The following is a 54,208-nucleotide window of genomic DNA, read 5'->3' as shown; positions in this document are numbered from 1 at the left end:
GTTCCTGATCGGCGGCGCCACCTCGCTGTGGTCCGAGTCCCAGCCCAACCCGACCCTGAACCACCCGGCCGTCGAGCAGACCGCACCGCTGGAAGGCAAGGAAACGCGCTTCGGCACCACCGGCACCGTGCTTTGGTCGGTGACTACCACCGCGGCGTCCAACGGCTCGGTCAACGGCATGCAAGACAGCCTCAGCCCGCTGAGCGGCATGGTCGCGCTGGTCAACATGATGGTCGGTGAAGTGATCTTCGGCGGCGTCGGTGCCGGCATGTACGGCATGCTGCTCAACGTGTTGATCGCGGTGTTCCTCGCCGGTTTGATGATCGGCCGCACGCCGGAATACCTCGGCAAGAAACTCCAGGCCAAGGAAGTGCAATTGCTCGTCGTCACCTTGCTGGTGATGCCGGTAGGCGTGCTCGTCCTCAGTGCGATCGCCGCCAGCCTGCCCGGCCCGGCGAGTGCCATCAGCAACCCTGGCCCTCACGGGTTCAGCCAATTGCTCTACGCCTACACCTCCGCCAGTGCCAACAACGGCTCGGCGTTCGCCGGCCTCAGCGCCAACACCGCGTTCCACAACCTGATGCTCGGCCTTGGCATGTTGATCGGCCGCTTCGGCTACATCCTCCCGGTCCTGGCCCTGGCCGGCAGCCTGGCGATGAAGAAGGCCGCACCAATTGGCCAGAACAGCTTCCCGACCCATGGCCCGCTGTTCGTGACCCTGTTGACCGTGACCATCTTGCTGGTGGGCGGCCTGACCTTCCTGCCGACGCTTGCTCTAGGCCCCATCGCTGAACACCTGAGCATGGGCTTCTAAGGGGATATGAACATGAATATGCCTGCAAAAAACGCCGCTCCCGTGCAAACCCAGGAGCCCGCCAAAACCGCCATCTCCGCCCTGTGGCGCCCGGCGCTGGTCCAGGCGTTCGTCAAGCTCGACCCGCGCCAATTGCAACGCTCGCCGGTGATGCTGGTGGTCGAGCTGACCGCCATCCTCACCACCGTGCTGTGCTTCGTGCCCGACACCAGCGTGCCGACGTTCGTCGCCGTGCAAATCGCCGTGTGGCTGTGGTTCACCGTGTTGTTCGCCAACTTCGCCGAAGCCTTGGCCGAAGGGCGTGGCAAGGCCCGTGCCGACAGCCTCAAGGCCGGCAGCGAAGGCCTCAGCGCACGCCGCAAGGAAGCCGACGGCAGCTTCAAGGTCGTGCCGGCCACCAGCCTGCGCAAAGGCGATGTGGTGCGCGTCGCCGCCGGGGAAATGATCCCCGGTGACGGCGAAGTCATCGAAGGCATCGCGGCGGTCAACGAAGCGGCGATCACCGGCGAATCCGCGCCGGTGATCCGCGAGTCCGGCGGCGACCGCTCGGCCGTCACCGGCAACACGCGGCTGGTGTCGGACTGGCTGCTGATCCGCATCACCGCCAACCCCGGTGAGTCCACCCTGGACCGCATGATCGCCCTGGTCGAAGGCGCCAAACGCCAGAAAACCCCCAACGAAGTGGCGCTGGATATCCTGCTGATCGGCCTGACGCTGATCTTCCTGTTGGTGGTGGTGACCCTGCAACCGTTCGCCCACTTCGCCAATGGCAGCTTGCCGCTGGTGTTCCTGGTCGCACTGCTGGTGACGTTGATTCCCACGACGATTGGCGGCTTGTTGTCGGCCATCGGCATCGCCGGCATGGACCGCCTGGTGCGCCTCAACGTGATCGCCAAATCCGGTCGCGCGGTTGAGGCGGCGGGGGACGTGCATGTGCTGCTGCTGGACAAGACCGGCACCATCACCTTTGGTAACCGTCGCTGCTCGGCGGTGGTCGCGGCGCCTGGCATCAGTGGCCGTGAGCTGGCCGAAGGCGCGCTGCTGGCGTCCCTGGCGGACGACACGGCCGAAGGCAAATCCATCGTCGAATACCTGCGTGCGCTGCACCCCCAGGCCGAGCCGTCCCTGGACGAACTCACCGCCGTACCGTTCAGCGCCGAAACCCGCTTGTCCGGCGTCGACTACCAAGGCCGCGTATTCCGCAAAGGCGCGGTGGATTCGCTGCTGGCCTTTGTTGGCCAACAACGCCGCGACCTCGCACCCGCGCTGTCGCGGGAAATCGACAAGATCGCCCAAAGCGGCGGCACGCCGTTGCTGGTGTGCGCCGACGGCAAACTGCTCGGTGCGATCCACCTCAAGGACGTGGTCAAGCCCGGCATCCGCGAACGGTTCGCCGAGCTGCGCAAGCTGGGGATTCGCACCGTGATGGTCACCGGCGACAACCCGCTGACCGCCGCTGCAATTGCCGCCGAAGCCGGCGTGGATGACGTGCTGGCCGAAGCCACCCCGGAGAAAAAACTCGCGCGCATTCGTCACGAGCAAAACGACGGCCGCCTGGTCGCCATGTGCGGCGACGGCGCCAACGACGCCCCGGCGCTGGCCCAGGCTGACGTCGGCATGGCGATGAACGACGGCACCCAGGCCGCCCGTGAAGCGGCCAATATGGTCGACCTCGACAGCGACCCCACCAAGCTCTTGGACGTGGTGCAGATCGGCAAGGAATTGCTGGTGACCCGTGGCGCGCTGACGACCTTTTCCATCGCCAATGACGTGGCCAAGTACTTCGCGATCCTGCCGGCGCTGTTCGCCTCGATCTACCCGCAACTGGGCGTACTCAACGTGATGCACTTGCAGAGTCCGCAGAGCGCGATCCTCTCGGCCATCGTGTTCAACGCCTTGATCATCGTGGTGTTGATTCCCCTGGCGCTGCGCGGTGTGCGCGTGCAGGCGGCGAGTGCGGCGGCCTTGCTGCGGCGCAACCTGCTGATCTACGGCGTGGGCGGGTTGCTGGTGCCGTTCGTGGGCATCAAGGCGATCGACATGCTGTTGACCGCGCTGCACCTGGTTTGACCCGATGCCTGTGGGTGCTCTCCCAGTGCCCACAGGTTGCAATGACCGAATTGAGGAACTTGAAATGTCCAATATCATCCGCCCGGCTCTGAGCCTGCTGGTGCTCATGACCCTGATTACCGGCGTCGCCTACCCACTGGTGGTCACCGGCGTCGCCCAGGTTGCCTTCCCGGCCCAGGCCAACGGCAGCCTGGTGTACGACGCCAGCGGCAAGGTGCGCGGCTCCAGCCTGATCGCCCAGGATTTCAGCGGCGACAACTGGTTCCACCCGCGCCCATCTGCTGGTGCCTATGCCACGGTTTCCAGCAGCGCCAGCAACCTCGGCCCGAGCAACCCGGCATTGGCCACGCGCATCTTCGAGGACGCGAACAAGCAGCTAGTGCCGAGCCAGGGCCCGGTGCCTCTGGCCTCGCTGACTACCTCTGGCAGCGGTCTTGATCCACACTTGCCACCGGAGGCGATTGCCTATCAACTGGCGCGCGTGGCGGCGGCGCGGAATGTGCCGGTGTCGACCCTGCAACGTTTGCTCGATGAGCACATCGAAAGCCCGTTGGTGGGGCCGCCGGTGGTGAATGTGCTGGCGCTGAACATGGCCCTGGAAAAGTTGTAGCCATTGAAGACGCTATCGCGGGCAAGCCCGCTCCCACATTTGGAATGCATTCCCCTGTGGGAGCGGCGGTGCGACGATTCGACTTGCCCGCGATGGCGGCATCAAAGACAAAAAATAGATACCTGAAGGAACCCCAAGCATGAGCGACTCCGGCCGCGCCGATGCCCTGCTAGCCGACCTGCCCCGCAACGGCCGTGGCCGGCTCAAAGTCTTCCTCGGCGCCGCGCCGGGCGTAGGCAAGACCTACGCCATGCTCCAGGCCGCCCACACCCAGCTGCGCCAGGGCGTGAAGCTGATCGCCGGCGTGGTCGAGACCCACGGCCGCGCCGAGACCGAAGCCCTGCTCAGCGGCCTGCCACAGCAACCGCTGTTACGCACTGAATACCGCGGCGTGATGCTCGAAGAAATGGACCTCGACGGCCTGCTCGCCGCCAAGCCCAAGCTGGTGCTGGTGGACGAACTGGCCCACAGCAACGCCCCTGGCAGCCGTCATGAAAAGCGCTGGCAAGACATCCAGGAACTGCTCGCCGCCGGCATCAACGTGTTCACCACGGTCAACGTCCAGCACCTGGAAAGCCTCAACGACCAAGTTCGCGGCATCACCGGCGTGCAAGTGCGCGAAACCCTGCCGGACTGGGTGCTGCAAGAGGCCGACGAACTGCTGCTGATCGACCTGCCATCGCGCGAGCTGCTGGAGCGCCTGCGTGACGGCAAGGTGTATGTGCCGGAACAGGCCCGCGCGGCCATCGACGCATTTTTCACCCAGACCAACCTGATGGCCCTGCGCGAGCTGGCGATGCAGACCGCCGCCGCCCACGTCGATGATGACTTGGCCCAAGGCTACCGTCAGCTCGGCCAGGCCGCGCCGGCGGTGCGCGGTCGCCTGCTGGTGGGCGTGGACGGCGATGCCCAGGCCGAACGCCTGGTGCGTCATGCCAGCCGTGTCGCGCAGCGTCGGCATTTGCCGTGGAGCCTGGTGCATATCGATAACGGCGGCGCGCGGGACGAACAATCGCGCCTGCGCCTGCAAAACGCCCAGCAACTGGCCGAACGCCTGGGCGGCGAAGTGGTGTTGCTGCGCGCAGGCGAAGTGGCCAAGACCCTGATCCAGCACGCCGCCGAACGCCGGGCCAGCCTGTTGCTGGTGGGGCAGTCACGCATGCGCTGGCGCCGTCGCGTGTTTGGTGGCGGGCTGGCGGCGCGCCTGTTGCGCAATGCCCGGGGTCTGGAAATCAACGTCCTCGACAGCGACGACATCCCCGCACCGCCGCGCCTGCCGGATGTGCGTGGGCTGGTGTGGTTCGACTACGGCCTGGCGGTGGTGGCGACCGTCGTCGCGGCGGCGGTGGCCTGGGCGGTGTCCAGTGTGTTGCCGTTGCCGAATATCTCGCTGGTATTCCTCGCAGCAGTGCTGCTGGTGGCCGTGCGCAGCAGCCTGGGCCCGTCGCTGGTGTGTGCGGCGTTGTCGTTCATGACCTACGACTTCCTGTTTATCCCGCCGAATTTCTCCTTCGCGATCCAGCGTGAAGAGGACGTGCTGACCTTGCTTTTTTTCCTGCTGATGGCAGCGCTCACCGGCAACCTCGCCGCGCGCCAACGCCGACAGTTGCAGGCGCTGCGCGACACCCAGGAAGAAACCAGCGAGTTGCTCGACCTGTCGCGCAAACTCACCGCTGCCACCGACCGCCAGGCGGTGATCAGCGCGGCGGCTCATCACCTGGAAGGCTGGAGCGATCTCGACCTGTGCCTGGTCAATCGCGACGGCCAGGGTGGATGGACGATTGAAACCGGTGGCCCACTGACCCTCACCGAAGGCGAACGCGCTGCCGCCGATTGGGCCTGGCAGCACGATCAACCGGCTGGCATGGGCACGGGCACCTTGCCGCTGGGGCGTTGGTGGTGGTGGCCGCTGTCGGCTGAAGAGGGGCCGCTGGGTTTGCTCGGCGTGAGCCCCAAGCCGGGCCTGGAATTGAGCGGCCAGCGCCGCCGTTTGCTGACGGCCCTGAGCCAGCCGCTTGCGCAAGCCCTGGCCCGTGCGCAACTGGCGCAGGAGTTGGAGTCGGCGCGCCTGCACGGCGAAACCGAGCAACTGCGCAGCGCCTTGCTCGCCTCGGTGTCCCACGATTTGCGCACGCCGCTGACCTCCATGCGCGGCAGCATCGACAGCCTGCTGGCCCTCGGCGAGGCCATCCCCCTGGAGGACCGCCGCGAACTGCTGGAAGGCACCCGCGATGAAGCCGAGCGCCTCGACCGCTACATCCAGAACCTGCTGGACATGACGCGCCTGGGTCACGGCGCGTTGAAGCTGGCGCGGGACTGGGTGTCGCCCGGCGATATCGTCGGCAGCGCCCTTGGCCGCTTGCGCGCGGTGCTGGCGCCGCTGCAGGTGCACACCGAGGTGCCGGCACAGTTGCCATTGCTGTATGTGCACGCGGCGCTGATCGAGCAGGCACTGGTCAATGTGCTGGAAAACGCCGCGCGCTTTTCGCCGGCCCATGGGCGTTTGCAGTTGAGCGCGGGCGTCGCGGATAACCAGCTGTTTTTTGCCGTCGCCGACGAAGGCCCCGGCATCCCCGAGGACGAGCGCGCGAAGATTTTCGACATGTTCTACACCGCCGCTCGGGGTGACCGTGGCGGGCAGGGCACCGGTCTCGGTCTGGCGATCTGCCAGGGCATGGTCGGTGCTCACGGCGGGCATATCGGCGTGGCCGACGGCATCGACGGCCGAGGGACTTGCATCACCCTGTTCCTGCCGTTGCCGACCCAGCCTGGCCTGGAGCGCGAGGCATGAGCTACCCTGTTTTCTCTCCCGATGCTGATTGGACACCATGAGCCAGACCGCGACGATTTTGGTCATTGATGACGAACCGCAGATCCGCAAATTCCTGCGTATCAGCCTGGCTTCCCAAGGCTACAAGGTGATCGAGGCCGGCACCGGCAACGAAGGCCTGGCCCAGGCGGCCCTGAGCAAACCGGACTTGCTGGTGCTCGACCTCGGCCTGCCGGACATGGACGGCCAGCACGTGCTGCGCGAATTTCGCGAGTGGTCCACGGTGCCGGTGCTGGTGCTGTCGGTGCGCGCCAGCGAAGGGCAGAAAGTCGAAGCCCTGGACGGCGGCGCCAATGACTATGTGACCAAGCCCTTTGGCATCCAGGAATTTCTCGCCCGCGTGCGCGCGCTGCTGCGCCAGGCACCGGCGGGGGAGGCCCAGGAAGCGGCGCTGTCTTTCGGGCCGTTGACCGTGGACCTCGCCTACCGCCGCGTGCTGCTGGACGGCGTCGAAGTCGCCCTGACGCGCAAGGAATACGCGGTGCTGGCGCAACTGGCGCGGCATCCGGGGCGGGTGATTACCCAGCAGCAATTGCTCAAGGATATCTGGGGGCCGACCCATACCGAGGACAGCCACTATCTGCGGATTGTGGTGGGGCATTTGCGCCAGAAGCTGGCGGATGATCCGACGCAGCCGCGGTTTATCGTGACGGAGGCGGGGGTGGGGTATCGGTTGTTGGGCACATAGATTTTTGTTGTGTGTGCCGGCCTCATCGCAGGCAAGCCAGCTCCCACACTTGAATTGTGAACACGGTCAAAATGTGGGAGCTGGCTTGCCTGCGATGAGGCCATCAGCAGCACCCAAGATTTCAGCCCTGCTCACTCTCATACCGGTCCAGGGTATCCCTGGCAATCTCCCGCCCCAACGCGATCAACTCCGGCGCCTTGTAGAACTCGAAAAACCGGCACACCCGCTTCGGCACGTTGATCAATACATCCGGCGGGTACCCGGCAATCTTGTACTGCGCCAGCGACGTCTGCATCACCTCGAAACTCTGGTTGATCAGGTCCAGCAACGACGCCGGCCCCACGTTGTCGATGATGAACGACCCGGTCGCCGACTTCGGCGCGCCGGCCTTTTCCGGCGCGGCGGCGGGTTGCTGGGACTCGGGTTCCGCCGAGTCCAGCCACGGGTTGATATCCGCCGCTTCGGCCTGCAAGGCTTCCTGTTCCAGTTTCATCAGTTGCTCGGCCTGCTTGCGCCGAAATGGCAGGTGCGAACCGAGTGATTTCGCCAGGCTGTTGAAGCGGCTCTTGAACGCCGGTGGGCGCTGGATCACCGGCAGTTGGTAGTGCTTTTGGTTGGTGGCGTTGAGGTTGACCGCGATGATCAAGTCGCAATGGCTCGACACCACCGGCACGATCGGCAGGGGGTTGAGCAGGCCGCCGTCCACCAGCATGCGGTTGCCTTGCATCACCGGCGTGAACAGGCTGGGGATCGCCGCCGAAGCGCGCATGGCCTGGTGCAGGCAGCCTTCCTGGAACCAGATTTCCTGTTGGTTGGTGAGGTCGGTGGCGACGGCGGTGTAGGGGATGCGCAGCTCTTCGATATTCAACTCGCCGACGATCTTGCGGATCTGGCCGAAGACCTTCTCGCCGCGGATCGCGCCGAGGCGAAAACTCACGTCCACCAGGCGTAGCACATCGAGGTAATCGAGGCTTTCAATCCAGTTGCGGTACTCATCCAGCTTGCCGGCGGCGTAGATGCCACCGACCACGGCGCCCATGGAACAACCGGCGACGCAGGCGATGTCGTAGCCGCGTCGTTCGATCTCTTCGATCACGCCGATATGGGCGTAGCCCCGGGCCCCGCCAGAGCCCAGCACCAAGGCAACACGTTTCTTCATGGTCATGTCCTACAGATGGCAGGTGCCCACAATGCACCCATTGAGGGGGCGGCTTCAATCTTCGCTGCGGGAGTGCCAAGCCTCGGGTATGCTCTGGGAATAGGTACTATCGTTTTCAGGCTAAGGACAAGGCACTTTTTCATGTAGGCAACGTCTACAACGTACGACTGTTTTTCTTTATTTTGAGGTGTCATCGATGAAAGCCTGGATGTGTGTGCCTGTGATCGTGTTGGCCCTGGCCGGTTGTGCCGGGAAAACCGCGTACCGCGACAGCTGCGGCACGCAATTGGACGCTGCCTGGCACGAGCTGGACTTGGCCAAGGCCGAAGGTTTTGCCGGGACTGTCAGCTATTCCAAGGCCCTGTCCCTGCTGACCGGTGCCAAGACCCAGCAGCAATTTGAAGCGTTTGAAGGCTGCGCCAACAAGGCCGAAAAAGCGCGGTTCTATATTCGTGAGTCGCGCGCCGGGCGTTGATCCGAGCGGCGAGTAGGATTATTCATCGGAGAGTGAGGGCAGGATGTCAGCGTTGGTCGATCAGTTAGTCGCTCAGGTCATTGGCCTGGAAGTAGGGTTACTGAGCTGCCAGGCTCGTCTCACCGCCGTCACCGACGATGAAGCCCTGCATGACCTGCGCACCACCGTGCGCCGCCTGCGCAGCTTGCTGCGCCCCTTGCGTGGGCTGCCCGGCGTGGAACAGCTGGAATCGGCCGCCAGCGCGGTCGGCCAATTGACCACGCCACTGCGTGACCGCGAGGTGCTGGCGGCCTATTTGCACCAGCACGGCTATCACGAGGCGGCCGATCGGCGCCTGCGCCTGCAACCCGAGGCGTATCGCCACGTGGCGCAAAGCCCCGAGCTGGCGCAACTGCTGCTGATCCTCGATGCCTTCCCGCGCTTTATCCGCGCATCCGAACATCAGAAATTGCTCAAGGGCCTGCGCCCGCGCATCGAGAAGCGTTTGGCCAAGCAATGGCACGCCCTCGACGCCGCGTTGAAGGACCCCAGCCATGATCGCCACCGCCTGCGGTTGCTGATCAAGCGCGTGCGTTATGCCGCCGAGGCCTATCCCGAATTGCACAAACTCCCCGCCAACGCCATGTCCCGCCTGAAGAAAGCCCAAGGCGCCCTGGGCGATTGGCACGACTGCTGGCAGTGGCTGGCCCAGGCCGAACACCAGCCGGATCTGCAACCCTGCGTTGCCGTGTGGCAACGCACCATGGCCAAGGCCGAAGGGCAGGCGGACCGCGTGCTGGATAAACTCCGCGCCGATTGTTTCTGACACCTGATCGTCCCCACGCTCCGCTGATCGTTCCCACGCTCCGCGTGGGAATGCAGCCCAGGACGCTCCGCGTCCGACAATCGTCCGGCTTTTGGCCGGAATAGGCGCTGTACCCGGCCAACACGCTGGTTAAGATCGCTCACTCGTTTACTTTGCTGTGAGGTCGCCATGCGCTTTAGTGATTTGCTCGACGCCGCCCGAAGCCACCCGCAAGACGTCACCATCCCCGCCGAATGGGCTCAGGGCCGTGCCACTTTCGGCGGCCTGGTCGCCGCGTTGCAGTACGAAGCGCTACGCGCCCAGGTGCCAGCCGACCGCCCGCTGCGCTCGCTGGCCATCACCTTCGTCGGCCCAGTGGCCCCCGATGTGCCCGCCAGTTATCAAGTCGAAGTGTTGCGCGAAGGCAAGGCCGTCAGCCAATTGCTCGGCCGCGTGGTGCAGAACGGCGAAGTGGCGACGCTGGTGCAGGCCAGTTTCGGCGGGTCTCGCGAGTCGGAAATCACGGTTGAGAGCGAAGCGCCGCCGGTGTTCAAGCATTGGGACGAATGCCAGGAACTGCCCTACATCAAGGGCGTCACCCCGGAGTTCATGCGCCATCTGGCGATGCGCTGGAGTGTCGGTGGCCTACCGTTTACCGGGAACAAGTCCCGCGACATGGGTGGCTGGGTCCGACTGCGTGGGGATGTGAAGGAAGAACCGCTGACCGAGGCGCACATCCTTGCGTTGGTTGACGCCTGGCCTCCGGCCTTGCTGCCGCACCTGAAGAAGCCCGCGCCGGGCAGCACGCTGACCTGGACCATCGAGTTCATCCAGCCGTTGCAGGAGCTGACCACGCTGGACTGGTGCCAGTACTACGTAACCATCGAGCACGCCCGCGATGGCTACGGCCACGCCGCCGCCGCGCTGTGGAGCCCGAGCGGCGCGTTGATCGCCATCAGCCGCCAGACCGTGGTGGTGTTCGCCTGACACTCAGTGCCGGTGGCGCTGCCGCCAGGCGCGCCACCAGCCGCCGCTGAAGACAAAGCGCGGGAAGGTCACGAACTGCTCGACCACCAGGCGCTGCACTGCGTCTGTGCGATCACTGAAGGGCTCACTGGCCTGGGCTTCCAGGCTGTGGCCGTGACGCTGCAACGCCAGGCCGGCCACGATGCCGACCACACCAATGGCAAAGCTGGCCAGGCTCAAGCTGAACACCCCGGACACAATCAACAGAAACCCGACGATAAACAGCGGCACGGCAATCAGGTGCAACGCCAGGTTGGTCGGGTGCTGATGGTTCTGTGGGTAGCTGCGCCATTGCCAGGCGGGGAGATTGGGGTGACGTTTGCCCATGATGAAAAATCCTCTGTCCATTAAAACAACTTGCACAGAGTTTAGGTGGGGGCGGGCGGGTCGGCGAATCAAGGCTGGCTATGGGGGCTATAGGTATCTACACAACTTTCAGCATTGCTGCTGTACCCGTGACGGCCGGGCGATTTTTACCGGGTGTAAACCGGTTCAAAATGTGGGAGCTGGCTTGCCTGCGATAGCTATGTGTGAGGCGCTGGAGGGCTTTGGGTCGGAGTACATATCCGTTATTTGGGTAACGGCTGATATTGGTTCCGCCCTTAAGGCGGGTCACTTTTGGAAAAGAGCCCGGAGTGCCGGCCCAGCCAAAAGTAACCCAAAGGGCTTTTGCCCCACCACTCGGTACCTCGCCTGCGTTAACTTACAACTTAAGTTGCCCAATGGCCTTGCTCAACTCGCCCGCCAAGGTCGCCAGTTCATTGCTGGTGGTCGCCGACTCCACGGTTTGTTGCACGGTGTTTTCGGTGACGTCGCGGATGCTTACCACGGCCCGGTTCATTTCTTCCGCGACATGGCTTTGCTGCTCGGCGGCGACGGCGATCTGGGTGTTGCTCTCGCGCATCTGCGCCACGGCGCTGGTGATTTCGGCGAGGGCGTTGCCGGCTTCGAGGGCTTGTTGCACGCAGTCGTCGGCCTTGAATGAGCTTTCCTGCATAAAGTCCACCGCGTCGCGGGTGCCGGCTTGCAGGGCGGAGACCATGCGGGTGATTTCGTCGGTGGAGCTTTGCACGCGCTTGGCCAGGTTGCGCACTTCGTCGGCGACCACCGCAAAGCCACGGCCCATTTCGCCGGCGCGGGCGGCTTCGATGGCGGCGTTGAGGGCGAGCAGGTTGGTCTGTTCGGCGATGCTGTGGATCACCCCGACCACGCCGTTGATTTTCTGGCTGTCCTCGGCGAGTTTCTGGATCATTTCGGCGGTCTGTTGCACGCCGGTGGACAGCCCGGCAATTGAGCGTTGTACGCGGCCCACCACTTCCTGGCCGCTGCCGGCGAGGGCGTCGGCGGTCTGGGACAGGTCGCGGGTGGCGCCGGCGTGCTGGGCGATGTGGTAGACGGTGGCGGTCATTTCGTTGATGGCGGTGGCGGCCTGGTCGGTTTCGCTTTGCTGGCCAAGCATGCCGTGCTGCACCTCGTTCATGCTGCTGGCCAGGCGTGCGGCGCCGTCATCCAGTTGCTGGGCGGTGCGCGCCACGGTGTTGACCACCCGTTGGTAGCCGGCCTGCATGGCATTGAAGGCGCTGGCCATCTGCCCGACCTCATCCTTGCACGCCAGTGGCACGCGGGCCGCCAGGTCGCCGGTTTTTTCCACGTGCAGCATCAGGTCCTTGAGGGTGTTGAGCTGGCTGAGCAGGAAGCGGATCAGCAACTGCGAAGCGCCGAGCATCGCCAACATCAGGATCGCCACGGCGATGGCGTAGTTGGCAAAGCGGTCTTCGAACACTTGGCTCAGGCTAGGCGCATAGGCCAGCACGGCGACGTATTGACCGTCGGCGCGGGCGACCACGTCGGCGCCCAGCAGTGGGTTTTCGCCGAACCAGGGCATGTGGTTGAGTTCGACCCAGCCCGTTGCGCTGCCCAGGGCTGACAGATCCTGATCCGCCACTTGTGGGACTTGGCCACGGGAAAATGTCAGCCAGTGCTCGTCCCTGGGCAGCGGTTTTTCCGCGGGCCAGGCGCCGAGCAAGCGCGCCTGGGCCTGCGCCGATGCCCGGGAAGCGTCGCTGCGCGCTTGTTGTTCAAGCTGCACGGCGTACAGCACCAGCAACAAGGTGGTGATGAAAGCGACCGCGTTGACGGCCCAGAATTTGTACTTCAGCGAGATGTTGCTAAGCCAGGCACCCATGGAAGGTTTTCTCTGATAGCGGAAACAGCATTGGCAAGGTGCCATTATTGTGCCGCTATTCAGGAAAAGCGCTTTTGACATGGGTCAATGCGCCGCATTACTCCACGCTGGGCAGGCCAAAGAACGCGCGGGCACAGGCGCTGCTGTGCTCGGCCAGGTCTTCCATGGTCTCGTTGCGGTGCAGGGCGACTTCGCGCAGCACTTCGGGCAGGTAGGCCGGTTCGTTGCGGCCGTTTTTCGGCTTGGGCCGCAGGGTACGCGGCAGCAGGTAGGGCGCATCGCTTTCCAGCATCAGACGGCCCCGGGGAATTTCCCTGACTAGCGGGTGCAGATGGGTCCCACGGCGTTCGTCGCAGATCCAGCCGGTAATGCCGATGTGCAAATCCAGGTCGAGGTAGCTGAACAGCGCCTGCTGCTCGCCGGTGAAGCAGTGCACCACGGCGGCGGTGAGGTGGTCACGGTAGTCCTTGAGGATGTCCAGCAGGCGCTGGTTGGCGTCACGTTCGTGGAGGAACACCGGCAGTTGCAGCTCGACGGCCAGGGCCAGGTGCTCTTCGAGGACTTTTTCCTGCTGCGGGCGCGGGGAGAAATCCCGGTTGAAATCCAGCCCGCATTCGCCCACCGCACGCACGCGGCTTTCGCTGAGCAAGCCGCGCAGGCGCCGGGCGCTGTCGCCGTTCCAGTCGCTGGCGGAGTGGGGGTGAATGCCGGCGGTGCTGAACAGGCGTTGGCCGCTTTCGTCGAGTTTTACGCAGAGTTCCAGGGCCTGTTCGCTGCCGTCGAGGCTGGTGCCGGTAAGGATCAATTGTTGCACGCCAGCGGCGTAGGCACGGTCGAGTACGGCCTGGTGCTTCTCGTCGAAACTGGGGTTGGTCAGGTTGACGCCGATATCAATGAGTTGCATGGTGCTATCTCCGCCTGCGGCCGGAAAGCATATCAGAGCTGTAGATTTATAAGAAAAACGAAGAACTACAACAGGTTATCGCTGTCTTTGAACGTCGCAACCGACATCGTGGTTGGCCCAATGCTTTGCCCTGTGTCACCGTTGCGCGTCTTGCCAGCGCTTAAAGCGCTCTGTTTCTGACCCCCACCGCCTCGTTTTTCGCGAGAGCGCTGGCCAGTATTCTTACCGGAGAGCGGATGATCCGACCCTCGGCGTTGCTTATGTTGTGCCTGACGTTGCTGCTGCCCATGGCGGCGGTCGCGCGTCTCGACGGGCCGCTGGAAGTGACCAAGCCCGGCAAGGTCCGCGACCTGGCGGAAATCCGCGCCAGCCGTACCCTGCGCGTCTTGGTCAACCAGAGCCGCAACAGTTCCGGCGAAGTGCAAGGCCAGGCCATCGGCGTCGAATACCATCGCCTGCGCGCCTTTGAGCAATACCTCAACGGCCACGCCCGCGATGGCCAGGAGATCAACCTCAAGATCATTCCCAAGGCCAAGGACCAGTTGCTCGGCGCCCTGGCGCGCGGCGAAGGTGACTTGGTCGCGCCGGGTGAACTGCTCGACGTCAAGGCTGCGCACAAGATCAGCACCAGTGACCCGATTGCCAGCGGCGTACCGTTATGGCTGGTGGGGGTGAAGGGCGAGCGGCGTTTTACCAAACTGGAGCAATTGTCCGGGCGCACGCTGGCGCTGACCACCGGCAGCGCGGCGGCGGACGCCATCAACCAGGTCAACCAGAAGCTGGCGCTGCACAAGCAGCCGCCGGTAAAAGTGGAATGGGTGGACCCGACCCTGGCCGTGGAAGATGTGCTGGAGATGGTCCAGGCGGGCATTTTCCACCTGACGATCGTGGAAAAACCGATTGCCGAGCGCTGGTCGAAAATCCTCCCTAAGCTGCGCTTCGATAAGCAGGTGGCCATCAGCGAACCGGGCGACGAGTACTGGTTCGTGCGCCAGGATGCGTCGATGTTGCGGGCGAGCATTGATCGATTCCTCAAGACCTATCACACGCCTTCCGACCAGGATGTGGCGTTCCAGCGTATCTACCGACGCCTTTATCAGGTGCGCAATCCGCTGGCGCGTGTCGACCGCCAGCGCCTGGAAAAACTGCGCCCGGTCTTGCAAAAGCACGCTCGCGAGCAGGGCATGGACTGGTTGAACCTCGCCGCGCTGGCCTTCAAGGAGTCCGCTCTCGACCCTGGCGCACGCAACAGCGGCGGGCCCACCGGGCTGATGCAGATCACCCCGTCGGCGGCGCAGCGGGTGGGTGTCAACAATATCGAAAGCCTGGACAGCAACGTGCAGGCGGGCGCTCGCTACCTGGCGATGATTCGCCGCAAATTCTTCGCCAGCCCCAAGCTCAACGAGCGCGAGCGCATGGCGTTTGTCTTGGCGGCTTACAACATGGGCCCGGAGCGCGTGCAGGGGATGCGCACTGAGGCCAGGCGTCGGGGGCTGAATCCCAACCAGTGGTTCTTCCAGGTCGAGCGCATTGCCATGGAGCAGGTGGGAATGGGCAGCGTCAGCTATGTTAATAGCGTCAACAAGTACTACTTGGCGTTCGACCGGGAGCGGGAGTCCCTGGAGCCACCGGTGCCGAAAGTCGCCTCACGGAAGTAATCGATTTAATCGATATTAATCAGGCATTTTTTCGGCTTTTATCATTCCATAAACTGATTAATATAGCGGCCAACCAACCCCTACATCGAAAAGGATTACCCCCATGAGCCCACTGATCAAAAACCTGCTGTCCACCCGCGCCGGTTACGGCCTGACCGTTCTGCGTATTGTTGTCGGCGTGATTTTTGCCGCCCACGGTTCGCAGAAACTCTTCGGCTGGTTTGGCGGCTATGGCCTGGCGGGCACGGCCCAGTGGATGGAAAGCATCGGCCTGGCGCCAGGTACCCTGATGGCACTGTTGTCCGGTGGTACCGAGTTTTTCGCCGGTCTGGCACTGATCATTGGTTTGCTGGTGCGTCCTGCGGCCTTGGGCCTGACCATTCTGTCGGTGGTCGCGATTCTCTCGGTGCATATCCACAATGGGCTGTTCATGGCCAACAACGGTTATGAGTTTGCGCTGGCCTTGCTGGGCGGCTCGCTGGCGGTGCTGTTTGAAGGTGCCGGCAAGCTGTCTGCCGACCGCGCCATCGCCAACTGAGCCACCTGCAACACCCTGAACAGGCCCGCCATGTGCGGGCCTTTTCGTTGCGCGCAATTCTTGACATGGCCCCGTCGGCTTCTCTAGGATGCCCGCTCATGCGCCGATTTAAACAGCTAATTGCGGGGCGCCATGGGTGATTGTTTGTGCTGCGTTCAGAGCGAACAGTCCCGATAGAAGTGCTGCATCCGACTCAGGAGCAGGCTTCGAAATACCGCTAAAGCGCTGGTTCGGTGTTGCCTCTCACCTGCCCGCAGACTTTTGAGGCAGAGACACGACACGATGACTGCACTACGCCCCCTCATACGCTTGGCCCCAATCACTGCCGACCTGACTCAGCGCAACCCGAAAATCCTCCTGGGCGGCAAACACCAGCCGACACTGCTGCGTTACCTGGATGGCTGGCCACGTCGCACCGGCCGGCCTTCGGCGTTTCTGATCCAGTTTGTCGAAGACGGCGATTCCCTCGCCCGTTTTGCCAATAACAGCTTTGACCTTGCGGTTATCCAGGCACCCAGCGCCGCTGACGCGGATGAAGTGATCCGACACCTGACACGCGTTGCCAGGCAAGGGCTGATCGCGCGTCGCTGAATCGTCTCACGGTGTCGGCGCCGGTGTTGGGTGTCGGCGACGCTGCCGTCGATACAGGCCCCAGGCCGTCAGGCAGAGCAGTATCGGTATCGGTGCGCTCACCCCTAGCTTGACGTTTTGCACCAGGCGATCCAGCGGCGCATAAACCTGCACTTTCAGTGCGTGCAGTTCCATTGCCAGGCGTAGACGCTCCTTGTTGTGCGCCTGCAATTGGGCTGTGGTATTGACGGTTTCGGTGCCCAAGGTCGTCACAGGTGGGTTCAAGCGCTGCCATTCGTGTTCTGTCTGCGCCAGGCGCCGCTCAAGTTCGCGGGCCTGTTCCTGGTAGGCGCGTGCGGTCGCCTTGCGCCGGCTCTCCAGGCCATGCAGTGCGTATTCCGTCGGTGGCCGTGGGCGTATGTTGGCAAGCGCTTGAGGCGCTGCCAGGTTATCCAATGTGTTCAAGACAAACAGGCTGTTGCTGTGGGGCATCGATCGGGTTGACGGGCCCATGAGCAAATCGGTGTCTGCGACCACCACGACCTGAATCTGCGACGCCTTCTGCAATCCGGGGGCTTGGCCACCACTACCGTCGGGAAACGCCGAATAGGCCGGCCCCTCAAGACGAGCGGCGATCACGTAGCGTTCCCCGCTTGGAGGCGGTTCGTCGACATAGGGCGCTTTGCCAACCCTGCCGGCCTCCAGCAGTGCCGACTGCTCGGAGCTGTACAGGAGGGGGGTGAAGCGTGTGCGGTGCTTGTCGAGAGGGAAGAGGGCGCCGCTGCTCGATACCCTGACAGAGTCCAGTTTCCAGGTACTGATATCGTTTGCGGCCATGGCCTGCCTGGGCAGACTCAGCGTGGTGGAAACGGCGCCTGAGGGCGCTTGTATGGCATAGCGATTGTCGATCAACACCTGGTCGGCCGGCATCCGGATGCCCCAGCTGGACAGCAGCGCCTCCAGTCGGGGGTTGAGGGCTTGTTGCCTTGAACCCTGTTCGCTCAGGGGGTCGATAAACATCATGAGTTTGCCACCACCCAGTACAAATTGATCAATGGCGTACAAGGCCTGCTCAGGCAGTGCCCGGGGGTGCACAAGCATGAGGGTTTTGATCTGCGTGGGGACACGCTGCGCGCTGGGCTCCAGCGCTACCACGTTCAAGTGTCGATGCAGTTCCTGTAGCAGGGGGGCGGCCAGTTCCTTGATCGGTAGCCCAGACAGCAGGCCGATGACAGGCGGTTGCGGGTGGAGTAACTGGTTGATCAAGTGGCTGATTTCGTATTCCAGCAACGCTGCACGGTCGGCGCTGAACGATTTGATGCGTTGCGCGGCCTGGCCGTCTCGGGTGCCAATGAGGCCAAAGAAACCCGCTTCGTCATCAAGCCCATAGAGCCCTGCTCTGTAGGCGTCTTCTGAAAAAGCGCCTGGGTCGACAATGTGCAGATTGATCATGCCGTTTGCCGCGGCTTCGAACGCCTTGAGCGTTTCTTCTACACGCTTGGCGTAGCGTTGGGTGGCACGGCTTTTTTTCGAATTGAAGTAGTAAAGATCCAGCGGAGTGTCCAGGGATGCCAGCAATTGCTGTACTGGAGCCGATAGGGTGTTGGTTTTCGCGCGTGAGACATCCCAGCGCACATCAGGCAGCTTGACGGCCCACACCAGGTTAAAGGCGAGGAAAACCAACAGTAGGACCACCAGTGTCATGCCGGCGTGCAGTGCGGATCGCATCGGGAACGCTCCCTCTCAGCTGTTTTTGTAGTTGAGAATGACGGTCGTCGCAGCGAGTGAGGCCACTATGACGCTGATAAAGTAAAGACAGTCTCGAAGAACAATGACGCCGTGATCAATCTGAGTGAAACGTGACAGTGGGCTTAAGGACGCCACGTTGTCGATTACCCAGATCGGGGCCTGGTGTTCAAGTGCGTCAAGTACGCTGGACAGCCCGCTGATCACCAGCAAAATGCTCAAGGTTAGTATGAATATAATCAGATGATGACGGCTAAGGGCGCATATAAGACAGCCGATGGAAAGATAACTTCCAGCGAGCAACCAGCTGGCCAGATACTGCGTGGCGATCACGCTGTTGTCTGCGCTGCCTAACATATTGACCATTACTACAATGGGCAGTGTCAATGCCAGCGTGATTGCAGTTAAGATCCAGGCTGCGAAGAATTTACCCATGATCAGTTCCGCGTTTGTCACCGGTAGCGTGATGAGCAAATCACGAAGACCCGTTTCATGTTCATCGGCCCATAGTTGGGTGGAGAGTGCGGGAATTAGTAGCAGGTACAACCAGGGGTGTAGTTGAAAAAAGTGTTGCAGGTCAGTGCTGTTTTGCTCCAGTAACTGGCTGCTGTGTAATCCAAGGGTAGTTGACAGTATCAGAAATACTGCGATGTTCAGGTAGGTTGCGGGAGTGCAGAGGTAGCGGGAAAGTTGGCGCTTGATAATAGATGGCAGCATATTCAAATGGACGCCTCTTGGCTTAAGTGGTGGACGACGTCGTTCAGGCGACCAGGCTCCAGGTTAAGCGCGGTTATCTGCCAGCCGCGTTTGGCAATCAGGGCGCAGATCGGGGGGTAGATGGTGTGGCCCGGCATGGCGAGAACGGTGACGGTGCCGGGGCTGCGGCGATCTTCTTCGATGCCGGCAACCCCCGGCAGTACGGCCAATGCCAGCAGGTCCAGCGGCGTATCCGCTGCCAGGGTGACTGCCCTGTAGTACCGAGAGCTGCGCTGGAGTTCCGGCATGGAGGTGTCTGCCAGCAGGCGGCCCCCGCCGATGACCAGGGCGCGGGTGCAGATACCCGACAACGCATCGCAATCCCGCGTGGCAACGATCACTGTCATCTCTTCGGCCAACGACTGGATGAGCGCGCGGATTTTGCATTGTTGATACGGTGACAGGCCCTCGGTCGGCTCATCGAGCAACAGCACGCCGGGGTCATGCAAGATGGCCTGCGCCAGCGCAACCTTGCGTTGCAAGCCCATGGGGAGTGCGTTGAGCGGTTCGTTGAGAACGGCCGACAGCTCCAGCTGCATGGTGATCCGGTCAATGCGTTTGCGTTTTTCGGCGCCGCAGAACCTGCGGAAAGTGGCGATAAGGTTGAGGAAGCCTGCGACAGGCATCGTCGAATGGTTGATGCCGGGTTCGGGCTGGTAGCCCATGGCCTGGGCTACTTGAAGCCGATGGGTCCGGGTATTGAAACCAAGGATGCTCACGTGCCCGGAAGAGGGTTTGAGCAGGCCAGCCATCAGCTTCAGGAGTGTCGTTTTACCCGCGCCCCCATGCCCGAACAAGCCAATGCATTCTTGGCCCTGGGCCACCAATGAAAGATCGCTGATAACATGTTGTTTACCCAGTTGTTTGGTCAGGTTACTTATCTCGATCATTATGCTGTTCTGCTGCATTAGTTTCGCAATATATATGAGGAGGCAAGCGCTTTGGTTGACGTGTGTCGGGGCTCGGGTTAAAAAATAGTACGTTCAATGCAGGGGCTTGGAAACGCGCGGCGGGATGAATAAGATTAGTCCTACGTTCAGACTTGCAGCTCGCTGAAACAATTGTTTTGTGGGTAGCGTTGGACGGCGCAATGTTTATGTGGTGTTTATTTGAAGTTTATTCACTGGCACGAGGCCCAACAATCATGATGCTTTTACGTACCCTTGTTCTTGCGCCCTCCGGTGCGGATGCCCCAGTCAACGGCGCGCTGCTTTGTGGTTTTGCCGTGCCTCAAATCAGTTCAAACTTTCTGGTGTATAGCCTGGATGAAGAGGCGGAGCCAGGTAGTTCCCGGGTATATATCGCAGCCTTGCGTAAGAAACTTGAGCGTTATTACTTGGGTGGTGTCGATGTGCAAGCCGATTTGCAATTGGCAATGCAGGTATTCAAGCAGATATTGACGTGGGCAGCCTCCGGTGTGAAAACCAGCGGCGTTACCGATGCCCAGATTCCTTATCACTTCGTCGACTTGAAAGGTTGCAAGTTACCCCCGGCACGTCCTGAGGATCACCACTCCCTGATCATCAAGAAAGCCCTGGTGATGAAAGTCATTACCCTGGGAACATCTGCCCCCGCGTCACCCGCGATCGAAAGCACTGCTGTGGTGGTCCCTTCCATTCGCTTCTCTTCTCAAATGGTCTCGCCGCCACAGGCCGCAAGCCGGCCTGAACCGCCCCAGCCGGCGCTGCTCGAGCCACAGCCTGCCCCCTTGCCACTGAGCGAACCGCTCCTTGAAACACTGGGCGCGCCGGTTGAAGCCCCGTCATTGTTCGAGGTGGACAGCACGCTGACCAGCCTTGCGCGCGTCGCCCAGGAGCTGACCCAACAGAAACTGGTGGTACTCAAGAAAGAGGCAGCGCTTGAGCAGTGGCAAGTTCAACTGCAGCAAGGCCAGGCTGAGCTTGAGCAAAAGCGTCAGGAGTTGGCGAGTCGAACCCTGGAGAAGGAGACCGCTCTGCAAATGCAGGCGCAGGCCCTGGAGAATCGTGAGGGTCGCTTGGCGAGTGCCTCGGCCGTCTATCAGCAGGCGCAGCAGCAAATGGATGAGCGAGCCGATGCCCTTGAGACGCGTGTGGCCCAGGTGCACGCCCAGGAATTGGTGGTTCACCGCAAAGGCGAGCAGTTGGCAGCCATGCTTTTGCAGTTTTCCGGTTTGCGCCAACGTATGCAGGTCATGCTCCCTGAGCTGGATCAAGTGGTGGGCGACTTCGACAGTGCCGAGCGCACGCCATCGATGGTCGACTCTCGTTCGATGTCGACGTGATGCAGTTCTGGCTACTTTCCCTTGTTCATTTATCATCAGGCTCTGTTCGCCGACGCCGTGCCCTGGTGCAATGGCGTAGTGGGATCAATGAGCATTTTCTGGGGATGAAGGCGTTTGAGCACCAAGCTGATTACCAAAGAAGGTCATGAAGCGCTGAAAAAAGAGTTGGATTACCTGTGGCGGGAAAAGCGCCCGGACACCACGCGCAAAGTGACATGGGCGGCGTCCCTGGGGGATCGCAGCGAGAACGCGGATTACCAGTACAACAAGAAGCTGCTGCGTGAGATCGACCGTCGCGTGCGCTACCTGCGCAAACGCCTGGAAGATATGCGGGTGGTGGAGTACATGCCGGAGCAGGAAGGGCGGGTATTTTTTGGCGCCTGGGTCGATATTGAAAACGAGCAAGGCGAGACCAAGCGTTTTCGCATCGTGGGCTATGACGAGATCTATGACCGGATGGATTACATCTCCATCGACTCACCCATGGCCAGGGCGCTGCTGCGCAAGGAAGTCGACGATGAGGCCATGGTGCAGACGCCTAGTGGCGAAGCCTGCTGGTGGATTACCGCGATCGAGTATGTGAAGTAGGCCAGGGCGGCCCGTACCTGTGAGGGTACGGGCCGTTGGCGTGTCAGCCTTCGCGCAGCACGGTCAGTGGACTGGCGTTCAATGCGCGGCGGGTGCCGAACACGCCGGCAGCGCCGATCAGCACGGCCCCGAGCACCGGCAGCAGCAACAGCCATGGGTGAGGGTGCCAGGCCAGATCAAAGGCATAGCGGTACAGCACCAGTGTCACCAGCTCCGTGCCCAGTGCGGCCAGCAACCCGCTGACCGCGCCCAGCAAGCCGAACTCGATACGCCGTGCCTTGATCAGCAGCTTGCGCTCTGCTCCCAGTGCCCGCAGCAAGGCGCCCTGGCGGATTCGCTCATCCAGGGTGGCCTGCAAACCGGAGAACAGCACCGCCATCCCGGCGGCCAACACAAACAACAGCACGTACTCCACCGCCAAGGTCACCTGGGCGAGGATGCTGCGCAATTGTTCCAGCAAGGCCTCGACTTGCAGGATGGTCACCGCCGGGAACGCCCGGGACAGATCGACGATCTGTTGGTCATGCCCGGGTGCCAGGTAGAAGCTGGTCAGGTAGGTGGCAGGCAGGTCCTTCAGGGTGCCAGGCTGGAAGATCATGAAGAAGTTGGGCTGGAAGTTATCCCAATTGATGGTCCGCAAGCTGGTGACGCGCGCCTCGCGGTTTTCCCCGGCGACGGTGAACACCAGGTGGTCATTGAGCTTGAGCTTGAGGCTTTCAGCGACCTTGGCCTCTACCGATACCCCGGGAATCTCGTCCGTTGGCTGCGACGACCACCAGGCACCGGATGTCAGGACGTTCCCCGGTGGCAGGTCGGCGGCCCAGGTCAGGCTCAGGTCGCGCTGCACGGCACGGTCACCGCTGGAGTCCTTGCTGACAATCGCCTGTACCGCTTCGCCATTGATGCTGATCAGGCGCCCTGGGACCACCGGATACAGCGGCGCCGATTGGGCCTGCAAGGCCAGCAGGCGAGCACTGAAGGCGTCGGTGTCGGCGGGCAGGATGTTCAGCGCGAAATAGTTGGGGGCGTTCTTGGGCAACTGGTTTTGCCAGGTGTCGAGCAGCTCGCCACGCAACAGCGCGATCAGCCCCATCGACAGCAGGATCAGACCAAACGCCAGGGATTGGCCGGCTGCCGCCAGCGGGTGACGCAGCAATTGGCCCAACCCCAGGCGCCACGGCAGTGATGCACGCGCCAGCAGCTTGCGCAGGCTTTGCAGCAACAGCAGGAGCAGGCCGCCGAGGATCAGCGCGGCAATCACACCGCCGCCGAGCAAGGCGAAGGTCAGCACCAGGTCGAGGCTCAGGCGCCACATGATCAGGCCCAGGGCGAACAGCGCCGCGCCGTAGACCATCCAGGTGCTGGAGGCGATGGGCAGCAGGTCGCGACGCAGCACCCGCAGCGGTGGTACGCGGCCCAGTGCGGCCAGCGGCGGCAGGGCGAAGCCGGCGAGGGCGACCAGCCCGGTGCCGATCCCGGCGACCGCCGGCAGCAGGCCACCCGGGGGCACGTCGGCCGGCAGCAGGTCATGCAGGAAGTAGAACAGGCCAAATTGCGCCAGCCAGCCGAGCAGGGCGCCGGTCAGGCTGGCCAGCAGGCCAAGCACGCTCAATTGCAGGCTGAACAGCAGCATGGTTTCGCGGCGCGACAAGCCGAGGCAGCGCAGCAACGCGCTGGCGTCGAAACGGCGGCTGGCGAAGCGGTTGGCCGACAGCGCCACGGCCACGCCGGCCAGCAGCACGGCGACCAGGCTGGCCATGTTCAGGTAGCGTTCGGCCTTGCCCAGGGCGCCGCCGATCTGCTGGTTGCCGTCCCGCGAGTCCTGCAGGCGCTGGTTGGCGGCGAGCCCCGGCTTGATCAGGTCGCGATAGGTTTGCAGGGTCGTGCTGTCGGGCGGCGCGCGCCACAGTTCGCGGTAGCTGACGCGGCTGCCGGGCTGGACCACGCCGGTGGCGTCCAGGTCGGCCAGGTTGATCATCACCCGGGGCGTGAGGCTGTAGAAGTTGCCGGCGCGGTCGGGTTCATAGGTCAGGATGCGGGCCAGGCGCAGGGTCTTCATGCCCACATCGATGCTGTCGCCGACCTTCAGGCTCAGCGCTGTGAGCAGGCGCGCCTCCACCCAGGCTTCGCCGGGTTTCGGGCCGCCCCCTGGAGTTTCCTCGGCGAAGGGCTCGGCCGCGCTTTTCAGTTCGCCGCGCAGTGGGTACTGCTCGTTGACCGCCTTGATACTGGAGAGCTGGATGCCATTGTCGGTGGCGATAACGCTGGAAAACTCGACGATACGCGCATGGTCGAGGCCCAGCTCGGTGCCGGATCTGATTTGTTCGGGACGCGCTGGCGAGCTGCCTTCGAGCACCAGGTCGGCCCCCAGGAACTCGGTGGCGCGCAACAGCATGGCGCCGTTGAGGCGCGCACCGAAGTAGCCGATGGCGGTGCTGGCGGACACCGCCACCAGCAGGGCGAAGAACAACACGCGCAACTCACCGGCGCGGGCATCGCGCAGGAGTTGGCGCATGGCCAGGCTGAACAGACGCAATAGGGGCAAACGTGCCATCAAGGCTCCAGGGGCGCGACCATCAGGCCGGCTTCAAGGCGGATCAGGCGGCGGCAGCGGTGTGCCAGGCGCTCGTCGTGGGTGACCAGTACCAGGGTCGTGCCGCTCTCTTTATTGAGTTCGAACAGCAGGTCGCTGATGCGCTCGCCGGTGTGGCTGTCGAGGTTGCCGGTGGGTTCATCGGCAAACAGCACGTCCGGTTCGGCGGCGAAGGCGCGGGCAATCGCCACGCGTTGCTGCTCGCCACCGGACAGCTGGCGTGGCGAGTGGGTCAGGCGTTGGCCCAGGCCGACACGTTCGAGCAGGTGCCGGGCGCGCTCGCGGGCGTCTTTGCGGCCGTCCAACTCCAGCGGCAGCATGACGTTTTCCAGGGCGTTGAGGCTGTCGAGCAGTTGGAATGACTGGAAGACAAAACCCACGTGTTCGGCACGGATGCGTGCGCGCTGGTCTTCGTCCAGCGTACTGAGGGCTTGGCCGGCGAGGGTGACTTCGCCGCTGCTGGGCAGGTCGAGGCCGGCGAGTAGGCCGAGGAGGGTGGATTTGCCGGAACCGGAGCTGCCGACGATAGCCAGGCTATCGCCCTTGTTCAGTTCCAGGCTCAGTTCGTGCAGGATAGTCAGTTCACCTTCCGCGCTGGGAACCACTTTGCTAAGGTTCCGCGCGGTGAGAATGCTTGCGCCCATGGAGAATCCGATGCGAATGTGGTTTTTGAGTGCTGGCCTGGCCTTGATGTGCGTGGCCCAGGGCGCAGCGGCGGGTACAGTCCTGATCGTTGGCGATAGTATCAGTGCCGGTTTCGGCCTGGATACCAGCAAAGGATGGGTCGCGCTGCTGGAACAACGGCTCAAGCGCGAAGGTTTCGACGATAAAGTGGTCAATGCCTCCATCAGCGGCGACACCAGTGCCGGAGGCCTCGCGCGGCTGCCGGCGGCGCTTGCAGAGCATAAACCGGAACTGGTGATCATCGAGTTGGGCGGCAATGACGGCCTGCGCGGTCAGCCTCCGGCGCAATTGCAACAAAATCTTGCCTCGATGATTGACCAGTCCAAGGCCATTGGCGCCAAGGTGCTGTTGCTCGGCATGCAATTGCCGCCCAACTACGGCCCGCGCTACACCAACGCCTTTGCCGAAGTCTACGGCAGCCTGGCCAAGGACAAAGCCGTGCCGCTGGTGCCGTTTTTCCTGGAAGGTATCGGTGGCCACCCGGAGCTGATGCAGGCTGACGGGCTGCATCCCGCCGTCGGCGCCCAGGGCAAGTTGCTGGAAAATGTCTGGCCGACGCTAAAACCGCTGTTATGACGCTTTTCTACCGGCAGGCTTTCGGCTAAGGTGGCGCCCCCCCGATCTGGAGCCCCCGATGTCACGCCCTGCCTGGTCCCTGTTCAACTACCAACTGATCGAGCCTGACGAGCAGCTGGATCTGTTCGCCTGCCAGGAAGTCCGGGTGCATCTGGTGGCACGCCAATTGGAGCTGGGCGGCACGATTGACCGCACGCTCTGTGGCACCTTGCTGCCAGCCCAGCCGCGCTGGTCATCGGTGGGTCGTGCGATTTTCCAGGACCAGCGGTTGTGCCCGTTGTGCCGGGCGATCCTCGAATCCCAGAAGCGCGGCACGCCGCTGATCTGGCCGGAGCTGCGCTTCGAGTAGTCTCGGGGGCAGATGGATGCTCCCGGCGTGCTTCACGTATACAATCAGTTTTTTCCTACCCGTCGTTCTGCGAAGGATTTTCCGGATGTTGTCGCGCCTCTCCGTCGTCACCTGCTGCCTGTCTCTCGCCGCCCTGTGCGCGGCCGGCCCTGCGGCAGCGCTGCAGTTACCGTTGCCACCACCGGGTGAAGACATCGTGGGGCAGGTCCAGGTGATCAAGGCCAAGTACGAAGATACCTTCGCCGACCTGGGCACCACCTACGACCTGGGTTATTCGGAGATGGTCGCGGCCAACCCGGGTGTGGATGCGTGGCTGCCGGGCGCCGGCACCGAGATCGTGTTGCCGACGCGCTTCATCCTGCCGCCCGGTCCGCGCGAAGGCATCGTGATCAACCTGGCGGAATACCGGCTCTACTACTATCCCAAGGGGCAGAACGTCGTCTACACCTTCCCGCTGGGGATTGGTCGTGAGGGCTGGGGTTCGCCCATCGCCCATACCAGCATCATCGCGAAGACGCCGAACCCGACCTGGACCCCGCCTGCATCGATCAAGGCCGAGCACGCCGCCAATGGCGATCCGTTGCCCAACGTAGTGCCTGCCGGTCCGAACAACCCGCTGGGGCCATTCAAGTTCACCCTGGGCACGCCGGGTTACCTGATCCACGGCTCCAACATGAAATTTGGTATTGGCACGCGGACCAGCCACGGCTGCTTCCGCATGTTCAACAACAACGTGCTGGAAATGGCCGGCATGGTGCCGGTGGGTACGTCGGTGCGCATCATCAACGATGCCTACAAGTTCGGCAGCAGCGGCGGCAAGGTTTTTCTGGAAGCGCACACGCCGTTGAATGATGACGGCACGCCGTCGGTGGTCGATAAGCACACGGCGGTGATCAACGCCTTGCTCAAGCGTGAAGACCTGGCCAATAACCTGCGGGTGAACTGGGATCAGGTGCGTGATGTGGTCGCCGCGGAAGATGGCTTGCCGACTGAAATTGGTGTGCCCGGTGGCGCGCCGATTGCCGCCAGCGCGCCGATCGACTTGCAGCAGTAAACCTGCCGGATCGAAAGCCCGCCACGGCCTTGCGCTGCGGCGGGCTTTTTTATTGCCTGGGGTTCAGTGCCGAATCCCGGGCAATAAAAAAGCCGACCCATAAATGGATCGGCTTGATAACAACCCCGAGGGATTATTACTTGCGGCTAGCTTTTTCAAGCATGCGCAGAGCGCGCTCGTTAGCTTCGTCAGCAGTCTGTTGTGCTTTTTGAGCAGCAGCCAGAGCTTCATCAGCTTTACGGTAGGCTTCGTCTGCACGAGCCTGGGAGCGAGCTGCTGCGTCTTCAGTTGCAGTCAGACGAGCTTCGGTTTCTTTGGAGACGCTGCTGCAACCGGTAGCCAGAACTGCGGCCAGAGCCAGAGCAGAGAATTTCAGAACGTTGTTCATCGTGTTCCCCTTCAAGGACTTTCTATTAAATAGCTACTTGCCCAGAGTGAGCAAAAGCCGGCGTACATACTACCCATTACTTGTAGTAAGTAAACTGACGTAGCGCAAGAAGCAAAAAAAATTCTCGCGCCGAATCTATTTTGGCTAATCTTTTGAAGGTTTGTATAAAAACCGTTCAATTTTTTTCAATCGGATGTGCATTGGATCCCGTCTGAAAGCTACGGCCCGCATGCGTCGGGCTGGGTATATGGCTAGACATTTATATATCGGCACCTGCTCTTTTGTTCAGCTTGCCGTTACGCCGTCTCGCATCTTTTACGCATGTAGAGGTGACTTTAAGAGCGCCTGTTCGTCTCAAGCTTCAACTGCCGGCAATGTTCTGGCTATCGATCACCGGTTGATCGATGGCTTTTCTATAACCGCCAGCGGTGGGGGATGATGAGTGCGCCTTGAGCAATTTCAGGATTGGTGCCTACTATTCCCTACGTGCTGGTTGTGAGCGCTAGAGGTTTCTCGTTGTCGAAACCGGCACGGGGTGGCGTAGATGTTCCTTCGCCGGAAAAACATCGGTAAGGTAGGGGTCGAAATCCAAGACCCGCGAGGAGTAGTGATGAGCGAGGCGTTGTCCATCCACCATGACCAGGCTGGTCATCAGTTCGAGACCAATGTGGACGGTCATCGTGCCTACCTGACCTACATGGACCTCGGGAAGCAGACCCTGGACATCTATCGGACCTTCGTGCCCAACGCACTGCGCGGCCGGGGTATTGCAGCGGCGCTGACCGAGGAAGCCCTGAAGTTTGCCGAAGAGTCCGGCTACACGGTGATCCCGTCCTGCTCCTATGTCGAACGCTACATGGAGCGCCACCAGCGCCATGCGGCGAAGCTGTAAGGCATGAAACAGCACCATGAAAAACGCCGGGCTTAGCCCGGCGTTTTTGTGTGCGCAGTGCGGGTTCAGGTGCGTTTGCGTTTCGGCAACACGTCCTTGAGCTTGGCATGCATGCTGCGCAGGGTGTTTTCGGTGGCCGCCCAGTCGATGCAGGCATCGGTGATCGACACGCCGTACTGCAAGTCGGCCAGGTCTTTTGGAATGGCCTGGCAACCCCAGTTCAAGTGGCTCTCGACCATCAGGCCGATGATCGACTGGTTGCCTTCCAGGATCTGGTTGGCGACGTTTTCCATCACCAGCGGCTGCAGCGCCGGGTCCTTGTTGGAGTTGGCGTGGCTGCAATCGACCATGATGTTCGGCTTGATCTTGGACTTGTTCAGCGCCTGTTCGCACAGGGCAACGCTGACCGAGTCATAGTTGGGCTTGCCGTTGCCGCCACGCAGGACCACGTGACCGTAGGCGTTGCCTTTGGTGGTGACGATGGACACGCCACCTTCCTGGTTGATCCCCAGGAAACGGTGCGGGCTGGAAACCGATTGCAGCGCGTTGATCGCCACGGTCAGGCCGCCGTCGGTGCCGTTCTTGAAGCCCACGGCCGACGATAGGCCGGACGCCATCTCGCGGTGGGTCTGGGATTCGGTGGTGCGTGCGCCAATGGCCGACCAGCTGATCAGGTCCTGCAGGTACTGCGGGGAGATCGGGTCCAGGGCTTCGGTGGCGGTGGGCAGGCCCATTTCAGCCAGGTCCAGCAGCAGCTGACGGCCGATGTGCAAGCCGTCCTGGATCTTGAACGAGTCGTCCAGGTACGGGTCGTTGATCAAGCCTTTCCAGCCGACGGTGGTACGCGGTTTCTCGAAGTAGACGCGCATCACCAGGTACAGGGTGTCGGACACCTCCGCCGCCAGCACCTTGAGGCGCTCGGCGTACTCGTGGGCCGCCTTGAGGTCGTGGATCGAGCAAGGCCCGATGACGACGAAGAGGCGATGGTCGGTGCCGTCGAGAATCTCACGGATGACTTCGCGGCCCTTGGTGACGGTCTGCAGGGCAGCGTCGCTCAGGGGGATTTCGCGCTTGAGCTGATCGGGCGTGATCAGGGTCTCGTTGGATTCGACGTTTAGGTCATTGATCGGTAAATCAGCCATCGTTTACTCGTCAGGGTCACGGGTGCCGGCCGCCAGCCATCCCCGTGCGGCGGAGCACAGCATGATTTGAATGCAGGGGGGAGGAACCTTAGCGCGTAACACGGGCCCGCGACAATGGGCAAAGCCCGCTTTAATCCAGTGCTGGCGCCGCAAAGGCCTCATGGGAGAACTCGACGGCATGGCGCGACACCCACTCGCGCGCCAGGGCTTCGAATTGTTCGGGCGTCGGTTCGGCGTCTTCGTGCTGGCGGCAATAGCGCTCTATCCGGCATGCTTGCTCACCCATCCGCGCACCGAACAGGGCATGCTCATCGGTAAACGCGATGCCGATGCGATAGCCGTCCGCGACCTTGCGGCACCATGCCACGTAGCCCGGATAACGCGCGCTGGGCCCCAGGGAGGGAATGTGCAGGTCAACCGCCGTACCCTGGCGCCAGGCGCGCGGCCACTGGCAGGCGATGCCGCCCAGGCCGATCGTGAGCAGGCGTTGACGGGGAATGGCGGGGGAGGGACGTTGTGTTAACTCGACAGCGACATCATCAGGGTGAGGTAAAAAACGACCCATGTACACGGACTCCGAGCACCGTCCTGTTGACGGCGGCAGCAGCAGTATAGTGAAGGAACTGGAATTGACCGACCTGGATATTGACCAGCAATTGCTGGGATTGCCAGGCCTTTCTCTGCTGGTCTTCACCAGCGTAGGCTGTTCCAGTTGCCGTTGGGCACGCCAGCAGTTACCCGCTTGGTCACTGCCGGTGGACCGCGTGTGCTGGGTGGACGCCGGCCACAACGGTGGCGCGGTTGAACGCTACCAGATCTTTCATTTGCCGGCGTTGTTCCTGGTGTGCGAGGGTCAGTTTCTTGGGCAATTGCAGACGCGCCTTACAGCAGCTGACCTTGCCGACAGCATTAATCAAGCCCTTACTCGCCTTCCAGAGGATCTGCCATGACCGCACCATCGCCACGCATTGGCATCATCGGCACCGGCGCCATCGGTGGTTTCTACGGCGTGATGCTGGCGCGTGCCGGCTTCGACGTACACTTCCTGCTGCGCAGCGAGTATGCGGCGGTCAGCAAGCATGGCCTGCGTATCAATAGCAGCGTGCATGGCCCTATGCATCTGCACCCGGTGCAGGCCTATGCCAATGCTGCCGATATGCCGCCGTGTGATTGGTTGCTGGTGGGTACCAAGTCCACCGGCAATGTGGACCTGGCCCCGACCATCGCCCAGGTCGCGGCGCCGGACGCCAAGGTGGTGCTCCTGCAAAACGGCCTGGATGTCGAGGACAGCCTGCGCGAACACCTGCCGGCCTCGCTGCATCTGCTTGGCGGCTTGTGCTACATCGGCGTGCACCGCTCCGGGCCTGGCGTAGTCGAGCATCAGGCCCTGGGCCGGGTCAACCTGGGTTATCACAGCGGCACGGCGGCCAATGACGAAGCGCAGCAGCAGGCGATTGTCGAAGCCGGCGCGGCGTTGTTCCACCAGGCGGGCATCGAGTCCCAGGCCATGGCCAATGTGCATCAGGCGCGCTGGCACAAGCTGGTGTGGAACGTGCCGTACAACGGCCTTTCCGTGTTGTTGGGCACGGGGACGACGGCGATGATGGCCGATGAGTCCAGCCGCGAACTGATCCAGGCGCTGATGGCCGAAGTCGTGGCGGGCGCCCACGCCTGTGGCCATGAGATCCCTGCCAGCTACGCCGAGCAGATGTTTGCCATGACCGAAACCATGGACGATTACCTGCCGAGCATGTACCACGACCATGTCCACAAGCGCCCGCTGGAACTGGCCGCCATCTACGCGCGGCCATTAGCCGCTGCCAAGGCTGCCGGTTGCGAGCTGCCGCGGATGCAGGCGCTGTATCAGGCGTTGAGTTTTATTGATCGGCATAACCGCTGATTCGGGAGGCATACGATGGCAAAGGGATTGGGCGACAAACTGGTGCTGGCGATTTCCTCGCGCGCGCTGTTCGACCTGAGCGACAGCCACAAGGTCTACCTGGCCCAGGGTGTGGAGGCCTACCGCAAATACCAGATCGAGCACGAGGAGGAAGTCCTCGCGACCGGCGATGCGTTTGCGCTGGTCAAGAAGCTCCTGAGCCTCAACGCCAGCCTCGGGCGTGCCCGCGTCGAAGTGGTGCTGGTGTCGCGCAACAGTGCCGACACCGGCTTGCGCGTGTTCAATTCGATCCAGCACTACGGCTTGGATATTTCCCGCGCCGCGTTCGTTGGCGGGCGTAGTCCCTATCCTTATTTGGCGGCCTTCGGTTGCCATCTGTTTCTTTCAACCCATGCTGAAGATGTGCGCAGCGCCCTCGATGCCGGCTTTGCCGCGGCGACGATTTTGTCCGGCGGCCCGAACCGTGCGTGTAGCGACGAACTGCGCATCGCGTTCGACGGTGATGCGGTACTGTTTTCCGATGAGTCGGAGCGCGTGTACCAGGCCGGCGGGCTGGAGGCGTTCCAGGCCAGCGAGCGGGAGTCGGCGCGCCAGCCCTTGCACGGCGGTCCCTTCAAGGGCTTTTTGGCGGCACTGAATTTGTTGCAGCGCGAGTTCCCGCAGGAGGCGTGCCCGATCCGCACCGCGTTGGTCACCGCCCGTTCGGCGCCGTCCCACGAGCGGGTGATTCGCACGTTGCGTGAGTGGGATATCCGCCTGGATGAGTCGCTGTTCCTGGGTGGCCTGGAGAAATCCGCGTTCCTGGAAGCGTTTGCCGCCGATGTGTTTTTCGATGACCAGGCCGGTCATTGCGAGAAAGCCAGGGAGGTGGTGGCCACCGGGCATGTGCCCCATGGCATCAGCAATGAGGTAAGGGTTCAGTCCGAGAGCTAAGCCAGTCGCAGTCGTTGATGCGCTGCTAAGCTCATTCAATCTCCGCCATCCTGGCAGTCCAGGAGGTTCTATGATTCGTTCGATGTTGTACGCCACGGACCTGGGTCTGTACGCGCCTTATGTGATGCAGCATGCACTGGCGCTGGCGCGAACGTTCAAGGCGGACCTGTATGTGATTCATGTGGTCGAACCCATCGGGTTGTTCGCCGAATCGGTGTTGCAAAGCTACCTTGATGAGAAGGCCCTGAGTGAATGGCAGAGCCAGGGGCTGACCACGGTCATGGCGACCATCGAACAACGGGTACTGGACAGTTTTCGCGAAGAGTTGGGGGAGGGCGAGCAAGACCTCAAGCTGATCCGTTCGGTGCGGGTAATCCAGGGCGATCCGTGCGAGGTGATACTCGACCAGTTGCGTAGGCTGTCGGTCGATCTGGTGATCGTCGGCAGTCATAGCCATGCAACGGCGGCGGCCACACCGCTGGGACGCACCGCTGCACGGGTGCTGCAACTGTCTGCGGTGCCGGTTTACCTGGTGCCCTCGCTACAGCGTCGACGCAGTGACGACGCGTGATGGTAGAAAACGATAAAAAGTTCTAGATTTATCCGTCTAACCTTTAATATAGTTATATACCGTCGCTGATACCCGTGGCGTCTATCTGCTTTGAGGGATACATATGAAGCTTCAACAACTGCGCTACATCTGGGAAGTGGCGCACCACGACCTCAACGTTTCCGCTACGGCTCAAAGCCTTTACACCTCGCAACCTGGTATCAGCAAGCAGATCCGCCTGCTCGAAGACGAACTGGGCGTCGAAGTGTTCGCCCGCAGCGGCAAGCACCTCACCCGTGTGACCCCGGCCGGTGAGCGCATCATCACCACCGCTGGCGAGATCCTGCGTAAAGTCGAAAGCATCAAGCAGATCGCCCAGGAATTCTCCAACGAGAAAAAGGGCACGCTGTCCATCGCCACCACCCACACCCAGGCACGTTATGCACTGCCGCCGGTGATCCGCGACTTCATCAAGCAATACCCGGACGTGGCCCTGCACATGCACCAGGGTTCGCCGATGCAGATCGCCGAGATGGCCGCTGATGGCACCGTCGATTTCGCCATTGCCACCGAAGCCCTGGAGCTGTTCGGTGACCTGGTGATGATGCCGTGCTACCGCTGGAACCGTTGCGTGGTGGTGCCACAAGGTCACCCGCTGGCCAAGCTGCCGAAGCTGACCCTGGAAGCCCTGGCCGAATACCCGATCGTGACGTACGTGTTCGGTTTCACCGGCCGGTCCAAGCTCGACGAAGCCTTCAGCCACCGCGGCCTCACGCCGAAAGTGGTGTTCACCGCCGCCGACGCCGACGTGATCAAGACTTACGTGCGCCTGGGCCTGGGCGTGGGTATCGTCGCCAAGATGGCGGTGGACACCAACCTCGATAAAGACCTGGTGGTGCTCGACGCCAGCGAGCTGTTCGAATCCAGCGTGACCAAGATCGGCTTCCGTCGCGGCACTTTCCTGCGGGGTTTCATGTGCGACTTCATCGAGAAGTTCGCCCCGCACCTGACCCGCGAAGTCATGGCCAAGGCGATCCAGTGCCACAACAAGCAGGAACTGGAAGAGCTGTTTGAAGGCGTTGAACTGCCCGTCCACTGAGTGGCTTACTTGGCCTCGGTAACCGTAAAGTGTTGCCGGGCGCCTGCCACCAGAATCTCCACCTCATCACCTTCGAACTTGCCCAGCAGGCTTTTGCCCAGGGGCGAGCGCGGGGTGATGACGGTCACCGGTTGCCCCACCACATCCACCTTCAAGCCTGCGCCGTCCGGCGCGAGGAACAGCCACTGCTGGCGACCGTTCTCGTCTTCCAGGCCCAGTAGCGCGCCAATTTCTATACCCCGTTGATCATCGTAGGCCCGCAGTGGCAGGTTCTGGCACAGCGTCAGCGCCTGCTTGATCTCTTCGACGCGCTTGGCTTGCCCGGCCGCGAGGTAGGACGCTTCCAGCCCGAGGGTGTCGTACTTGTTCTCGGCGATATTCTCTTCGTGGGTCGCGGTTTCGTAGGCGGTTTGCGCAGCGCGTTGGGCGATGTCGAGATCGACGCTGAGCTTTTCCAGGATCAACAGGTGGACGGCGTGTTTATTCATGGTCATCAATCGCAGAATTGCAGGACATTGGCCCGGGTCTTTTCGTTGGGGGCGTTCTGGTCCTGTTGCAGCCAGAACTGGCATTTGGGGTTGGACAGGTTGCGCGCATTGTTGCGGGCCTGGTCCAGGGTTTGTTGCTGTTCCTGCTTGTGCAGGTTCTGTTGATACTGCTCGAACAGGCGGTTCGGCGGTTCCGGTGTCACCTCCACCGGCGTGCCCAGTTGCTGCACCGCCTGCGCCACTGGCGCCAGGCTTTGCGGGAATAGATAACGCGACGCCAGCCAGGCGGTCAGCGCAATGGCGACAAACCCCAGCCATACGCCAAACGCGATGGCGGCACTGAGTTTGAACAACGACAACGGACGATCAGACATGGCGGCCTCCTGGCAGGCATTTGCGGCGTGGCGGCGATTGTCGCACAGCCACCGTGCAGAATAATCGCGATCAAGTCTTCTGCATCGGCGCATTTATACGGACAATCGAGCCTTTAAGTGTTGGAGCCCGGAATGAAAGCCCGCTGGGATATTTTTTGCAGCGTCGTCGACAACTACGGCGACATCGGCGTGACCTGGCGCCTGGCCCGGCAATTGGTGGCAGAGCATGGCTGTGACGTGCGCCTGTGGGTTGATGACCTGCGCGCGTTCGAGCGCATGTGCCCGGAGATCGACGTACAACTGGGCCAGCAATCGCAGGCCGGCGTCGACGTGTGCCACTGGCCGGCCGAGTGGCAGGGCGCGGCAGCGGCGGATGTGGTGATTGCCGCATTCGCTTGCCAGCTGCCGCCTGACTATATGGACGCCATGGCCGCGCGCGAACGCCCGCCGTTGTGGATGAACCTGGATTACCTGAGCGCCGAGGATTGGGTCGTGGGCTGTCACCGCTTGCCCTCGGTGAAGTTCAAGGGCGTGCAGAAGTACTTCTTCTTTCCCGGTTTCCGTGCGGGTACAGGCGGGCTGTTGCGCGAGGCCGGGCTGCTTGAGCAGCGTCGGGCGTTTCAGCAGGATGCCGCCGCGCAGCAAAAATTCTTGCAAACCCTGGGCGTATTTCCGGCGACGTCTGCGCGGCTGATCTCGCTGTTTGCCTACGAAAACGCCGGGCTCGCTGCTTGGCTGGACGTGTTATCGACGGACGGGCGTACCACCCATCTATTGGTGCCGGAAGGGCGCATCCTCGGTGATGTGCAGCGTTGGCTGGGTGTCGAGGGGCTTGCGGTGGGCGACGTGCATCAGCGCGGTGCCCTGACGGTGCAGGTGCTGCCGTTTGTGCGCCAGGACCAATATGACCGCCTGCTGTGGTGCTGTGAGTTCAATGCGGTGCGCGGCGAAGACTCCTTCGTGCGGGCGCAATGGGCCGGCCGGCCGCTGTTGTGGCACATCTACCGGCAGGACGAAGACATTCACCTCGACAAGCTCGACGCGTTCCTGGCGCTGTACACCGCCGCCTTGTCACCGGCGGCGCGGGCGGCCCTGATCACGCTGTGGCAAGCCTGGAACACGCAGGGCGATATGGCGCAACCGTGGAAAATGCTCATGGAGCACTGGCCGGAGATCAACCAGCACGCCGAATCCTGGTGTCTGGAACAGGCCTTGCAGGCCGATCTTGCGACGGCGCTGGTACAGTTTTATGAAAGTTGGATATGATACGCCACCTTGAATTTTGTAAATCCCATCCAAATTTCGGATATATGCAATGAAAACTGGTAAAGAACTGAAACCCGGTACAGTGATCCGTCTCGAAAACGACCCTTGGCTGGTTCAGAAAGCTGAGTTCACCAAGTCTGGTCGTAACAGCGCAATCATGAAGACCAAGCTGAAGAACCTGCTGACCGGTTACAAGACCGAGATCGTCTACAGCGCCGACGACAAACTGGACGACGTGATCCTCGACCGCAAAGAAGCGACCCTGTCCTTCATCAGCGGCGACACCTACACGTTCATGGACACCACTGACTACACCATGTACGAGCTGAACGCTGAAGACATCGAAGCCGTTCTGCCGTTCGTTGAAGAAGGCATGGAAGACATCTGCGAAGCTATCTTCTTCGAAGACCGTCTGGTTTCCGTAGAGCTGCCGACCACCATCGTGCGTCAGGTTGACTACACCGAAGGTTCCGCTCGCGGCGACACTTCGGGCAAGGTGATGAAGCCTGCCAAACTGAAAAACGGTACCGAGCTGGCTGTTGCAGATTTCATCGAAATCGGCGACATGATCGAGATCGACACCCGTGAAGGTGGTTCGTACAAAGGTCGCGCCAAGAAGTAATTCTGGCCCCGCCGCTACGAAAAAAACCCGACTTAGCGTCGGGTTTTTTATGGGCGTCTGTTTATCAGACCGTGACGTGCAGGCGCACATCCACATTGCCGCGCGTGGCGTTGGAGTACGGGCACACCTGGTGGGCCGCGTCGACCAGGCTTTGCGCATCGTCCTGATCCAGGCCCGGCAGGCTGATGTGCAGGTCGATGTCCAAGCCAAAACCACCGGGGATTTGACCGATGCCGACGTGGGCAGTGATCGAAGCGTCATCCGGGATCTTGCGTTTGGTCTGGCTGGCGACGAATTTCAGCGCGCCAATAAAGCAGGCCGAGTAGCCGGCGGCGAACAGTTGCTCAGGGTTGGTGGCCTGGCCACCGGCACCGCCCAATTCCTTGGGGGTGGAGAGTTTGACGTCGAGGATGTTGTCGCTGGAAACCGCACGACCATCACGGCCGCCGGTGGCGGTAGCTACTGCGGTGTAGAGAGTTTGCATGGTGTCGTCCTCTGGGTGTGTAGCGCTAAATGTTTGCGCGCTAAGTAGTTGGTGAGGCGAATGTATAGCGCTAATGTTTTGCGCGCAAGATAAATTTGCAAATTATTTCCCTCGCGATCTTTTTGCCACACCACAAAATCAAATGTGGGAGCTGGCTTGCCTGCGATAGCGGTGTGTCAGTCGATAGGTTTTTGACTGATCTACCGCTATCGCGGGCAAGCCCGCTCCCACATTGATTGCTCCCACACTTCAGGTTTCTGTGGTAGGTCTACTGTGTCAGACGCTGGCTTGCAGGTTGCTGCGCAACGCAATCAAATCAGCTTGCAGCTTGCGCAGCTGTTCCAGCTCCAGGCCGCTGGCACCCAGGATGCACTGCGGAATGCCCATGGCTTTCTCCTGCAGGGCGCGCCCGGCGGCGGTCAGTTCCACCACCACCACCCGCTCATCCTCACGGCTGCGCGTGCGGCTCAGCAGGCCTTCAGCTTCCAGGCGCTTGAGCAGCGGGGTGAGTGAGCCCGGGTCCGTCAGCAGGCGGCTGCTGATTTCGCCGACGGTCAAGCCGTCTTCTTCCCACAGGACCATCATGGCCAGGTATTGCGGATAGGTCAGGCCAAGGGCTTGCAGCAGCGGCTTGTAGACCTTGGTCATCAGCAGCGACGTGGAGTGCAGGGCGAAGCACAGCTGGTTGTCCAGCATCAGGGATTCGCACGGGGCGGGATTTTTGCTCATGGGGTACCTCGCAAAGCATCTATGGGCTGGAATCTAGCGGGCAAATGTTTAAGGCGCCAGATAATTCTGTCCGGGCAGTCAGACCAAACCGCTCTGCAAGGCCAGATCCCAGGGCGGTACCGGGCTGAAACGGGTTTTCAGGTATTCCAGCAACAACCGGCTGCGGGCGTTGGGCTGTTGTTCCAGGCGCAGGGCGTAGATGCCGGTGGTCTCCGGGCTTGGCAGGCCGTCTTCGCAAAACAGCGGCACCAGTTCGCCGCGCACCAGGTATTCGCTGGCCAGCCACGTCGGCAAATGGGCGATGCCCAAGCCGGCCAAGGCGCCGGAGAGCAGGGCCTCGGCATTGTTGGCGCTCATGCGGATGCGCTGCGGGCGATAAGTGGCGCGGCGCCCGTCCAGCTCGAAACGCCAGGCGAACATCGGCGCCAGGCCATCCCAATCCAGGCCATCATGTTCATTCAGGTCGCGGGGATGGCGCGGTGTACCGCGGCTTTTCAAGTAGGCCGGGCTGGCGCAGGCGATGCGCACGATACTGGCCAGCGGCGTGGCAATCAGCCGTGTGTCGACGATATGCCCGGCCCGCAGCACCAGGTCAACCTTGCCCAGGTGCGCGCCCTGCATATCCACAAAGCTGTCGATCAGGTGCAGGTGCACGTCCAGCCCCGGATACACATTGAGGAAGTCGGCGATCACCGGCGCCAGGTGCCGGCGGCCAAACGCGGCTGGCGCATCCACCCGGATCAAGCCCTCCGGCGCATGGCTGAGGGACACCGCTTCGGCCCGCGCCAGCTGCAACTCGCTGACAATCCGCCGCGCCCGCTCGGCAAACGCCAGGCCCGCCGGGGTCGGCACCACGGCGTGGGTGCTGCGCTGGAACAGGCGACTGCCTACGGAATTTTCCAGGCTGTCGATACGCCGCGCCACCGCCGAGGGCGTCAGGGGATGACGGCGCGCGGCGGCGGAAAAGCTGCCGGTTTCCAGTACATCGAGAAACAGGCTCAATTGGTCGGTCAAGGTATTCGGGTTCATGGCAGGCGCTTATGCGAGATCGGCACAGCCATTGTGCGTTGCTGTGCGTTTCCGTGCTAGAGCGGACTGCGTAGCATGCAGGCCTTGGGATCGTGGAGTGGGCAGCTGTGTTGGATTTAGCGTTGTACCTGGTATTGGGCGTGGCCTTGGGCACGGTGGGCGGCTTGTTCGGCATCGGCGGCGGGCTGATTGCCATCCCGGTGCTGGGGGTGTTTTTCGGCCTGGACCAGCAGATCGCTCAAGGCACTGCCCTAGTGATGGTGGTGCCGAACGTGATGCTCGCGCTGTGGCGCTACCACCAGCGCAACCGTATTCAACTGCGCCATGCCCTGCCGTTGGGCAGCATGGGGTTCTGCTTTGCGTGGCTGGGCTCGATCTGGGCGGTGGGCCTGGATGCGGGCGCGATGCGTATCGGTTTTATCGCCTTCTTGGTGGCGCTGTCGGCCTACAACCTGTTGCGCATGTTCACACGTAATGCGCCGCCGACGGCCGAGATGCGCTACTCCTGGCCATGGCTTGGGGTGCTGGGCGCAGCCTCCGGTTCCATGGGCGGGTTGTTTGGCGTCGGTGGCGCGGTGGTGGCGACGCCCGTACTGACCAGCCTGTTCGGCACCACCCAAGTCGTCGCCCAAGGCCTGTCCCTGGCCCTGGCATTGCCCAGCACCGGCGTGACCCTGGTGACCTACGCCTGGCACCACGAAGTCGATTGGGTGATCGGCGTGCCCTTGGCGGTCGGCGGTTTGCTCAGCATCAGCTGGGGGGTGAAAGTCGCCCATGCCTTGCCGGAGCGGGTGCTGCGCGGGCTGTTCTGCGGCTTCCTGATCGCGTGTGCGGTGATGCTGACCTTCAAAGTCTGAAACCTTCGATGATGTAGTCGGCCAGGCATGCGGTGATGGGCGAGGCCATCAGCGGGTTGCGCAGCAAGTGCAGGTTCATCGACGGCAGTGCCGGGAAACCCTGGTCGCTCCCCAGCACGCGCAGGTCTTCGGTCACCAGGCTTTCCATGCTGACCATCACCGCCAGGCCGGCGTTGACCACCGCCTGGATCGCCGCGACATTGGAGCTGTGATAGGCCAGGCGATAGTCGCGGCCGATGGCATCCAGTGCCGAGCAGGCCCACTGGGTGTAGAGGCAGTCGGGGCCGGAAATCGCCAGCGGCAAGGCCGCATGTTCATCCACGCAGAAACACGGCGCCGCCGCCCACACCATGCGTTCGGTGCGCAGCAACTCGCCGACTTCCTTGGTGGGTTCGCGACTGATAACCGTCAAGGCCAGGTCGCGGCGTTGCATCAGCACCGTTGACGACTCGCAGTGCAGCTCGATCTGGATCAGCGGGTAGGCCTTGGAAAACTGCTTGAGAATCCCCGGCAGGAAGCGCATCACGTAGTCGTCCGGCGTGCCGATGCGCACCAGCCCGACCATATGCGGCTCGCGCAGGGTGTTGAACACCTCGCTGTGCAGTTTCAGGATGCGCCGCGCATAGCCCAGCAACACTTGCCCCTCGGGGGTCAGGCGCACCTGGCGGCCATCGCGTTCGAACAGCTTGCGCTGCAACACGTCCTCCTCCAGCCGCTTCATCTGCATGCTCACCGCCGATTGGGTGCGGTTGACCTGTTCGCCGGCGCGGGTAAAGCCGCCCTGGTCGGCGATGGCGACGAAGGTGCGCAGTACTTCGGTGTCGATGCTGGGGTAGCCTGACAATTGATCAATCTCTGAGATGTATTGCATAAGAAACATTCGTTGGATTGATCGTAAGCCGGACCACACACTTGTGCCATCCCCAAGGGAGGGCGAAAAGATGAAAGGTCAAAAAGGTTTTGTCGTGCTGGCGAAGCGGCCGTTTAGCGGCGTGCTGAATGCACTGGCTCGCTGGCAGGAGCGCCAGGTGTTGGCAGGTTTGAGCGATGACGCGCTGAAGGATATCGGGCTGCGCCGTGCGGATGTGGAGCGTGAGCGCCGTCTGCATGCCTGGCAAGATCCGCTGCGAAAATGAGCGCGGATGCAGTAGGGTGGTTGGCGCGCCCACACGGAGAGTCCCATGCCCGCCGACCTGTCCTTCTCACTTAAGCAAGCTCGCCGCATGGCGCTGGCGGCACAGGGTTTTTCCGGTCGCCAGGCGCCTGCACAGATCAAGGCCGCGCACCTCAATCGGGTGATCGAACGCCTGGGTGTGTTACAGATCGATTCGGTCAACGCGGTGGTGCGCTCGCACTACCTGCCGCTGTTTTCCCGCTTGGGCAACTACGCTCCGCAGATCCTGGAACAGGCCGCCTGGAGCCAGGGGCGGCGGCGCTCGCTGTTTGAATACTGGGGGCATGAGGCCTCGTTGCTGCCGATGGCGCTGTACCCGTTGATGCGCTGGCGCATGGAGCGGGCACGGCAAGGGCAGGGGATTTACGCGCAGATGGCGCGCTTCGGGCGTGAGCAGCAAGCGATCATCCAGCGCGTGCTGAACACCGTCGAAGAACAGGGCGCGGTGGGGGCGGGCAGCTTGTCCACCCGTGAGGAGCGCGCCGGGCCATGGTGGGACTGGAGTGAGGAAAAGCACGCGCTGGAATGGCTGTTCGCCGCAGGGCTGGTCACCGTGGCGGGTCGGCGCGGGTTTGAACGCCTCTATGACCTGCCGGAGCGGGTGATCCCGGGCGAAGTCTTGCAAGCCCGCGTAGGCGAAGCCGCAGCGCTGCGTGCCTTGTTGCTGCACAGTGCCACCGCCTTGGGGGTGGCTACGGAAAAGGACCTGCGCGATTACTTTCGCCTGGACCCCGCCGACAGCCGCACTCGCCTCGCGGAGCTGGTGGAAGATGGGCAACTGCTGGCGTGCCAGGTGCAAGGCTGGAAGCAGGCGGCGTACTGCCTGCCAGAGACAAAAGTGCCGCGCAAAGTGTCGGCCAGTGCATTGCTGTCACCGTTCGATTCGCTGGTCTGGGAGCGCAGTCGCACCGAGCGGCTGTTCGATTTCCGTTATCGGCTGGAGATCTACACCCCGCAGGAGAAGCGGGTATACGGCTACTACGTGCTGCCGTTTTTGCACAATGAGCGGATCGCCGCGCGGGTTGATCTGCGGGCCGAGCGCGCGAATGGCTGCCTGGCGGTGCATGCGGTGCATGAGGAAGAGCCGGGGCTGGATGAGGAGGGGATGGTGGCGTTGGCGCTGAATTTGCGGCAGATGGCGGATTGGTTGGGGTTGGCGCGGGTGCAGTTGAATTGTCAGCGGGCGAGTGCGGTGCGGTTGAGGGTGGCAATGATCGGTATGGGTGTCGGCCTCTAGGGCCTCATCGCGGGCAAGCCCGCTCCCACCATTGATCGTGTTCACAAATCAAAATGTGGGAGCGGGCTTGCCCGCGATGGCGTCAGTGCAGGCAGCCTGAATCTCAGCGCTTGACCTGCTTCAAGGTCTCGGCAATCAAAAACGCCAACTCCAGCGACTGGTCCGCATTCATCCGTGGATCACAGTGGGTGTGATAACGGTCCGACAATCCATCTTCGGTAATCGGCCGCGCACCGCCGATGCACTCGGTGACATTCTGCCCGGTCATCTCGATATGAATCCCGCCGGCATAACTGCCTTCCGCCTGGTGCACCTGGAAGAACTCCTTCACTTCGCCGAGGATCTGCGCAAAGTCGCGGGTCTTGTAGCCGCTGCTGGCCTTGATGGTGTTGCCGTGCATCGGGTCGGAACTCCAGAGCACCTGCTTGCCCTCGCGCTGTACAGCGCGGATGAGGTTGGGCAGGTGGTCGCTGACCTTGCCAGCGCCCATGCGCGCGATCAGGTTGAGGCGGCCGGGGTCGTTGCTTGGGTTGAGAATGTCGATCAGACGGATCAGGTCGTCGGGGTTCATGCTTGGGCCGACCTTGACGCCGATCGGGTTGTTCACGCCGCGCAGGAATTCGACGTGGGCGCCGTCCAGCTGGCGGGTGCGGTCGCCGATCCACAGCATGTGCGCCGAGCAATCGTAGTAGTCGTTGGTCAGGCTGTCGCGGCGCACGAAGGCTTGCTCGTAGTTCAGCAGCAGCGCTTCGTGGGCGGTGAAGAAGCTGGTTTCGCGCAGTTGCGGCGAGCTGTCCATGCCACAGGCGCGCATAAAGGCCAGGGTTTCATCGATACGGTCGGCCAGTTGGCTGTACTTCTCGGCCAGGGCGGAGTTGGCGATGAAGTCCAGGTTCCACTTGTGCACCTGGTGCAGGTCGGCGAAACCGCCCTGGGCGAAGGCTCGCAGCAAGTTGAGGGTGGCGGTGGACTGGTGGTAGGACTGCAACAGGCGATCCGGGTCCGGCACGCGGCTTTTTTCATCGAAGCCGATGCCGTTGACGATGTCGCCACGGTAGGCGGGCAGGGTGATGCCGTCGATGGTTTCATCGTTGGCCGAACGCGGCTTGGCGAACTGGCCGGCCATGCGCCCGACTTTCACCACCGGGCAGCCGGCGGCGAAGGTCATCACGATGGCCATTTGCAGCAGCACCTTGAAGGTGTCGCGGATTTTCGCAGCGGAGAACTCCACAAAGCTCTCGGCGCAGTCACCGCCTTGCAACAGGAACGCGCGACCCTGGGTCACTTCGGCAAACTGACGGCGCAACTCGCGGGCTTCCCCGGCAAACACCAGCGGTGGGTAGCTGGCCAGGCTCTGCTCCACTTGCAGCAAGTGTGCAGCGTCCGGGTACTGGGGTTGTTGCTGGATCGGCAGGGCGCGCCAGCTGTCGGGGCTCCAGGGTTGGCTCATCTTGAACTCGATTGGCTGATTGACGGTCGGGCGCCAATGTTATCAGCAATTAGTGCGTGACCTGTTGCCGCCGGTTGGCCGACAATCGCGCCTTTGCCGTGCGGTAAACCCTTTAGGAGTAATGATGACCGAGGAGCGTGTCGAGCGCCTGTTGGCCGAAGTCCATGATGACTTCGGCATGATTCGTGTGCTCGAAGTGGCCGATTACCGTTTTCTCGAGTTTGGCGATGCCATCGAGCAAAGCTGTGTGTTCACTGCCGACCCGAGCTGGCTGGAGTACGACTACACCCGCGCGATGCTGATCGGTGCGTTGTGCCATGAGCAGCCGGAGAGCGCGCTGTTCCTTGGGCTCGGCGCCGGCACGCTGACCCAGGCGTGCCTGAAGTTCCTGCCACTGGAAGATGTCGAGGCCATCGAGCTGCGCCCGGATGTGCCGCGCCTGGCCATTGAGTACCTGGGGCTGGACGATGATCCGCGTCTGTACGTCCGCATCGGCGACGCCCTGCAATTGCTGGAGACCGCTGAGCCGGCCGATCTGATCTTTGTCGATCTGTATACGGATGTCGGTCCTGGCGTCGGGCACTTGGCCTGGAGCTTCCTGGAGAACTGCCAGAAGAAACTCAATCCCGGCGGCTGGCTGGTGATCAACCAGTGGGCTACCGACGACGGCAAGCCGTTGGGTGCGGCGTTGCTGCGCGGGTTGTATCACCGGCATTACTGGGAACTGCCGGTGAAGGAGGGCAATGTGATTTTGCTGGTGCCTTCGGAGTTGGATCAGGAGCTGGATATGCAAGCGTTGACGGCGCGTGCCGAGGCCTTGGCGCCGCGCTTGGGGTATTCGTTGCAGGCGTTGATCAAGGCTATCCGGCCGGCTACTTGATTGCCTGAACTGGCCCCTTCGCGGGCAAGCCCGCTCCCACAGGGGAATGCATTTCAACAGGGGAATGCAGTCCAAATGTGGGAGCGGGCTTGCCCGCGAAGGGGCCCTCACAGTCCACTCAAATTCCCTTGAACACCCCAGGCCGCTTCTCCACCATCGCCAGCACCCCTTCCTTGGCATCCTCGCTATTCAGCAGTTTATCCACCATCGGCTGTAATGCGGCGGCCGCCACGGTTTCGCCTTCCATCCGTGCCAAGCGCGCCGACATCAACGTCGCCTGCACCCCCAACGGCGCCTGCCGCGCAATGCGGTTGGCCAGCGCGATGGCGCGGGGCAGCAGGTCTTCACTGGCCATCACCTCCTGCACCAACCCCAGGCGCAGCGCCTCATGGGCATCGAACTCGTCACCGGTGAGCAGCCAGCGCATCGCGTTGCCCCAGCCGGCGATCTGATGAAAGCGCAACGTCGCGCCGCCAAACGGAAAGATCCCACGCTGCACTTCCATCTGCGCAAAGCGCGTGTTGCTCGCGCACAGGTTGATATCGGCTGCCAACATCAACTCGATCCCGATGGTCAGGCAGTAGCCCTGGGCCGCCACGATCACCGGTTTGCTGACCCTGGGGCCGGCGAACACGCCCCACGGATCGCAGCCGCCCAACGGCGGTTGCCAGCCACCGGCCATCACGCCGCTGACATTCGCCAGGTCGAGCCCGGCGGTGAAGTGCTCGCCGTGGGCAAATACCACGGCCACACGGGCTTCATCATTTCGATCAAATTCGCCATACGCCAGGCTCAGTTCGTTGAGCAAATCTAGGTCGAAAGCGTTGCGCTTGGCCACCCGGTCCAGGCCCAGCAGCAAGACATGGCCCTGTAATTCACGGCTGACGCGACTGCTGCTGGCTTGATTCATCGGGTGTGCCCTCGGGCGCGGGGGAGGTTTCAGACCAAAGGGTCGGAAGGGTTGGGTGAACCGTTTAAGCGTTATGACCAGCAGGGCCGGGCCTTTGAAAAATAGACCCTGTGGCCGTTATCTGCAAAGACTGTGACGCAGCGCGGTTTATCGGCGCTTTGCGATAAAAAAAGCTCCCTTTTTCAGGTATTTCCGGTATAGTGCGCGCCGGCCTTTAACCGGGCCGCGTTTAGGTAGCGCAATTCCCCGAAGTCAGCTTCGGCTGCACGTCCGCACAGCGGACTCTTCCTTGACGAATCTTTTTTCTTTCATTCGTTTTCGCAAATCCCCGCCGACAAAGCAGCCAGGGCGACTCTTGAGTCTCAACACGGCATGCGCAGCTTTGGAGCATGGGTCTTTGCGGATGCACTTAGAGGCAGACCCATGACCCAGGAAACCGGCGGCTTCGCCGCTTTTAATCTTAACCCGAACATTCTTGCTGCCGTCATCGCGACTGGCTACGAAGAACCTTCGGCGATTCAGCAGCAATCGATCCCGATCATCATGGCCGGCAAAGACATGATTGGCCAGGCGCAAACCGGTACCGGTAAAACCGCCGCGTTCGCCCTGCCTATCCTGCACTGCATCGATCCTGCCAAGCGCGAGCCGCAAGCCCTGATCCTGGCGCCAACCCGTGAGTTGGCGCTGCAAGTAGCAACCGCTTTCGAAACCTACGCCAAGCAAATGCCAGGTGTAACCGTTGTGGCCGTTTACGGCGGCGCGCCTATGGGCCCACAACTGAAAGCAATCCGTAATGGCGCACAGATCGTTGTCGCCACGCCGGGCCGTCTGTGCGACCACCTGCGTCGTGACGAGAAAGTGCTGTCGACCGTGAACCACCTGGTTCTCGACGAAGCTGACGAAATGTTGAAGCTGGGCTTCATGGATGACCTGGAAGTCATCTTCAAGGCACTGCCACCGACCCGTCAGACGGTACTGTTCTCGGCGACCCTGCCACAGTCGATCCGTGCCATTGCCGAACGTCACCTGCGTGACCCAGAGCACGTCAAGATCCAGACCAAGACTCAGACCGTTACCGCGATCGAACAGGCTCACCTGTTGGTTCACGCTGACCAGAAGACCTCGGCTGTATTGAGCCTGCTGGAAGTCGAAGACTTCGACGCCCTGATCATGTTCGTGCGCACCAAGCAAGCGACCCTGGACCTGGCCAGTGCCCTGGAAGCCAAAGGCTACAAAGCCGCTGCGCTGAACGGTGACATCGCCCAGAACCAACGTGAGCGCGTGATCGACTCCCTCAAGGATGGCCGTCTGGACATCGTTGTAGCGACCGACGTTGCCGCTCGTGGCCTCGACGTTCCACGTATCACCCACGTGTTCAACGTTGACATGCCATACGATCCAGAGTCCTACGTTCACCGTATCGGCCGTACCGGCCGTGCCGGTCGCGAAGGTCGTGCACTGCTGCTGGTGACTCCACGTGAGCGCCGCATGCTGCAAGTGATCGAGCGTGTAACCGGTCAGAAAGTTGCTGAAGTCCGCCTGCCGGATGCTCAAGCAGTTCTGGATGCGCGCATCAAGAAACTGACCAACAGCCTGTCGCCACTGGTGGCTGACGCTGAATCGACCCACGGCGACCTGCTGGACCGCCTGACCGCCGATATCGGTTGCACCCCACGTGCCCTGGCTGCCGCCCTGCTGCGCAAAGCAACCAACGGTCAAGCCCTGACCCTGGCTGCGATCGAGAAAGAACGCCCACTGGTTCCGAACAACGCGCCACGCGGTGATCGTCCAGAGCGTACTGGCGACCGTCCAGACCGTGGTGATCGTGAGCGTCGTGCTCCGGTTCCTTTGGCTGAAGGCCGCGCTCGTTGCCGTACCGCGCTGGGCGCGCGTGATGGTATTGCTGCCAAGAACCTGCTGGGCGCTATCCTCAACGAGGGTGGCCTGGCACGTGAAGCCATCGGTCGCATCCAGGTTCGTGACAGCTTCTCCCTGGTGGAGCTGCCGGAAGACGGTCTGGAAAAACTGCTGGCCAAGCTGAAAGACACACGCGTTGCCGGTAAGCAGCTGAAGCTGCGTCGCTACCGCGAAGATTGATCCGCCCCTGGGCTGATTGATCGCACATAAAAAATCCCCGACTGGTTCGGGGATTTTTTTTGCCTGCTCAATCTAGGGTCAGCCCCAATCAGTGTGGGAGCTGGCTTGCCTGCGATAGCGGTGGTTCAGTCAGCACATTGGTCACTGTTACACCGCCATCGCAGGCAAGTCAGCTCCCACAGAGAGGCGCACGTTTTCCTTCAGCCGAATCGATAGATGTCCATCCCCAAGGCGCCCATGGTGAAGCCTTGGTGCGCGATGCTGAAATCCCCACCGGCACCACGCGCAAAGTACAGCGGCAACAGGTGCTCGTCGCTGGGATGGCTGCGCACGGCATGCGGTGCTTGGCGCCGATAATCATGCAGCGCGCTTTCATCATTGGCCGCCAGCTTGTCCACCACCCAATCACGGAAATCACGTGCCCATGGCTCGATGCTCTCCGGCCCGGCGTGCCAGTCAAGCTCGCCGAGGTTGTGGGTGATGCTGCCCGAACCGATGAGCAGCACGCCTTGCCCGCGCAGGCTGGCAAGCGCATGCCCGACCCGCGTCTGCAGGGCAGGGCCCATGCGGCTGGGCAGGGAAACCTGCACCACCGGGATATCCGCCGCCGGGTACATCAGCGACAGTGGCACCCAGGTACCATGGTCGAAGGGCCGACGCTCATCGATGCGCGCGTCCAGGCCGTCGGCGTGCAGCAACTCGACAATCTCGCCGGCCAGCTGTGGGTTGCCCGGTGCCGGGTATTGCACGGCAAACAATTCACGTGGGAAGCCACCGAAGTCGTGCCAGGTTTCCGGTGCGGCGCTGCCGCTGATCAGCAGTTCTTGGCTTTCCCAGTGCGCCGAAACCACCACGATCGCCTTTGGACGTGGCAGTTGCGCGGCCAGACGTTGCAAGGCCGGGCCACTGGCGCCGGGTTGCAGGGCGAGCATGGGCGAACCATGGGAGATAAACAGGCTAGGGAGCATAAGAAGGGTCCTGAGCGTTAATATGGGCCCATCTTCAATCAGATCATTGATCTAAATCTAATATAAGTTTTAGCGCTATTTGATCGAATTTTCGGGGTGATCCATGGAACCTAAGTTTTGGCAGGAGCGCTGGGCGCGCAATCAGATCGGCTTTCACTTGCCCGAGGTCAACCCTTATCTGCAACGGCACTGGCCGTCGCTGGCGGTAGGCGCCAAAGTGCTGGTGCCGTTGTGCGGCAAGAGCCTGGACCTGATGTGGCTGGCCAGCCAAGGCCTGCGGGTAGTGGGTGTGGAACTGTCGGAGCAGGCGGTCGAGGCGTTTTTCAGTGAGCAGAATCTGACGCCGCGCATCACCGAACGGGGTGTGTTCAAGGTGTATCAGGCGGATCTGATCGAGATCTGGTGCGGCGATTTCTTCGCGTTGGATGCCGAGGTGCTGGCCGATTGCGCGGCGCTTTATGATCGCGCCGCGTTGATTGCCTTGCCGCCGCTGATGCGGGCGCAGTACACCGATCATCTGAATGCGTGGCTGCCATCAGGTTGCCAAGGGTTGTTGGTGACCTTGGACTACGAGCAAGTGCAGAAGGCGGGGCCTCCGTTCGCGGTGACGGATGAAGAGGTGCAGCTGCTGCTAGGCGAGCACTGGGCGCTGCAGGTGCTGCTAGAGCAGGACATCCTGGGTGAGAGCTGGAAGTTTGTGCAGGACGGCGTGACGCGGCTTGAGGAGCGGGTGTATCAGTTGGCCAAGCGCTGAATCTGCTGGCGCCATCGCGGGCAAGCCCGCTCCCACAGGGGAGCGCATTTCAACAGGGGAATGCAGCTCGAATGTGGGAGCCGGGCTTGCCCGCGATGGCGATGTAAGCACCCACAAAAAAGGGGCGATCAGATCGCCCCTTTTTGTGTCACCCCTGGCCTGTCAGCCCCGACGACGCAGTGCGTCGATCCGCTCTTCCAGCGGCGGGTGGCTCATGAACATCCGAGCAAAACCTTGCTTGATGCCACCGTTGATGCCGAAGGCGGTCAGGCTGTCCGGCATATGCACCGGCAGGCCTTGTTCGGAGCGCAGGTGTTGCAGCGCTGCGATCATCGCCCCGGTACCGGCCAGGCGGGCACCGGCTTCGTCTGCCCGGAATTCCCGTTTGCGCGAGAACCACATGGTGATCGCACTGGCCAGGAAGCCCAGTACCAATTCGGCGAAGATGGTCGCCACGTAGTAGGCAATGCCGCGGCCTTCTTCGTTCTTGAAGATCACCTTGTCGACAAAGTTGCCGATGATCCGGGCGAAGAACATCACGAAGGTGTTCACCACGCCTTGCACCAGCGCCAGGGTGACCATGTCACCGTTGGCCACGTGGCCGATCTCGTGGGCCAGTACCGCCTTCACTTCGTCATACGAGAAGCGTTCCAGCATGCCCTGGCTCACTGCAACGAGCGCGTCGTTCTTGTTCCAGCCAGTGGCAAAGGCGTTGGCTTCATAAGCCGGGAAGATCCCGACCTCGGGCATCTTGATACCGGCCTCGCGGGACAATTGCTCGACGGTCTGCAGCAACCATTGCTCATGCCGGGTGCGTGGCTGGGTGATGACTTGGGTGCTGGTGCTCATTTTCGCCATCCACTTGGAGATGAACAGCGAGAACAGCGAACCGGCAAAACCAAAGACCGCACAGAAAACCAGCAGCTGATTGAGGTTCAGGTCAACCCCGTTGGCCGCCATGAACCCGTTGAAGCCAAAAAGGCTCAGGGTGATGCTGGCAATCAGCACGACCGCCAGGTTAGTGGCCAAGAACAGCAGGATGCGCATCATGGTTGTAGAGTTCTCCTCATGCTTAATATGTCGCGTACTGCGGGGTATATAAGGTGCGGCATGGGGCTATTCAACCGAGCGACTATTTCAAACTGTGTCCTACAGCTTGAATGTAGAGCCTTGAAGGGATTTTCCGACCCGCAAAACCGCTCGTGATCGTCGCACCCATGCCTTCGCGTCCCGTAATTATAGGGGGCTTGCCGATCCTTGGCAGGCAGTGACAGGGGAAGGGGAGCAAAAGGCAGAGAAGTGTTGCCAGATACTCGCTGTACGACCGATTGTCGGTCGCACAGCGCCATTGTCGTTACTGGCGATAGGACTTCAGGAAATTGCCGATGCGACCGATGGCCATGTCCAGGTCATCCACACGCGGCAACGTCACCACGCGGAAGTGATCCGGCCACGGCCAGTTGAAGGCGGTGCCCTGGACCACCAGCAGCTTTTCCGACAACAGCAGGTCGAGCACGAACTTCTCGTCGTTGAAGATCGGGCAGACTTTCGGGTCGATCCGTGGGAACGCGTACAGCGCGCCCATGGGTTTCACGCAGCTGACGCCGGGGATCGCGTTGAGCAGCTCCCAGGTACGGTTGCGCTGCTCCAGCAGGCGGCCTTGAGGCAGGACCAGGTCGTTGATGCTCTGGTAGCCGCCAAGGGCGGTCTGGATGGCGTGCTGGCTCGGCACGTTGGCACACAGGCGCATGTTGGCCAGCATGTCGATGCCTTCGATGTAGCTCTGGGCATTGTGCTTGGGCCCGGAAATGGCGATCCAGCCGGAGCGGAAACCCGCCACGCGGTAGGACTTGGACAGGCCGTTGAAGGTCAGGCACAGCAGGTCCGGCGCCAGGGAGGCGGTGCACACGTGCACGGCGTCGTCGTAGAGGATCTTGTCGTAGATCTCGTCGGAGAACACCACCAGATTGTGCTGGCGCGCCAGTTCCAGCATGCCCAGCAGGACTTCCTTGGAGTACACGGCACCGGTCGGATTGTTCGGGTTGATGATCACCAGGGCCTTGGTGTTCGGTGTGATCTTGGCCTTGATGTCGGCCAGGTCCGGGAACCAGTCGGCGCCTTCGTCACACAGGTAATGTACCGGGTGGCCACCAGCCAGGGTCACGGCGGCGGTCCACAGCGGGTAGTCCGGCGCCGGCACCAGCACTTCGTCGCCGTTGTTGAGCAGGGCCTGCATGGACATCACGATCAGCTCGGACACGCCATTGCCCAGGTAGATGTCTTCGATGCCGACGCCTTCCACCTGCTTTTGCTGGTAGTACTGCATCACCGCCTTGCGCGCGCTGAACAAGCCCTTGGAGTCACTGTAGCCCTGGGCGGTCGGCAGGTTGCGGATCACGTCCTGGAGGATTTCGTCCGGCGCTTCGAAACCAAAGGGCGCCGGGTTGCCGATGTTCAGCTTGAGGATGCGATGGCCTTCCTCTTCCAGGCGCTTGGCGTGCTTGAGCACTGGGCCGCGAATGTCGTAGCAGACGTTGGCGAGCTTGTTCGATTTGCTGACCTGCATGGCGATGTGATCCTGAAAATGAACGATCCAGAAGGTAGGGGCACTACCGTACTGTGAATCCTGCGGGGCCCGCACCCATAAATACGTTTGAATGCCGGTAGCGCGGGTGCCAGACTGGCGTTTTGAAGAGGCGCAATCATACGTGCCACCTGATCTACGGAAAAGACACAGATCAGGGTTTTTCAGTTGCCGAGGTGTACCGATGGAAAAGTTGCAGAAAACCGTTGATGAGTGGAAGGCGATGCTCGACCCCGAGCAGTACAACGTGTGCCGTCTCAAGGGCACCGAGCGACCTTTCAGCGGCAAGTACAATGCCACCAAGACCGATGGCGTCTATCACTGCATCTGCTGCAATGAGCCGTTGTTTGATTCCAGCACCAAATTCGATTCGGGTTGCGGCTGGCCGAGCTTCTACGCGCCGATTGCCGACAGCGCGATGATCGAGATCCGTGACGTCAGCCACGGCATGATCCGCACCGAAGTCACCTGTGCCAAGTGCGACGCGCACCTGGGCCACGTGTTCCCGGACGGCCCGCCGCCGACGGGGTTGCGCTATTGCATCAACTCGGTGTGCCTGGAACTTGTATCCCGCTAGATCTGGATTTTGTGGCGAGGGAGCTTGCTCCCGCTGGGGTGCGAAGCGCCCCTAAAGCTTGCGACTGCTGCGCAGTCGAGCGGGAGCAAGCTCCCTCGGCACGGTTCTATTTCAGTTAATTAAATTGCATGCAATTTAATTGCTCGCTATGTTTGTCGCTCCTTCCCGTTCCTGAGGCACTGCCATGAGCAACAACCTGCTGAGCATCCCTTGCACCACCATCAAGGGTGAGCAAAAGACCTTGGCCGATTTCGCCGGCAAGGCCATCCTGGTGGTCAACACCGCCAGCAAATGTGGCTTCACCCCACAGTACAAGGGCCTGGAGCAACTCTGGCAGGACTACAAGGACCAGGGCCTGGTGGTGCTGGGCTTCCCCTGCAACCAGTTCGGCAAACAGGAGCCCGGTAACGAAGGCGCGATCACCGAGTTTTGCGAGTTGAACTTCGGTGTCAGTTTTCCGCTGTTCAAGAAAATCGACGTCAATGGCAGCGATGCCCACCCGTTGTTCGTGCAGTTGAAACAACAGGCACCGGGCCTGCTGGGCTCCAAAGGCATCAAGTGGAACTTCACCAAGTTCCTCATCGGTCGCGATGGCCAGGTCGTCAAGCGTTTCGCCCCGACCACCAAGCCGCAAGACCTGACCCAAGAGATCGAAGCCCTGCTCAAATGACCGGCTTGCCAGATGTGTCCCTGGCCCTCGACGATCAGTTGTGTTTCAAGCTGTACGCGGCATCCCGGGCGGTGACGCGTGCCTACAAACCCATGCTGGATCGACTCGGCCTGACCTATCCGCAATACCTGGCCATGCTGGTGCTGTGGGAATGGCACGGCGCATCACCGGCCCAGCCTACGGTCAGGGCGCTGGGGGAGCGGCTGATGCTGGATTCGGGCACGCTCACACCGCTGCTCAAGCGCCTGGAGCAGCTTGGGCTGGTGCGCCGCCAGCGCAGTGCACGGGACGAGCGTGAAGTGCATTTGAGCCTGAGCGAGACGGGTGTGCAGTTGCGGGACCAGGCCCACGCCCTGAAAACCCGCCTGCTGTGCGACAGCGGTGTCGACCTGAACCAGGCCGACGCCCTGCGCGACGGTCTGGATCAGCTACTTGCGCAAATCAGAGACTTGTCGAGCGCGGCACCCACAGGTCCAACAGGCCCTTGAGCTCTTCACGACGGAACGGCTTGGCCAGGTAGTCATTCATCCCCGCCGCCCGGCAGCGCTCGCGTTCTTCGGCCAGGGCGTTGGCGGTCAAGGCCACGATGGGCAGGTCCGGCCAGCGTCCGCTGCGACGAATCTGCCGGCTGGCCTCGTAGCCGTCCATGACCGGCATGTTGCAGTCCATCAAGACCAAGTCAAAGTGCTGTTCCTCCAGGCACTTGAGCGCCTCACCGCCGTGGGCGGCGACGATCACTTCGCAGCCCAGCTTGCCGAGCATGCCCTTGGCCACCAGTTGATTGACCGGATTGTCCTCCACCAGCAGGATGCGCGCCCGGTGGGTAAGAGGTGGGGCGTCCATCTGGATCGGGTCGAGGAACGGTTGCGCGTCGCTGCGCAAGTTGCGTTGCAGGATCTGGTACAGCGCATTGCGGCTCAGCGGGCGCGCCTGTTGTTGCAACGGCGCCAGCGCGGCGACTTCTTCGCTGGGCATGAAACTGCCATAGGCGGTGACCAGCAGGATCGGGGCGCTGAGGGTCGGGCGCAGGCGGAACAGGCATTCCGGGCAGTCGGTGATCAACAGGTCGGGTTTTTGCCCGGTCATGTCCGCGTCACGGGGATAGCAATGCGGCGTGAGCCCCCAATGGGGCAACAGGCTGGTCAGCAGCTCCGCCAGGCCACTGCCGGCACTGGTAATGACGATCACCTCGCCCTGGAGCGGCGCCTGGCGGGCGGCGGGCAAGTGGGTGGGC

57 protein-coding genes (2 of these 57 running past the window's edge) are annotated in these 54,208 nt (G+C 62.0%); 33 read left to right on the top strand and 24 right to left on the bottom strand.

Going from position 1 to position 54,208, the window contains the following annotated elements:
- From kdpA to B348_RS0101745, 5 genes are all read left to right on the top strand, one after another.
- Positions 1-814 carry the end of a potassium-transporting ATPase subunit KdpA gene (gene kdpA / locus B348_RS0101765; protein WP_017734448.1) on the top strand. The gene continues 881 nt to the left of window position 1, outside the view, so only the last 814 of its 1,695 coding nucleotides appear in the window; the start codon falls outside the window, past its left edge; the stop codon is at positions 812-814.
- A 6-nt stretch (positions 815-820) separates the two neighbouring features.
- On the top strand, positions 821-2,884 hold the full coding sequence (gene kdpB / locus B348_RS0101760) for a potassium-transporting ATPase subunit KdpB (RefSeq protein ID WP_032864667.1): 2,064 nt from the start codon (positions 821-823) through the stop codon (positions 2,882-2,884).
- A gap of 64 nt (positions 2,885-2,948) precedes the next feature.
- Positions 2,949-3,494, top strand: a complete 546-nt coding sequence (kdpC, locus tag B348_RS0101755) for a potassium-transporting ATPase subunit KdpC (protein WP_017734446.1) — start codon at positions 2,949-2,951, stop codon at positions 3,492-3,494.
- A gap of 139 nt (positions 3,495-3,633) precedes the next feature.
- Positions 3,634-6,285, top strand: coding sequence for a sensor histidine kinase KdpD (locus B348_RS0101750; protein ID WP_017734445.1), 2,652 nt, complete (start codon positions 3,634-3,636; stop codon positions 6,283-6,285).
- Positions 6,286-6,322: 37 nt separating this feature from the next.
- Positions 6,323-7,012, top strand: a complete 690-nt coding sequence (locus B348_RS0101745) for a response regulator (RefSeq protein WP_026136482.1) — start codon at positions 6,323-6,325, stop codon at positions 7,010-7,012.
- Between the two features lie 121 nt (positions 7,013-7,133).
- Here B348_RS0101745 and B348_RS0101740 read toward each other — a convergent pair whose 3' ends face one another.
- Positions 7,134-8,171 (bottom strand): patatin-like phospholipase family protein, encoded by a 1,038-nt coding sequence (locus B348_RS0101740; protein ID WP_017734443.1) that lies wholly within the window; start codon positions 8,169-8,171, stop codon positions 7,134-7,136.
- 196 nt (positions 8,172-8,367) lie between these two features.
- On the opposite strand from B348_RS0101740, the gene B348_RS0101735 reads away from it, so the two are divergent.
- The 3 genes from B348_RS0101735 (at position 8,368) to B348_RS0101725 (ending at position 10,417) form a co-directional block, all read left to right on the top strand.
- Complete coding sequence (locus tag B348_RS0101735; RefSeq protein ID WP_017734442.1) at positions 8,368-8,646, top strand: hypothetical protein; 279 nt, start codon at positions 8,368-8,370, stop codon at positions 8,644-8,646.
- A gap of 43 nt (positions 8,647-8,689) precedes the next feature.
- A complete protein-coding gene (locus B348_RS0101730; protein WP_017734441.1) occupies positions 8,690-9,451 on the top strand; it encodes a CHAD domain-containing protein in 762 nt (253 codons plus the stop codon).
- Positions 9,452-9,619: 168 nt separating this feature from the next.
- Complete coding sequence (locus B348_RS0101725) at positions 9,620-10,417, top strand: acyl-CoA thioesterase II (RefSeq protein WP_017734440.1); 798 nt, start codon at positions 9,620-9,622, stop codon at positions 10,415-10,417.
- Between the two features lie 3 nt (positions 10,418-10,420).
- Here B348_RS0101725 and B348_RS0101720 read toward each other — a convergent pair whose 3' ends face one another.
- The 3 genes from B348_RS0101720 to B348_RS0101710 all read right to left on the bottom strand — a co-directional run bounded on the left by B348_RS0101720 (position 10,421) and on the right by B348_RS0101710 (position 13,545).
- Positions 10,421-10,783 carry an Mpo1-like protein gene (locus B348_RS0101720; RefSeq protein ID WP_017734439.1) on the bottom strand — a complete coding sequence of 121 codons (363 nt, stop codon included), beginning with the start codon at positions 10,781-10,783 and terminating at the stop codon, positions 10,421-10,423.
- A 376-nt stretch (positions 10,784-11,159) separates the two neighbouring features.
- The gene (locus tag B348_RS0101715) at positions 11,160-12,641 is read right to left on the bottom strand and encodes a methyl-accepting chemotaxis protein (RefSeq protein ID WP_017734438.1); all 1,482 of its coding nucleotides are present in this window, start codon (positions 12,639-12,641) and stop codon (positions 11,160-11,162) included.
- Between the two features lie 97 nt (positions 12,642-12,738).
- On the bottom strand, positions 12,739-13,545 hold the full coding sequence (locus B348_RS0101710; RefSeq protein WP_017734437.1) for a TatD family hydrolase: 807 nt from the start codon (positions 13,543-13,545) through the stop codon (positions 12,739-12,741).
- Between the two features lie 236 nt (positions 13,546-13,781).
- Between B348_RS0101710 and B348_RS0101705 the strand changes: the two genes are divergently transcribed.
- From B348_RS0101705 to B348_RS0101695, 3 genes are all read left to right on the top strand, one after another.
- Positions 13,782-15,203: a transglycosylase SLT domain-containing protein gene (locus tag B348_RS0101705; RefSeq protein ID WP_026136481.1), complete on the top strand. Its 1,422-nt coding sequence runs from the start codon at positions 13,782-13,784 to the stop codon at positions 15,201-15,203.
- A 103-nt stretch (positions 15,204-15,306) separates the two neighbouring features.
- On the top strand, positions 15,307-15,741 hold the full coding sequence (locus B348_RS0101700; protein WP_017734435.1) for a DoxX family protein: 435 nt from the start codon (positions 15,307-15,309) through the stop codon (positions 15,739-15,741).
- Between the two features lie 282 nt (positions 15,742-16,023).
- Positions 16,024-16,332: a hypothetical protein gene (locus B348_RS0101695; RefSeq protein ID WP_026136480.1), complete on the top strand. Its 309-nt coding sequence runs from the start codon at positions 16,024-16,026 to the stop codon at positions 16,330-16,332.
- A 6-nt stretch (positions 16,333-16,338) separates the two neighbouring features.
- Here B348_RS0101695 and B348_RS0101690 read toward each other — a convergent pair whose 3' ends face one another.
- The 3 genes from B348_RS0101690 to B348_RS0101680 are packed head-to-tail and all read right to left on the bottom strand — an operon-like array spanning position 16,339 to position 19,703.
- Positions 16,339-18,039 carry a Gldg family protein gene (locus B348_RS0101690; RefSeq protein WP_017734433.1) on the bottom strand — a complete coding sequence of 567 codons (1,701 nt, stop codon included), beginning with the start codon at positions 18,037-18,039 and terminating at the stop codon, positions 16,339-16,341.
- A gap of 15 nt (positions 18,040-18,054) precedes the next feature.
- Positions 18,055-18,780, bottom strand: coding sequence for an ABC transporter permease (locus B348_RS0101685; protein ID WP_017734432.1), 726 nt, complete (start codon positions 18,778-18,780; stop codon positions 18,055-18,057).
- Entirely contained in the window at positions 18,777-19,703 is a 927-nt protein-coding gene (locus B348_RS0101680; RefSeq protein WP_026136479.1) for an ABC transporter ATP-binding protein, read from the bottom strand. The genes B348_RS0101685 and B348_RS0101680 overlap by 4 nt, the downstream gene beginning before the upstream one ends.
- 254 nt (positions 19,704-19,957) lie before the next feature.
- Here B348_RS0101680 and B348_RS0101675 point away from each other — a divergent pair, with 254 nt between their 5' ends.
- Both B348_RS0101675 and greB read left to right on the top strand, forming a co-directional pair.
- Positions 19,958-21,076 (top strand): hypothetical protein, encoded by a 1,119-nt coding sequence (locus B348_RS0101675; protein WP_017734430.1) that lies wholly within the window; start codon positions 19,958-19,960, stop codon positions 21,074-21,076.
- Between the two features lie 114 nt (positions 21,077-21,190).
- Positions 21,191-21,664: a transcription elongation factor GreB gene (gene greB / locus B348_RS0101670; RefSeq protein WP_017734429.1), complete on the top strand. Its 474-nt coding sequence runs from the start codon at positions 21,191-21,193 to the stop codon at positions 21,662-21,664.
- 43 nt (positions 21,665-21,707) lie between these two features.
- Here greB and B348_RS0101665 read toward each other — a convergent pair whose 3' ends face one another.
- Together B348_RS0101665 and B348_RS0101660 are read right to left on the bottom strand one after the other, a co-directional pair.
- Positions 21,708-24,218, bottom strand: a complete 2,511-nt coding sequence (locus tag B348_RS0101665; protein WP_017734428.1) for an ABC transporter permease — start codon at positions 24,216-24,218, stop codon at positions 21,708-21,710.
- Positions 24,218-24,901: an ABC transporter ATP-binding protein gene (locus B348_RS0101660; RefSeq protein ID WP_005786391.1), complete on the bottom strand. Its 684-nt coding sequence runs from the start codon at positions 24,899-24,901 to the stop codon at positions 24,218-24,220. The genes B348_RS0101665 and B348_RS0101660 overlap by 1 nt, the downstream gene beginning before the upstream one ends.
- A 10-nt stretch (positions 24,902-24,911) precedes the next feature.
- On the opposite strand from B348_RS0101660, the gene B348_RS0101655 reads away from it, so the two are divergent.
- The 3 genes from B348_RS0101655 (at position 24,912) to B348_RS0101645 (ending at position 26,920) form a co-directional block, all read left to right on the top strand.
- On the top strand, positions 24,912-25,517 hold the full coding sequence (locus B348_RS0101655) for an arylesterase (RefSeq protein WP_026136478.1): 606 nt from the start codon (positions 24,912-24,914) through the stop codon (positions 25,515-25,517).
- Positions 25,518-25,575: 58 nt separating this feature from the next.
- On the top strand, positions 25,576-25,866 hold the full coding sequence (locus B348_RS0101650; protein WP_017734426.1) for a hypothetical protein: 291 nt from the start codon (positions 25,576-25,578) through the stop codon (positions 25,864-25,866).
- Positions 25,867-25,951: 85 nt separating this feature from the next.
- Positions 25,952-26,920 carry a L,D-transpeptidase family protein gene (locus B348_RS0101645; RefSeq protein ID WP_017734425.1) on the top strand — a complete coding sequence of 323 codons (969 nt, stop codon included), beginning with the start codon at positions 25,952-25,954 and terminating at the stop codon, positions 26,918-26,920.
- Positions 26,921-27,056: 136 nt separating this feature from the next.
- Here B348_RS0101645 and oprI read toward each other — a convergent pair whose 3' ends face one another.
- Positions 27,057-27,308: an outer membrane lipoprotei OprI gene (oprI, locus tag B348_RS0101640; protein ID WP_003172710.1), complete on the bottom strand. Its 252-nt coding sequence runs from the start codon at positions 27,306-27,308 to the stop codon at positions 27,057-27,059.
- A gap of 610 nt (positions 27,309-27,918) precedes the next feature.
- On the opposite strand from oprI, the gene B348_RS0101635 reads away from it, so the two are divergent.
- Positions 27,919-28,200, top strand: a complete 282-nt coding sequence (locus B348_RS0101635; protein WP_003233387.1) for a GNAT family N-acetyltransferase — start codon at positions 27,919-27,921, stop codon at positions 28,198-28,200.
- A 65-nt stretch (positions 28,201-28,265) separates the two neighbouring features.
- Here the strand turns inward: B348_RS0101635 and B348_RS0101630 are convergent, their stop codons facing one another.
- The gene (locus tag B348_RS0101630) at positions 28,266-29,342 is read right to left on the bottom strand and encodes a 3-deoxy-7-phosphoheptulonate synthase (protein WP_017734424.1); all 1,077 of its coding nucleotides are present in this window, start codon (positions 29,340-29,342) and stop codon (positions 28,266-28,268) included.
- Between the two features lie 130 nt (positions 29,343-29,472).
- Positions 29,473-29,907, bottom strand: coding sequence for a PilZ domain-containing protein (locus tag B348_RS0101625; RefSeq protein ID WP_017734423.1), 435 nt, complete (start codon positions 29,905-29,907; stop codon positions 29,473-29,475).
- Here B348_RS0101625 and B348_RS0101620 point away from each other — a divergent pair.
- From B348_RS0101620 to cysB, 5 genes are all read left to right on the top strand, one after another.
- Positions 29,906-30,292, top strand: coding sequence for a hypothetical protein (locus B348_RS0101620; protein WP_017734422.1), 387 nt, complete (start codon positions 29,906-29,908; stop codon positions 30,290-30,292). The two genes, B348_RS0101625 and B348_RS0101620, sit on opposite strands and share 2 nt — an antisense overlap.
- Positions 30,289-31,242 carry a putative 2-dehydropantoate 2-reductase gene (locus tag B348_RS0101615; RefSeq protein WP_017734421.1) on the top strand — a complete coding sequence of 318 codons (954 nt, stop codon included), beginning with the start codon at positions 30,289-30,291 and terminating at the stop codon, positions 31,240-31,242. Before B348_RS0101620 ends, B348_RS0101615 begins: the two co-directional genes overlap by 4 nt.
- 15 nt (positions 31,243-31,257) lie before the next feature.
- Positions 31,258-32,175 (top strand): 5'-nucleotidase, encoded by a 918-nt coding sequence (locus tag B348_RS0101610; RefSeq protein ID WP_017734420.1) that lies wholly within the window; start codon positions 31,258-31,260, stop codon positions 32,173-32,175.
- A 70-nt stretch (positions 32,176-32,245) separates the two neighbouring features.
- Positions 32,246-32,746: a universal stress protein gene (locus tag B348_RS0101605; protein WP_017734419.1), complete on the top strand. Its 501-nt coding sequence runs from the start codon at positions 32,246-32,248 to the stop codon at positions 32,744-32,746.
- 103 nt (positions 32,747-32,849) lie between these two features.
- A complete protein-coding gene (gene cysB, locus B348_RS0101600; RefSeq protein WP_017734418.1) occupies positions 32,850-33,824 on the top strand; it encodes an HTH-type transcriptional regulator CysB in 975 nt (324 codons plus the stop codon).
- A 5-nt stretch (positions 33,825-33,829) separates the two neighbouring features.
- Here cysB and B348_RS0101595 read toward each other — a convergent pair whose 3' ends face one another.
- Both B348_RS0101595 and B348_RS0101590 read right to left on the bottom strand, forming a co-directional pair.
- Positions 33,830-34,312: a GreA/GreB family elongation factor gene (locus B348_RS0101595; protein ID WP_026136477.1), complete on the bottom strand. Its 483-nt coding sequence runs from the start codon at positions 34,310-34,312 to the stop codon at positions 33,830-33,832.
- 5 nt (positions 34,313-34,317) lie between these two features.
- On the bottom strand, positions 34,318-34,686 hold the full coding sequence (locus tag B348_RS0101590) for a hypothetical protein (RefSeq protein WP_017734416.1): 369 nt from the start codon (positions 34,684-34,686) through the stop codon (positions 34,318-34,320).
- Between the two features lie 132 nt (positions 34,687-34,818).
- On the opposite strand from B348_RS0101590, the gene earP reads away from it, so the two are divergent.
- Positions 34,819-35,952, top strand: a complete 1,134-nt coding sequence (gene earP, locus B348_RS0101585) for an elongation factor P maturation arginine rhamnosyltransferase EarP (protein ID WP_017734415.1) — start codon at positions 34,819-34,821, stop codon at positions 35,950-35,952.
- Between the two features lie 49 nt (positions 35,953-36,001).
- The gene (locus B348_RS0101580; protein ID WP_017734414.1) at positions 36,002-36,574 is read left to right on the top strand and encodes an elongation factor P; all 573 of its coding nucleotides are present in this window, start codon (positions 36,002-36,004) and stop codon (positions 36,572-36,574) included.
- A 64-nt stretch (positions 36,575-36,638) separates the two neighbouring features.
- Here the strand turns inward: B348_RS0101580 and B348_RS0101575 are convergent, their stop codons facing one another.
- The 3 genes from B348_RS0101575 to B348_RS0101565 form a co-directional block, all read right to left on the bottom strand.
- Complete coding sequence (locus B348_RS0101575) at positions 36,639-37,058, bottom strand: organic hydroperoxide resistance protein (RefSeq protein ID WP_017734413.1); 420 nt, start codon at positions 37,056-37,058, stop codon at positions 36,639-36,641.
- A 276-nt stretch (positions 37,059-37,334) separates the two neighbouring features.
- Positions 37,335-37,787, bottom strand: coding sequence for a MarR family winged helix-turn-helix transcriptional regulator (locus tag B348_RS0101570; protein WP_017734412.1), 453 nt, complete (start codon positions 37,785-37,787; stop codon positions 37,335-37,337).
- Positions 37,788-37,865: 78 nt separating this feature from the next.
- Complete coding sequence (locus tag B348_RS0101565; RefSeq protein WP_017734411.1) at positions 37,866-38,816, bottom strand: LysR family transcriptional regulator; 951 nt, start codon at positions 38,814-38,816, stop codon at positions 37,866-37,868.
- Positions 38,817-38,923: 107 nt separating this feature from the next.
- Here B348_RS0101565 and B348_RS0101560 point away from each other — a divergent pair, with 107 nt between their 5' ends.
- Entirely contained in the window at positions 38,924-39,673 is a 750-nt protein-coding gene (locus B348_RS0101560) for a sulfite exporter TauE/SafE family protein (protein WP_026136476.1), read from the top strand.
- On the opposite strand, the gene B348_RS0101555 is transcribed toward B348_RS0101560, so the two are convergent.
- Positions 39,663-40,544, bottom strand: coding sequence for a LysR family transcriptional regulator (locus B348_RS0101555; protein WP_017734409.1), 882 nt, complete (start codon positions 40,542-40,544; stop codon positions 39,663-39,665). The genes B348_RS0101560 and B348_RS0101555 overlap by 11 nt on opposite strands.
- 70 nt (positions 40,545-40,614) lie before the next feature.
- On the opposite strand from B348_RS0101555, the gene B348_RS0101550 reads away from it, so the two are divergent.
- Both B348_RS0101550 and B348_RS0101545 read left to right on the top strand, forming a co-directional pair.
- Entirely contained in the window at positions 40,615-40,809 is a 195-nt protein-coding gene (locus tag B348_RS0101550; protein ID WP_017734408.1) for a DUF1127 domain-containing protein, read from the top strand.
- Between the two features lie 45 nt (positions 40,810-40,854).
- Positions 40,855-42,084 carry a winged helix-turn-helix domain-containing protein gene (locus tag B348_RS0101545; RefSeq protein WP_017734407.1) on the top strand — a complete coding sequence of 410 codons (1,230 nt, stop codon included), beginning with the start codon at positions 40,855-40,857 and terminating at the stop codon, positions 42,082-42,084.
- Positions 42,085-42,187: 103 nt separating this feature from the next.
- Here B348_RS0101545 and B348_RS0101540 read toward each other — a convergent pair whose 3' ends face one another.
- Complete coding sequence (locus B348_RS0101540; protein WP_017734406.1) at positions 42,188-43,534, bottom strand: class II 3-deoxy-7-phosphoheptulonate synthase; 1,347 nt, start codon at positions 43,532-43,534, stop codon at positions 42,188-42,190.
- A 124-nt stretch (positions 43,535-43,658) separates the two neighbouring features.
- Here B348_RS0101540 and B348_RS0101535 point away from each other — a divergent pair, with 124 nt between their 5' ends.
- Positions 43,659-44,414, top strand: coding sequence for a spermidine synthase (locus B348_RS0101535; protein ID WP_017734405.1), 756 nt, complete (start codon positions 43,659-43,661; stop codon positions 44,412-44,414).
- 118 nt (positions 44,415-44,532) lie between these two features.
- On the opposite strand, the gene B348_RS0101530 is transcribed toward B348_RS0101535, so the two are convergent.
- Positions 44,533-45,324 carry a crotonase/enoyl-CoA hydratase family protein gene (locus B348_RS0101530; RefSeq protein WP_017734404.1) on the bottom strand — a complete coding sequence of 264 codons (792 nt, stop codon included), beginning with the start codon at positions 45,322-45,324 and terminating at the stop codon, positions 44,533-44,535.
- Between the two features lie 423 nt (positions 45,325-45,747).
- Between B348_RS0101530 and B348_RS0101525 the strand changes: the two genes are divergently transcribed.
- A complete protein-coding gene (locus B348_RS0101525; RefSeq protein WP_017734403.1) occupies positions 45,748-47,421 on the top strand; it encodes a DEAD/DEAH box helicase in 1,674 nt (557 codons plus the stop codon).
- A 200-nt stretch (positions 47,422-47,621) separates the two neighbouring features.
- Here the strand turns inward: B348_RS0101525 and B348_RS0101520 are convergent, their stop codons facing one another.
- Positions 47,622-48,389, bottom strand: coding sequence for a class III extradiol ring-cleavage dioxygenase (locus B348_RS0101520; protein ID WP_017734402.1), 768 nt, complete (start codon positions 48,387-48,389; stop codon positions 47,622-47,624).
- A 103-nt stretch (positions 48,390-48,492) separates the two neighbouring features.
- Between B348_RS0101520 and B348_RS0101515 the strand changes: the two genes are divergently transcribed.
- Complete coding sequence (locus B348_RS0101515; protein WP_017734401.1) at positions 48,493-49,143, top strand: thiopurine S-methyltransferase; 651 nt, start codon at positions 48,493-48,495, stop codon at positions 49,141-49,143.
- 162 nt (positions 49,144-49,305) lie between these two features.
- On the opposite strand, the gene htpX is transcribed toward B348_RS0101515, so the two are convergent.
- Entirely contained in the window at positions 49,306-50,193 is an 888-nt protein-coding gene (htpX, locus tag B348_RS0101510; RefSeq protein ID WP_017734400.1) for a protease HtpX, read from the bottom strand.
- A 304-nt stretch (positions 50,194-50,497) separates the two neighbouring features.
- Positions 50,498-51,709 carry a pyridoxal phosphate-dependent aminotransferase gene (locus B348_RS0101505; RefSeq protein WP_017734399.1) on the bottom strand — a complete coding sequence of 404 codons (1,212 nt, stop codon included), beginning with the start codon at positions 51,707-51,709 and terminating at the stop codon, positions 50,498-50,500.
- A gap of 202 nt (positions 51,710-51,911) precedes the next feature.
- On the opposite strand from B348_RS0101505, the gene msrB reads away from it, so the two are divergent.
- The 3 genes from msrB to B348_RS0101490 all read left to right on the top strand — a co-directional run bounded on the left by msrB (position 51,912) and on the right by B348_RS0101490 (position 53,462).
- A complete protein-coding gene (gene msrB, locus B348_RS0101500) occupies positions 51,912-52,304 on the top strand; it encodes a peptide-methionine (R)-S-oxide reductase MsrB (protein ID WP_017734398.1) in 393 nt (130 codons plus the stop codon).
- Positions 52,305-52,488: 184 nt separating this feature from the next.
- Positions 52,489-52,974, top strand: coding sequence for a glutathione peroxidase (locus B348_RS0101495; protein WP_017734397.1), 486 nt, complete (start codon positions 52,489-52,491; stop codon positions 52,972-52,974).
- A complete protein-coding gene (locus B348_RS0101490; protein WP_017734396.1) occupies positions 52,971-53,462 on the top strand; it encodes a MarR family winged helix-turn-helix transcriptional regulator in 492 nt (163 codons plus the stop codon). The genes B348_RS0101495 and B348_RS0101490 overlap by 4 nt, the downstream gene beginning before the upstream one ends.
- On the opposite strand, the gene B348_RS0101485 is transcribed toward B348_RS0101490, so the two are convergent.
- On the bottom strand, positions 53,416-54,208 hold the 3' end of the coding sequence (locus B348_RS0101485) for a response regulator (protein WP_017734395.1). 1,517 nt of this gene lie beyond the right edge of the window; 793 of the gene's 2,310 nt are visible here — the last part of the coding sequence; its start codon lies off the right edge, out of view; it ends in the stop codon at positions 53,416-53,418. The two genes, B348_RS0101490 and B348_RS0101485, sit on opposite strands and share 47 nt — an antisense overlap.

The organism is Pseudomonas sp. CBZ-4, assembly GCF_000346755.1.
Taxonomy (GTDB): Bacteria; Pseudomonadota; Gammaproteobacteria; order Pseudomonadales; family Pseudomonadaceae; genus Aquipseudomonas.
The sequence above is the reverse complement of the archived record's forward strand: the minus strand, read 5'-3'. Positions and strand labels throughout refer to the sequence as shown.

What these genes read in the sequence shown, in the direction of transcription:
- B348_RS0101590 (WP_017734416.1), bottom strand. Translation starts at nt 34,686, where the DNA reads ATGTCTGATCGTCCGTTGTCGTTGTTCAAACTCAGTGCCGCCATCGCG.
- B348_RS0101550 (WP_017734408.1), top strand. Translation starts at nt 40,615, where the DNA reads ATGAAAGGTCAAAAAGGTTTTGTCGTGCTGGCGAAGCGGCCGTTTAGC.
- B348_RS0101555 (WP_017734409.1), bottom strand. Translation starts at nt 40,544, where the DNA reads ATGCAATACATCTCAGAGATTGATCAATTGTCAGGCTACCCCAGCATC.
- B348_RS0101625 (WP_017734423.1), bottom strand. Translation starts at nt 29,907, where the DNA reads ATGGGTCGTTTTTTACCTCACCCTGATGATGTCGCTGTCGAGTTAACA.
- B348_RS0101705 (WP_026136481.1), top strand. Translation starts at nt 13,782, where the DNA reads ATGATCCGACCCTCGGCGTTGCTTATGTTGTGCCTGACGTTGCTGCTG.
- cysB (WP_017734418.1), top strand. Translation starts at nt 32,850, where the DNA reads ATGAAGCTTCAACAACTGCGCTACATCTGGGAAGTGGCGCACCACGAC.
- B348_RS0101565 (WP_017734411.1), bottom strand. Translation starts at nt 38,816, where the DNA reads ATGAACCCGAATACCTTGACCGACCAATTGAGCCTGTTTCTCGATGTA.
- B348_RS0101595 (WP_026136477.1), bottom strand. Translation starts at nt 34,312, where the DNA reads ATGAATAAACACGCCGTCCACCTGTTGATCCTGGAAAAGCTCAGCGTC.
- B348_RS0101545 (WP_017734407.1), top strand. Translation starts at nt 40,855, where the DNA reads ATGCCCGCCGACCTGTCCTTCTCACTTAAGCAAGCTCGCCGCATGGCG.
- B348_RS0101630 (WP_017734424.1), bottom strand. Translation starts at nt 29,342, where the DNA reads ATGGCTGATTTACCGATCAATGACCTAAACGTCGAATCCAACGAGACC.
- B348_RS0101735 (WP_017734442.1), top strand. Translation starts at nt 8,368, where the DNA reads ATGAAAGCCTGGATGTGTGTGCCTGTGATCGTGTTGGCCCTGGCCGGT.
- B348_RS0101530 (WP_017734404.1), bottom strand. Translation starts at nt 45,324, where the DNA reads ATGAATCAAGCCAGCAGCAGTCGCGTCAGCCGTGAATTACAGGGCCAT.
- B348_RS0101715 (WP_017734438.1), bottom strand. Translation starts at nt 12,641, where the DNA reads ATGGGTGCCTGGCTTAGCAACATCTCGCTGAAGTACAAATTCTGGGCC.
- kdpB (WP_032864667.1), top strand. Translation starts at nt 821, where the DNA reads ATGAACATGAATATGCCTGCAAAAAACGCCGCTCCCGTGCAAACCCAG.
- B348_RS0101540 (WP_017734406.1), bottom strand. Translation starts at nt 43,534, where the DNA reads ATGAGCCAACCCTGGAGCCCCGACAGCTGGCGCGCCCTGCCGATCCAG.
- B348_RS0101505 (WP_017734399.1), bottom strand. Translation starts at nt 51,709, where the DNA reads ATGCAGGTCAGCAAATCGAACAAGCTCGCCAACGTCTGCTACGACATT.
- msrB (WP_017734398.1), top strand. Translation starts at nt 51,912, where the DNA reads ATGGAAAAGTTGCAGAAAACCGTTGATGAGTGGAAGGCGATGCTCGAC.
- B348_RS0101700 (WP_017734435.1), top strand. Translation starts at nt 15,307, where the DNA reads ATGAGCCCACTGATCAAAAACCTGCTGTCCACCCGCGCCGGTTACGGC.
- oprI (WP_003172710.1), bottom strand. Translation starts at nt 27,308, where the DNA reads ATGAACAACGTTCTGAAATTCTCTGCTCTGGCTCTGGCCGCAGTTCTG.
- B348_RS0101665 (WP_017734428.1), bottom strand. Translation starts at nt 24,218, where the DNA reads ATGGCACGTTTGCCCCTATTGCGTCTGTTCAGCCTGGCCATGCGCCAA.
- htpX (WP_017734400.1), bottom strand. Translation starts at nt 50,193, where the DNA reads ATGATGCGCATCCTGCTGTTCTTGGCCACTAACCTGGCGGTCGTGCTG.
- B348_RS0101525 (WP_017734403.1), top strand. Translation starts at nt 45,748, where the DNA reads ATGACCCAGGAAACCGGCGGCTTCGCCGCTTTTAATCTTAACCCGAAC.
- B348_RS0101635 (WP_003233387.1), top strand. Translation starts at nt 27,919, where the DNA reads ATGAGCGAGGCGTTGTCCATCCACCATGACCAGGCTGGTCATCAGTTC.
- B348_RS0101750 (WP_017734445.1), top strand. Translation starts at nt 3,634, where the DNA reads ATGAGCGACTCCGGCCGCGCCGATGCCCTGCTAGCCGACCTGCCCCGC.
- B348_RS0101710 (WP_017734437.1), bottom strand. Translation starts at nt 13,545, where the DNA reads ATGCAACTCATTGATATCGGCGTCAACCTGACCAACCCCAGTTTCGAC.
- B348_RS0101695 (WP_026136480.1), top strand. Translation starts at nt 16,024, where the DNA reads ATGACTGCACTACGCCCCCTCATACGCTTGGCCCCAATCACTGCCGAC.
- B348_RS0101515 (WP_017734401.1), top strand. Translation starts at nt 48,493, where the DNA reads ATGGAACCTAAGTTTTGGCAGGAGCGCTGGGCGCGCAATCAGATCGGC.
- B348_RS0101645 (WP_017734425.1), top strand. Translation starts at nt 25,952, where the DNA reads ATGTTGTCGCGCCTCTCCGTCGTCACCTGCTGCCTGTCTCTCGCCGCC.
- kdpC (WP_017734446.1), top strand. Translation starts at nt 2,949, where the DNA reads ATGTCCAATATCATCCGCCCGGCTCTGAGCCTGCTGGTGCTCATGACC.
- B348_RS0101720 (WP_017734439.1), bottom strand. Translation starts at nt 10,783, where the DNA reads ATGGGCAAACGTCACCCCAATCTCCCCGCCTGGCAATGGCGCAGCTAC.
- B348_RS0101690 (WP_017734433.1), bottom strand. Translation starts at nt 18,039, where the DNA reads ATGCGATCCGCACTGCACGCCGGCATGACACTGGTGGTCCTACTGTTG.
- B348_RS0101725 (WP_017734440.1), top strand. Translation starts at nt 9,620, where the DNA reads ATGCGCTTTAGTGATTTGCTCGACGCCGCCCGAAGCCACCCGCAAGAC.
- B348_RS0101660 (WP_005786391.1), bottom strand. Translation starts at nt 24,901, where the DNA reads ATGGGCGCAAGCATTCTCACCGCGCGGAACCTTAGCAAAGTGGTTCCC.
- earP (WP_017734415.1), top strand. Translation starts at nt 34,819, where the DNA reads ATGAAAGCCCGCTGGGATATTTTTTGCAGCGTCGTCGACAACTACGGC.
- B348_RS0101520 (WP_017734402.1), bottom strand. Translation starts at nt 48,389, where the DNA reads ATGCTCCCTAGCCTGTTTATCTCCCATGGTTCGCCCATGCTCGCCCTG.
- B348_RS0101655 (WP_026136478.1), top strand. Translation starts at nt 24,912, where the DNA reads ATGCGAATGTGGTTTTTGAGTGCTGGCCTGGCCTTGATGTGCGTGGCC.
- B348_RS0101680 (WP_026136479.1), bottom strand. Translation starts at nt 19,703, where the DNA reads ATGATCGAGATAAGTAACCTGACCAAACAACTGGGTAAACAACATGTT.
- B348_RS0101675 (WP_017734430.1), top strand. Translation starts at nt 19,958, where the DNA reads ATGATGCTTTTACGTACCCTTGTTCTTGCGCCCTCCGGTGCGGATGCC.
- B348_RS0101610 (WP_017734420.1), top strand. Translation starts at nt 31,258, where the DNA reads ATGGCAAAGGGATTGGGCGACAAACTGGTGCTGGCGATTTCCTCGCGC.
- B348_RS0101495 (WP_017734397.1), top strand. Translation starts at nt 52,489, where the DNA reads ATGAGCAACAACCTGCTGAGCATCCCTTGCACCACCATCAAGGGTGAG.
- B348_RS0101605 (WP_017734419.1), top strand. Translation starts at nt 32,246, where the DNA reads ATGATTCGTTCGATGTTGTACGCCACGGACCTGGGTCTGTACGCGCCT.
- B348_RS0101730 (WP_017734441.1), top strand. Translation starts at nt 8,690, where the DNA reads ATGTCAGCGTTGGTCGATCAGTTAGTCGCTCAGGTCATTGGCCTGGAA.
- B348_RS0101490 (WP_017734396.1), top strand. Translation starts at nt 52,971, where the DNA reads ATGACCGGCTTGCCAGATGTGTCCCTGGCCCTCGACGATCAGTTGTGT.
- B348_RS0101740 (WP_017734443.1), bottom strand. Translation starts at nt 8,171, where the DNA reads ATGAAGAAACGTGTTGCCTTGGTGCTGGGCTCTGGCGGGGCCCGGGGC.
- B348_RS0101570 (WP_017734412.1), bottom strand. Translation starts at nt 37,787, where the DNA reads ATGAGCAAAAATCCCGCCCCGTGCGAATCCCTGATGCTGGACAACCAG.
- B348_RS0101580 (WP_017734414.1), top strand. Translation starts at nt 36,002, where the DNA reads ATGAAAACTGGTAAAGAACTGAAACCCGGTACAGTGATCCGTCTCGAA.
- B348_RS0101650 (WP_017734426.1), top strand. Translation starts at nt 25,576, where the DNA reads ATGTCACGCCCTGCCTGGTCCCTGTTCAACTACCAACTGATCGAGCCT.
- B348_RS0101745 (WP_026136482.1), top strand. Translation starts at nt 6,323, where the DNA reads ATGAGCCAGACCGCGACGATTTTGGTCATTGATGACGAACCGCAGATC.
- B348_RS0101620 (WP_017734422.1), top strand. Translation starts at nt 29,906, where the DNA reads ATGTACACGGACTCCGAGCACCGTCCTGTTGACGGCGGCAGCAGCAGT.
- B348_RS0101575 (WP_017734413.1), bottom strand. Translation starts at nt 37,058, where the DNA reads ATGCAAACTCTCTACACCGCAGTAGCTACCGCCACCGGCGGCCGTGAT.
- B348_RS0101615 (WP_017734421.1), top strand. Translation starts at nt 30,289, where the DNA reads ATGACCGCACCATCGCCACGCATTGGCATCATCGGCACCGGCGCCATC.
- B348_RS0101535 (WP_017734405.1), top strand. Translation starts at nt 43,659, where the DNA reads ATGACCGAGGAGCGTGTCGAGCGCCTGTTGGCCGAAGTCCATGATGAC.